The organism is Flavobacterium sp. GNP001, assembly GCF_054343775.1.
This window is the reverse complement of record NZ_JBTGUX010000001.1, coordinates 2,422,204-2,479,874: the sequence shown is the minus strand read 5'-3', so window position 1 is coordinate 2,479,874 and position 57,671 is coordinate 2,422,204. Positions and strand designations below refer to the sequence as shown.

The following is a 57,671-nucleotide window of genomic DNA, read 5'->3' as shown; positions in this document are numbered from 1 at the left end:
ATTTGTGTGAATCTGCAGTTATAAAATCAATAATTTCGTTAGCCACTTTTTCATCCATAACATCAGTTGGATCTTCATAAAACAAAATTTTTGGCTTGTGAATAATGCTTCGTGCCAAAAGTAACTTTTGAGCATTAGATGAAGAAAGTTGCTTGCCTTCTGGAAAAATTGGTGTTTCAAGACCTTTTGGTAAAGCTTTGATAAAACCGGATAATTGAACGCCATCAATTGCCCATTTCAAATCCTCACTAGTAATACTTGGATCGTTGAATGTTATGTTTTCTAACAAAGTTCCTTCGAAAGGAGTTTCGCCCGAAATGATAGTACCAATTTGTGAGCGGTATTGTTTTAAATTGATTTTCTTAAAAGTGTCGTCGTTAATGTAAAAAGCACCAGAAGTTGGTTGAAGTAAACCTGAAAGGATTCGGATAAGTGTCGTTTTTCCTGATCCGTTAGCGCCATCAATGACTATTTTTTCACCTTGTTCAATTTTGATCGATAAAGATTGTAAAATTTCAATTGGAGAGTCAGGGAATTTAAAGCTTAAATTTTCGGTTTCTAATGCTATCCTGTTGTAGCAGGTATCGCTATCAAACCCAATTTCTTCCTCCAGATTTAAGTCAGTGACCTGTCCTATTTTTTCAACTGAAGTTAGTACATCATAAAAAGTTTCTAAACCTAAAATGATTTTTTCAACCGAATTAATAACCAAAAGGATAATAATTTCTGCAGCAACAAATTGACCAATGTTCATTTGTTGTGATAAAACTAAGAAACCACCAATTGATAATAAACTGGCCGTGATTATTACTTTAAACAGAATCAATTGCGTGAATTGTCTTTGGATAACTTTAAAGTGTTTTTCGCGGTAATTTAAGTAATCAGATACAATCGTGTTATTTTTTTGAAGCCCGAAATTGTAATTCAAATCATTTTTAAAACTAAAGCTATTACGCGCCATTTCTTGCAACCAACCTGCAACTTTATATTTGAATTTTGATTCTTTTAAACTCGTTTCAAGACCTGAATTGTAGGAGAATTTAAAAATAAAGTACAAAAGCATAAAAAGCAAAAGACCAAATACGATGAAGTAGGGGTGGTAAAGTGAGAGTAAAATGATTCCAAAAGCGATTTGTAATAATGCTGCTGAAAAATCAATTAATAATTTAGAGGTTCCTTTTTGAATGGTTAAAGTATCAAAAAAACGATTGGCTAACTCAGGCGGATAGGTGTTGTATAGTTCTTCTGTTTTTATTTTAGGAAGTCGCGCGCCAAAATCAAAAGACGAGCGTACAAATATTTTTTGTTGTAAATTCTCGGTGATTCGCAATTGCATTAAAGACAAAATTCCAACAAGTGCTACTCCAAAAACGACTAAAACAATCAAAACAATCCAAGAAGCACTTACGCGACCTGATTGTATAAAGTTAGTAATGGCTTGAATTCCTAATGGTAACGATAAGCTAATTAAACCTGCAAAAATGGCGTAGAAAAATATTTGGTAAACATCTTTTTTATCTAACGAAAGTAAGTTGTAAAATCTACGTAACGGTGTTTTTTTCATAGTTGTTTATATTGCAATTTTTTCTACTAAATCAAGGTAAAAATCAGTTGGCGATACTGTTTCATTACAATTAGTAATTGTTTTTAAATGGTCTTTTAAAAAGTGTTGGTGTAAGGCACCTTCTACGATTGATGATGCTAAGCTTTTTGCGAAAGGGTAAGATGGATTTACTTGTGCAATTATATCAATCAATCGGTTGATCACTCGTTTATAAATCAGGAAAAAGCCTTCCTTGTTTTCCTCATCTACTTCCTTTGTTAAAAGTGTTTTAGTGAATTCAGCAATAATTATTTTGTTTAAAACAGACTCATTAATATGTGCTGTAGTAGAGTCATCTTCAATTTTTTCCGTAACTATGCTGACAGCTATTTTTAATTTTTCAAGGGGATTTTTAATATTATTAGTGGCAAAAACCAACCTGTATTCTATCCAGCCCCAATACCATGAAGATAGATACAGCATTAATTTATGCTTACTTTCGAAATAACGGTAAATAGAACTTTCATTGGAACCTATTATTTCTCCTAATTTTTTAAAAGTAAAATTCTCGAAACCAATTTGATCAATCAATATGATGCTATTTTCAATAATTTTTTTGCCCAAAGCGGATGTTTCGGGATTTTTTACATAAAGTTTATCGTTGACCGAAATAATAATGTTTGTTAGAATGGAATCCATTTTGAAGTACTGTTACTTTTATTATTGAGTTTTGGTGAATTAAAAATTGATTTTAAAGCCAAAATTGGTGTCTTTCATATCCTGTAATTCGACTTTTATTTTATTGCCTTTCAAGTCGAGGTATTTAAGATGATCAAGCGTTTTGATTACGGGAATGGTTTGCAGCTGATTGTTTCCTAAATACAAATTTTCAAGCATTTTAAAATTTAAAATTTCATCTGGAAATTGCGTTAATTTGTCATCTTCGAGATGCAGCGATTTTAAGTTGGGGAGTTTAGCTAAGATGGATAATGTTTTTGGCAAATTCATCTTTTTCTCGTCATTCAATATGATTTCCTCTAAATTCGATAACTGCGAAAAATCAGAAGGTAGAACATTAAAATCATTTCCACTTAGGTCAAGTTTTTTAAGCGATTTTAGTTTTAAAATACTAGCAGGGATTTCCTTTAAATGGTCGTCTCTTAAAGATAAATATTCTAAGTTGGTAAATTTTGACCAATCAATAGTATTGAATTTAAGTTTTTGATTACTCAAATTCAAATTAATAATTTGTTCAGGATGTTGCAGCGCCTCCTCAAGATTGGTGTATTCCTTGTTTGATTCGGTTTTGATTTGTGGAAAAATTGAGGAATTGTAAATACAAAGAAACGCGAGCAAAAGTACTTTTTTCATTTTTCAACTATTTACGGTTTTTACAAAGGTATCAAGAAGGTTAATAGTAACACTATCAATATGGTGTTTTTAACTTTAATTTAATAATCGAGTATGTAGCGTTTTAAAAATTTCAAGTGGCTGCTTGCGCAATTCATGGCTTGCAGCCCTTGAGATTTACTTTTTTGTGGCATCAATATTTATAATGGTGTTCACTATGAAACCATTGTTGTTTTGAAAAACATTGCGTTGCTCTATTTCTCGGCCTAATTGGACGGTTTGGTTCAAGTAGCCAGCCTCTAAACGAAGTTGATTGTTGAACTTGTATCCTAACAAAAGTCCTAACCTGTTTTGATCAAATATATTTTCATTTACATTCTTCCCAAAACCAATTAAGATTTCATTATACGCAGCAAGGTAAGGTGTATGGTCTGCAATACTGGTTCCTTTTAATGGCACTTGTACGCGAAGCATATAGCGCAAGCGATGCAATAACAAATAATCGTCTTCACGTTCTAATGCAGCATTGGTGTAGCGGCCTACAAAACGTTGCTCCAGCATAAAGCGATGCGAAATATCTACGAGCGCAAGTTTATCTGTTAATGTAGCCATTTGAAAAATGCGATGCTCGGTAAAGTCCTTACCAAAACCATTGATTGGGAAATCTCCGTAGGGTTGTGTCTCTATCCAAGCGTAACCTAATCTGAGTTGTAATTTTGGATTTGCTTGATAATTGAGACCCACACGCAATAATCCTTGTAATGGGTCTTGAATGTAGTTGTCACGACGCCACTGATATTCAGAGTGAATACTGTATTTATCACTAATTTTCACAGTACCAAAATAGCCTAGCCAGCCTACTTGGTTGCTATCAGTAATACGGGTATTTTGCGAAAAAGTCCTGCTGCCTACTAGAGACAACAGGGCTAAAAAAAGAATGGCGTTTTTTTTCATTATTTTTTAAGTTGTGGCAAGTTATGCAAAGTTTCTGGTAAAAACTCTACTTTTCCGGTATGAATATTTTTCATACTATTAAAATATTAGTTTCACATTTATAATTTGATGCAAATGCATTTAAAAATAATAGTATCACTATTGATAATAACTATTTAACTTTTATTTGTGTATTGATTAATCTCAATTACGATAGTTCTATGAATAAAAAAAGGAGCTGTTCAAAATTACTTTTGACAACTCCTAGATTTTTATTTATTGTTAGTTATAGTGGGACTTACCGTTTTTACCAGGAGCGCCATTTTTACCTTTCTCGGTTCCTATTGCATTTGAACCATCTTGTCCCCGTGTACCATTCTGGCCTGTTCCTAATGAGCTGCAACTATATAAAGAGATAGCTAACAGCGCAATGATGTACTTTTTCATAGTAGAGAGTTACAAGTCATTACTGCAGGTTTTTCAATTCCCATTAACTCTAAAATAGTTGGTGCAATGTCACCTAAAACTCCGTCGTGAACGTTTCTTATTTCTTTGTCTACCAATAAAAATGGAACCAGATTTGTGGTGTGTGCTGTATTTGGGCTGCCATCAGGGTTAATCATTGTTTCGCAATTTCCATGATCAGCAATTACAAGTGTGGTATAGTTGTGCGCAAGGGCGGTTGTAATGACTTTTTCTACACATTTATCAACTGCTTCACAGGCTTGAATAGCCGCGCTCATGATTCCGGTATGTCCTACCATATCACCATTAGCAAAGTTCAAACACACAAAATCGACCTCCTCTTTTTCTAACTCAGGAATCAATGCTTCAGTTAAATCATAAGCACTCATCTCGGGCTGTAAATCGTAAGTAGCTACTTTTGGCGAGTTTTTTAAAATTCGGCTTTCGCCGATAAATGGCTGCTCTCTACCGCCCGAAAAGAAAAAGGTTACGTGTGGGTATTTTTCTGTTTCTGCAATTCGAATTTGTTTTTTGTTGGCTCTTTCAAGTACTTCACCTAGCGTTTCGGTGATATTGTCTTTGTTATAAACTACTTTTACGTTTTGATATGTTTCATCGTAATTGGTCAACGTAACATAATACAAGTTTAGTTTGTGCATGTTTTGTTCGTGACAATCCATTTGGCATAAAACCTCTGTAAGCTCGCGTCCTCTATCAGTTCTAAAATTAAAAAACACTACCACATCATCCTCTTCAATTAATGCAAGCGGTTGATTATATTCATTAACCATTACAATCGGATTGATGAATTCATCAGTAATATTTTCGTCATAACTAGCTTCTATAGATGCTACTGCATCATTCGATGGGATTCCAACACCATTTACCAATAAATTGTAAGCTAGTTTTACCCGTTCCCAGCGTCTGTCTCGGTCCATTGCGTAATATCGACCAATCACCGAAGCAATTTTTACATTGGTAGGAGCAATATAATCTTGAAGATCTTGAATATAATTTTTTCCTGATTTAGGATCAACATCGCGTCCGTCAGTAAAAGCGTGTACATAAACGTTCTCCAGTCCGTATTCTTGTGTGGCATCAATCAGTCCGCGCAAATGCGAGGTGTGTGAGTGCACTCCTCCATCAGATACAAGACCTAAAAAATGTACTTTTTTGTTATTTATTTTAGCATAGGTGAAGGCATCAATAAGCACTTGCTCTTTTGCAAGCGTACCGTGTGCTACCGCCAAATTAATTTTTGCTAAATCTTGGTAAACAATTCGTCCTGCGCCAAGATTCATATGACCTACTTCGCTATTGCCCATTTGTCCTTCTGGTAGGCCAACATTCAATCCATCGGTGCGCAATTGTGCACTAGGATAGTTCACATACAAACGATTTATAAACGGAACATGCGCGTTGTCAATTGCAGATACTTTCGGGTCAGGTGATTTTCCCCAACCGTCCAAAATCATTAAAATTACTTTCTTATTCATTAGTTTTAGTTTTAAACAAAGGTAAAGTATTTCTAAAAATCTTGAGGAACATGAAAACCACAATTGCGTAATAGATTAAATAGCTTCAAAAAAAATGATAATTCTATTATTTGCAGTTGTAATTTTTAAAATTAATGCAGTTATAAGCGTTTGGCTACTTGGTTTGCATCTATAAAATAGCGAACACTAATAGAGAAAACATGATTCAAGGCATCATTGTTTAACAAAGCAGTTACATTATTTGTGAATTCTTTATTGATGCTTCGATCAAATTTACCTGCATTGTTGCGGTATAAGACTGATACTTGACTGCCAGGAGCAAACCACCAATTGTACGATAAATCGGCATTCCAAGAGTAAAAACTTGAATTCTTGTTTGCGTTATAAGTGTTATTTGGATTCAATCGGCCATCATTACCTAAGGTAAGTGCATTTTTGTTTTCGGCATACGACCAGTAATGACGCAAAGCAATGTTAAAAGTCATTTGACTGTTCAAGGAATATTTACCTGATAATGTATTGGCATAAGTTACCACATTACGGTTAGCAAAAACAATTGTGTTGGGTGTTGCTGCATTTTGATCTTCATTTACACTATCAATGAAACCCTTATTGTTATTTTGTCTAGAGAAATTGAAATTGTAATTCAATGATAACTTGTCATTGAAACGGTATCTCGGTCCCACAGAGAAGCCATATGATTTGCGACCTGCTTCATCAAAAACAGAAAATGAAGGATTAAAATCAAGAGCAAAAGGATTGTTGTAGTTGGTCGAAATGTAAATAAAACCGCCAATTCTAGTAGGGCGAATTACGAAACGATTAGCTGATCGAGGTTCGTAATAATCATAAGTTTCTACCGGGTTAGCATCGAATCCGAAACCAATGTAATGGTTTTTTTTGGTGTTTGAATTCACCTGATAGTTGATATTACTCGATTGTATTTTTCCAGTTTCTTTTTGAAATTGAGTGTAGGCATTAATCCTAGTGTTAAAGGAATTGAAATATTTAGTAGGGTTTAAAATTCTGTAACTAGCATTACCATAAACGCTATAATAGTTGGTTTCGAAATTGATCCCCAAATCATTATTGTCAAAATCTTTACTCATGACATCGCCTCCAATGCCATAGCGAAATTTACCGCTTGTTTCAGCAAAGTTAAGTTGCGAATTGATTCCAGTTTTAGTTGAGCCTTCATTGACATGACTGTATTTAAAATCGCCCGATAAGTTGTAGGTGTTTTTTTTAGTATTCAAATCCCAAACTAGTGCCGTTACGTTTCCGTCTCTAAAACTTCCGTCGCGAGTGACATTGGTGTTTACAAATGAAACAGAGGAGTTTTTGCGAAAGCGCTGATCAAGTACCAAAACATTATAATTAGCCAACGGTTCAAGTAATTCTCTGCGTGTTTCTCCAGTTACAGTGTTAGCTATAGTTGCCGAGGTTTTTTGAGTAACGGCGTTCAAAATTCCTACTCCAAGTCCATTTTTAGTTCTTCCTGATACCTTGAAGGCATTTATTAAACTTACATTGGCGGGGTTCTCAATAAGTACTTCATTGGTTCCAACTGATGGTGAATTCGTTGGATTACCACCAATCCTTCTAGAGTAAACCAAATTTCCTTTGCTAAACAAATCAGTTCCCTCTGTAAAAAAAGGCCTATTTTCATTAAATTGTTGTTCAAACGGACCCAAATTCAGGATTTGATCATCAAATTTTGTTTGACCAAAATCAGGTATCAAAATCATATCTAAGGTAAAAGCATCATTGATACCGTATTTCACATCCAAACCACCCTTAAGCGTTCCTACTGTTTTTTGTCGAGAATTGGCATCAACATAAAAAGAGGAGTAAGGCAATAAAAAGAGTCGAGTTGGTGGTTTTATATTTTCAATTCCTTCTAAAATTCCAGTTTGTTGTGTAAAAGTGCCTAATTTGGAGTCGATAAAATTCCATGTGTATTTAAATCGATCTCTGCGTACTTCTCTAAAAAAGTTTAGACCCCAAGTTTGTTTTTTCTCCGCTGAAAATCGCAATGCAGCATATGGAATTCGCATTTCTACGTTCCATCCTTTATCTGTGATTATGGCTTTGCTTCTCCACACAGCATCCCAAGAATAATCTTCTCCATTAGTGTCTGTTGCAATACAATCGGCTTGACCATCGGCAGCATTTACAAAAAATTGAAAATCTTGCTGCCCGTCATTAAACCCATTGATAAAAACTCCAAATACATCTGAGGTACCAAAATCATCGCGTTGTGTAATTTCGCGAAGAATTTTTTCAGGATTTTCATCTTGCATGATTGCGGCTATGTAAATGGCATCGTTGTCATAAAGAACGCGCACTTCAGTTTTCTTATTTTCAGGAATTGGTTTACCGTTATCAGGTTCAAATGTGATAAAATCACCCGCTATTGGCGCAGTTTGCCAAACAGACTCGTTGATTTTTCCGTCTATTTCAATTTTGTCAGATACGAATTTTGTTTCTAATTTTTTTCTTTGTCCAAAGCTGCTGATTGCACTTAAAAATAGGATAAAAAAGAGCAGTTTTTTCATGACACGATTGATTGGTTGATTGATGATGATTGTAAAACCAAAATAGCTTCAAGAAGATTGTCTTTTTTTGCTTTTAAGTTTGCATTAATAGACTAGTTTGTCTTTGAAATGTTACAGTTGTAGCATAAAAAATATTATTTTAACACATTTGCATCAATGAAATAACGGATACTTATTGATAACACACTAGTTAGGTCGCTGTTGAATACGTTTTTTAAATTTGTGTTTAAATTTTTCTCAACCGTACTAGCACGTTGTAGGCCGTAATTACGATACAAAAGTGAGATTTCACTGCCGGGCGCAAACCACCAAGAGTAGGACAAATCAAAGTTCCAAGAATTAAAATTTCGGTCTTTATTTAGGTTGTAACTGTTGTTCGAAGTTAAAAATCCATTTGGCTGCAGGGTAAAAAACTCTCTATTTTTAGAGTATGACCAATAGTAACGTGCAGTTAGGTTGAGTGTCATCTTATTGTTGATGGAGTATTTTCCGGTAAGGTCGTTTTGCAGGATTTCGCGGTTTCGTTCTGTAAAAATAATTTCACCATTGTCACCAAAATCAACCCATCCGCGATCTTGATTTAATTTTGAGTAATCAATAGCGAAGGCTAATGATAGTTTGTCATTAAAACGGTACTTTGGGGACGCGTAAAATTCGTAAGTGTTACGTCCTTGTTCGTCAAATTTTACATAGCTAAAGGTCATATCTACCAAAAAGGCATTGTTTCTGTTTAATTCAAAACCAAAATAACTGGATAAATTTCTTGGTCTGTAAACATAACTGCCGTAAACGCGAGGTTCGTAAAAATCATATACTGTAAAAGGACTTGCCGTTACTCCTAGTTCAAAATAGTTGTTTTTCAAGGTAGTTCCTTTAACAACAGTTTTGTACCAAGCTTCTTGCATTTTACCGGTAGTGTTTTGTAATTCTAAATTGAGTTCTTGTTCCACTTTTAATGTGTTAAATACTTTAGTGGGGTTTAAAATACGGTAGCTAACATTAGCAGAAGCAGCATGATAGTTAGTGTAAAAGATAATCCCTAGGTCATTGATGTCATAGTTCTCAGATAAATATTTTCCTGAAAGCAAATAGCGATAGCGGCCACTAGTTTTTTCAAAGTTGATGCTTGTTTTGTAGCCACTGTAATTTTTAGTGTCATTCACATTACTAAACTTAAAATCACCATATAAATTATAGGTATTTTCTTTAGTACTTAAATCATAAAGTAAGGCAGATGCATTGGCATCCCTAAAACCGCCATTTCGGGTAGTGTTGGCATTCACAAAAGTAACCGAAGAATTTTGATTAAATCGTTGGTCAAGTACTAACATGTTATAATTAACTAAGGGCTCAATTACCGCTTTGCGGGTCGTGCCAGTAGCTTCATTTAGAATTGTTGCTTTCGTTACTTCAGTAATAGCATTTAAAAATCCAACGCCTAGTCCTTTTTCGGTGCGGCCTGAAACTTTTACCGCATTTATTAAATTGACAGTACTTGGGTAATCGATTATCTGTTCAGTATTATTTAATTCGGGTTCACTTGTTGGCGATCCGCCAATTCTGCGGGAATAAAACAGTCCACCCTTATTGAATAGATCTGTTCCTTCAGTAAAAAAAGGTCTGTTTTCTTCAAAACGTTGTTCAAATGGCAATAAGTTTAAGATGGCATTATCAAATTTTGTTTGTCCAAAATCAGGTACAAGAATAGCATCTAAAGTAAATGAATCATTGATTCCGTATTTTATGTCAAGTCCCGCTTTAAAAGTATTATCATAACCAATATCGCTTTTTTGTGCATAGGCTGAAGCGTACGGAATAAGAAATAATCGAGTAGGAGTTTTGATATTTGATATGCCTTCTAAAATTCCGGCTTGTGGAATCACAGCTCCAATTTTGGTATCAATTCGGTTCCAAGTATATTTTTGAACGTCTCTTTTTATTTCGCGCATAAAGTTCAAGCCCCAAACTTGCTGATCTGATTTTGAAAAACGCAAAGCAGCATAAGGAATTTTCATTTCAACAGACCATCCAAAATCAGTTAATACCACTTCGCTGTCCCATATAGCATCCCAGCTAAAATCGTCAAATTCTTCTATTGCCAAGCAATCCATTTGTACTCCAGCGGCACTAACAAAAAAACGAAAATCTTGCTGGCCGTCATTAAATCCGTTGATGTACACCGCAAAATGATCCGATACTCCAAAAACATCTCGGTTGGTTAATTCCTTTTGAATTTCACTCGGTTCGTTGTCATAAAGCAGTGCCGAAATGTAAATAGCATCATTGTCATAAACGATTTTAACCTCTGTTTTTTTATCCGCGCTAATAGGTTTTCCATTATCGGGTTCAAACATGATAAAGTCAGTAGCTACTGCAGTTGAGCCCCAAATTGCTTCGTTAGCTTTGCCGTCTATGATGATGCTTTCGGTGGTTTTTTTGGCTTGGAGTATTTTTTTTTGACTGTAATTATTTACAGAAAATAATAGCATGAGCAAAGCTATTGAATATTGTGGTTTTGGCATGAAATGGTTGGTTAGTTCTGAACAAAAGTAATAAAATTAACAAATAAATTGTAGTTTTTTTCACCATCTGCTATTTTATTGTTCCTTTTACAAAAATACCTGTAAGAATAAAATTGTGTTAAAAATTATTCATTTCTCAATAAATAACTTAGGTTTGCAAACCCAAATTTATTTACAACCTATAGATAATCAATGATTTATAATACACTTCCTACGCTATTTATTTCGCTTTGCTCATTATTTTTACTTTCTGAAAATGGTACTTCTATTTCAACAGAAACTAAACAATCGTTTGTTGCTCGTCATGAAGTGTCACATCTTGACGAAGTAGAAGTTCTTTATCAAGATTTACAGCTCAAAAACAAACAAATTCCAACATTAGAAAGTTTCCAGCAAGCCGTGGATGCCTATACCAAAATAAAGCACAAAGGGCTTGTGCAAAAGGAACTGCTTACTATTATTGATTTTAGTTTGTCGGCAAATACTAAACGATTATGGGTAATTGATATGGCCACCCACGAAGTTAAATTTCATTCTTTGGTATCGCACGGACGCAATACTGGCGAAGAGTTTGCTACTTCATTTTCAAACGCTGCAGAATCTTTTAAAAGTAGTCTTGGTCTTTATCTAACTGCAGAGGTTTATTCAGGCAAACATGGTTTATCACTTAAATTAGATGGTCTCGAAAAAGGAGTAAATGATCATGCGAGAGCAAGAGGTATTGTGATGCATGCCGCCGATTATGTTTCGGAATCTTTTATAAAAAACAATCAAAGGCTGGGCAGAAGCCAAGGTTGTCCTGCTGTACCAAGTAGTATTTCTAAAGAAATTATTAATCTTATTAAAAACAAATCTTGCTTTTTTATCTACCATCCTTCGCGTGCAGTTGCTTTGGGAGGCACATTTGTTTCATAATTGATAGTTGAAAAATCGAATTGTTTAAAAAAAGAATTAAATTTTGGTCTAAATTGAAGGTTAGAGAGCTTGATTTTCCTTTCGGATAATTAATTTTTAATTTTTTTTTCGTCAAAATTATTGATGATAAGATTTTCACAGTAAATAAATTAGGTGCTAAAATCTACTTTGTTGAGGTCAAAAAGCGGAGTGAATTTTAGTTTTTTTCAGAAAAAAACTTGCAAGAAAGCAAAGTTATTAAGTATATTTGCACCGTTGTAATGCGAAAGTAGCTCAGTTGGTAGAGCTCCAGCCTTCCAAGCTGGTTGTCGCGAGTTCGAGCCTCGTCTTTCGCTCTAGGTTTCAAATCTAGTTTTGAAGCAAAAAATAAATATTACAATGCGAAAGTAGCTCAGTTGGTAGAGCTCCAGCCTTCCAAGCTGGTTGTCGCGAGTTCGAGCCTCGTCTTTCGCTCAAAGCCTCAAACATTTGTTTGGGGCTTTTTTTATGCAGTTTATTCATCTCTTATTTGTAGATTCTGTTTTAAACCATAAAAAAAATCCAAAGCAATCTACTTTGGATTTTTTTTAATTTCCTTATTTCAAAGCACTCAAATCAGAACCAGTTGGTAACTCCTCTGCTAATTGATTTTTCAAGAAGAGTCTTGCTGTTAAAGGACCTTTTAGTGTTACTTTATCTGCTTTCACCTCAATCCAACTTCCTTCGCGCAGGCCCAAAACTGGAGCCGAGTTGTACGCGTGAAATTCTTTAATGCGGGTTTCTCGTGTTTCGCCCATGTGAGTAGATGTTGGATCAGGATCAAGATAATGCGGATTTATGTTGAAAGGAATAAGTCCTAGTGTTTGAAAACTTGGTGGATAAGCAATTGGCATATCATTAGTCGTTTGCATACTCAAGCCACAAATATTACTTCCTGCACTACATCCCAAATAAGGAGTTCCTTTTTTTAGAACTTCTGCTAGAGCGCCCATTATTTTGTTCTTGTAAAGCTGAGAAACCAGTACAAAGGTATTTCCGCCCCCTGTAAATATTCCTTCGGCTTGGTAAATTGCACTTTCAGGATTGTCATATTCATCAATGCCTACGACTTTTTTATTGATTTTGGCAAATGCACTTTTTACTTTATCGGTGTAGTCTTCATGGCTCATACCGCCTGGCCTTGCATATGGAATAAAAAGAATAGTATTGCATTGGCTGAATAACAATTCTAATTCTGGAAGTAAATATTGTAAATATTCTTCATTAGCTAATGTCGAGGTACTCGCTATGATGGCGTTTTTCATAGATTAATATAATTTTTTTGATAAAGGTATTAAAGTCTGTTTTTGTATTCCTTTTTAATTAACATTTTTTTACCACGGCATTAGTATTAAATTTGGAGTTGAGTATGATACTTTTACGTGCTTAGGGATATAGTTATGCAACATACAATGCGGATATACTGTTTATTTTTGGTTCTTTTTGGTTTTAATTTGTCTGCACAAAATGCAAATAGATCAATTGTAAAAGGTCGAGTTGAGGTTGTTCGTACAGATGCGGCAGGGATTTATGTCGCTAATAATACTACAAATGATGTTGTGCAGACAGATGCAGAGGGTAATTTTGAAATAAAAGCTACCGTGGGTGATGCCCTTTGTTTCACGGCTCCTCAGTATAAAGAATTTTGTTTGGTGCTCACTGCAATTACTTTACAAAAAGAGGTGTTGTCAGTTTTTTTGAAACGAATTGTCAATGAACTCGATGAAGTAGTTGTTGCAGAGAAAGTTAGCGCTACCAGTTTGGGCATTATCCCGAAAGGACAAAAAGTATATACACCTGCAGAACGGAAATTATATACGGCTACACATTTAAATGCTTCGGCAAATGCAGGGAGCATGGCCGGAGGATCTATTTCGGCTGATCCGCTTTTGAATTGGATTTCAGGAAGAACGAAAATGTTAAAAAAAGAACTTCAAATTGAGAAAAAGGAGCGCTACATGCGGCAATTTGAAGCTTTGTTTTTGCCAGATTATCTTATTAGTAAACTTAAAATCCCATCAGATTATGTAAAAGGTTTTGAGTATTTTGCCATCGAAGATCCTCAATTTGTGGCCTCTTTACAATCTAAAAATAAATCAATGAGTCAATTTTTAATTAATGATTTGGCCTTAAAATATAAAAAAATACTAAGTGAATAAACATAGAGTCCTATTGTTGCTGTTTTTCGTGCTGTTGATGCAAGGCATTAGTGCGCAAGTCAACTTGAGTCGTCAGTTAAAAGGTCGGGTTGTTGCTGATTCTGTAAGTGTAGACCGAATCAATATCAACAACATCACAAGTAAAGTTTTGGTGCTTACTCAAAGTGACGGTACTTTCGAAATTGAGGTTAAAAACGGTGACGTACTCGTCTTTTCTGCTGTAAATTTAGAAACCGTGCGAAGAACGATTTCAGTCATGGATCAAGATGCAGGGAATGAAATGCAAATTCGAATGTACTCCAAAAGTATCATTTTAAAAGAAGTGGTTATTGCGGAATCGTCTATTACCGCTGAAAGTTTAGGGATTATTCCATATGGTCAAAAAAAATATACCGCAGCAGAACGAAAGTTGTATACAGCAACTTCTGGTGGAGGAATAGATGGCTTATTAAATACTATTTCTGGTCGGAAGGCCATGCTTAAAAAAGAGATTTTGGTCGAAAAAAAAGAAAGTAATTTATATCGATTAGAAACTTTATTTGACGAAACCTATTTTACTGAAACTTTAAAAGTGCCACAAGATTATGTAAAAGGATTTTTATATTATTGTGTTGAAGATAATGCTCTTGCAGCAGCATTGAAAGCCAAAAACAAAACATTGGTTATGTTTTTAATTGTGCCCTTGGCTGAAAAGTACAACCAACTTCGAATGAGTGAAAACTAGTATCTATCTCCTTTTGTTTGGATTTAGCACTGCGGTAATGCTGGCGCAAGATCAAAAACTAACTTCGATTAGAGGTTTAGTTGTGTGTCAAGAGCAATCCATCGCCGACGCTACAATTAGAAATTCAACCACGGGGCAAGAAGTTAAAAGTAACAGTATTGGAAGTTTTTCTGTTTTAGCAAAAACAGGAGATGAACTACTTGTTTCGGCGTTCAATTATGAGACTGTTCGAAAAATAATAACAGCACAAGATTTACTTTCAAGTATTGTAAAATTTGAACTTCCACAAAAAATTACTGTATTACCCGAAGTCATTATAAGGGATCAATCGATTACGGCACGCTCGATTGGAGCTCAATTCACAGAACCCAAACGGTTCACGGCTGCAGAGCGAAAGCTTCAAACTGCTGGAGATTTCAAACCAATTATGTTGTTGGGATTACTTGGTGGTTCAATGCCGCTCGATCCTTTGATTAATAAAATTAATGGACGAACGAAAAGATTAAAAGTTTTGGTTGCCTTGGAGAAAAAGGAGCAAGTAATAAAGCTTTTGTCGGAATGGTTTGAGCCTAATTTTTACACCGATCAACTACAAATTCCATCGGAGTTTTGTTCTGGTTTTAAGTTTTTCGTTGCTGAAGAACCTTCTTTTGTAGTTTTAATGGATACTCGAGATAAAAATAAAATTGCTTTTGAACTGGCTATTTTGGCTGTAAGATATAAATCGCTTTTGGGGTCACGTGATTAGATATAGCCTGTATTTATTTAATAATGAAATGTATTAAATTATTTTTAATTGCACATTTATAAACTTCTTTGCTGTTTTTTTTTTGCATTCTATTAAAAAAATCATAATTTTTTTTAAGTCGAGATGAAACCTTTTGCGTTTTTTGGCGTCTAACTTATTCTAGTTCGCAAGTGTTATTTGCTCAAAAGGAATTATTGTTTATAAAATGAAAAAATCAGTTATAGTTATTTTACTGGCATTGTTAAGTTTGACGGTGTCTTCATTTGCGTATCACAAATTTTATGTAGGCCTGTTTCAGGTGAATTTCGTGCCTGAAAAAAAAATGTTACAAGTTACAGCTCGGTTGTTTGTTGATGATTTAAACGTGGCATTAGGAAAAAAATACAACAAAAAAGTGTACTTGGGAGATGAAAAAGAAACCACAGAGGATGTCGTTTTATTGAAAAAGTATTTGAGTGAAAAATTCAATATCAAAATTAACAACCAAAGTAAAGCGTTTTCCTTTGTTACAAAAGAATTAGAAGGTGATGTTTTGGTTTGTTACCTTCGTGTAAATGAAGTAAAAAAAATATCGGAACTTGAGGTGTTTAACAGTTTGCTTACTGAGAGCAGTTCAGAGCAACAAAACATCATGCATTTTAATATAAAAGGAACTAAAAACACCTTACTGATGACTAGTAGTTCTGCTCGCGGAATGTTAAAATACTAATTTAACAGGCTCGTAATCACTAAAATTCTTAATTTCACACCAGATAATAACCAGATTTCTACTTATGAAAAAATTGTCCTTTTTACTATTTTTTCCTGCTATGCTCTTCGCACAGGAAAAACCGGCGACAGTCGCGCCAAGACAACCAGGCAAATACGACACTAACAAGTTTAGCCAAATGTATGATCTGATGGCTACGCCAAACATGTTTCGTACTGCTTCTGGAGCGCCAGGTCCAGCTTACTACCAACAGCAAGCAGACTATAAAATCAACATTGAGCTTGATGACAAAAAATCAAGATTAACTGGTTCTGAAACCATCACTTATACTAACAATTCCCCAGATACTTTAGAGTATTTATGGGTCCAATTAGACCAAAACCAGCAAAATAAAAATTCACAAACTCCTTTGGCAGAAAGCCAAAGAATGGATCAAGTTTTGCCTGCATCAAATTTTGCAAGCAAGTTTTTCAAAGATCCATTAGAGCGTGGTTTTAATATTGAGCAAGTAAAAGATGCAAAGGGCAATCCTTTATCATACGTGATCAATCAAACCATGATGCGTATCAATTTGGCTACTCCTCTAAAACCAGGTGAGAAATTTTCATTTGGAATTAATTGGTGGTACAACATCAATAATTACAGAGCAGAAGGTGGTCGTTCTGGATACGAATTGTTCGAAAAAGAGGGTAATAAATTATATGTAATTGCTCAGTTTTATCCAAGAATGGCAGTGTATAATGATGTTGAAGGTTGGCAAAACATGCAATTCTGGGGAACAGGTGAGTTTACTTTGCCTTTCGGAAACTTTGACGTAAACATTACTGTACCTGCTGATCACGTGATGGAAGCAACTGGGGAGTTAATGAACCGTAGCGAAGTATTTACCCCAGAGCAGGTTAAAAGATACGAATTGGCAACAAAATCATATGATAAGCCAGTGGTTATTGTAACTCAAGCAGAAGCTGAGGCGGCTGAAAAAGGTTTCTCAGATAAAAAGAAAACATGGAAATTTAGCGCCAAAAACGTAAGAGATTTTGGTATTGCTACGTCTAGAAAGTTCATTTACGATGCAATGGCTGTAAAACTGAATGAAAAAACAGTTATGGCAGTATCAGTTTATCCAAAAGAAGCAAACCCATTATGGGGCGAAACTTCAACTAGAACTGTGGCGCACACTTTAAAAAGTTATTCAGCACACACGTTTGATTATCCTTACCCAAAAGCAGTTTCAGTATCTGCCGAAGATCAAGGAATGGAATACCCAATGATTTGCTGGAACTATGGTCGTCCTGACGAAAAAGGTGTAACAAGCGATCGTATTAAAAACGGAATGATTGGTGTAGTAATTCACGAGGTAGGACACAACTTTTTCCCGATGATCGTTAATTCTGATGAGCGTCAATGGTCTTGGATGGATGAAGGATTAAACACGTTTATGCAATACATGGCTGAGCAAGAAATGAATGTTAATTTCCCTTCGAGCCGTGGACCTGCTAGTAAAATTGTTCCTTACATGAGCGGTGATCAAAAATTCTTGGAGCCAATCATGTCTAACTCTGAAACGATTGTTCAATTTGGTTCTAATGCTTACGGAAAGCCTGCAACGGGTTTGAACATTTTGAGAGAAACAATCATGGGAAGAGAATTATTTGACCATGCATTCAAAGTTTATGCTAACAGATGGAAATTTAAACACCCAACTCCAGAAGATTTCTTCAGAACGATGGAAGATGCTTCAGCAGTTGATTTAGATTGGTTTTTTAGAGGTTGGTTTTACTCAACAGACTATGTTGATATTGGTGTAAAAGAAGTGAAGCAATATTTTGTTTCTGAAACAGCAACTAAAGAGTTAAAAGATGCAGTAGTGCGCAGAGGACGTTTCGGACAAGAAAAAGGGCCTTTCGTTTATTTAGTTCCTGGAACAAGCGAAGAGTTGCCAGCGAAAGATAAAAAAGCATTGGCTATTTCAGATGTTAATTTATTATCTGATTACGTAAATAAAAACTTCTCAGCAGAAGAAAAAACGGCGATTAAAGCACCTAAATTTTTCTACGAAGTGGAGTTCAACAAGCCAGGCGGAATGTTAATGCCTATTATTGTGGAGTTAACTTATGAAGACGACACTAAAGAAACATTCAAGTATCCAGCTCAAATTTGGAGAAAAAACAATGATACTGCCAAAAAAGTATACGCTACTGCAAAGGCAATCAAAAAAATTCAAGTAGATCCAAAATTAGAAACTGCTGATATTGATGTAACCAATAACACTTGGCCAAAAGAAGAAGTGAAATCGAAATTTGACTAAGGTTGAAAATAAAAAAAAAGACTCTGCAAAGAGTCTTTTTTTTATGAAATAATTAAAAGTCAAAGGGTCAAAAAGTAATATCTTTGTCTTTGAAATAAAATTACACTATTATGTTCGGTATAGGAGGAGGCGAATTAGTTTTTATCATGTTTATTGTGCTCATGCTTTTCGGATCAGATAAAATTCCTGAAATCGCACGCACTTTGGGTAAGACCATGGCGCAACTAAAAAACGCTACAAACGATATTAAGAATGAAATTCAAAAAGGAGCTGAAGCTAATGGATTTGATTCTAAATCATTAACTGATTTTACAGGAAATATTACTAGCGAAATCAACAAAGCAAAAGAAAATTTAATTGGTGATACAACACAATTCACAAGTATTACAGAAGGTTTTAATAACGAAATCAATACTGTGAAAGACAATTTAATTGTAGATGCAAGTAAGCCTCTTGATGCAGCTAAGGAAGTTATTGAGGAGATAGAAGGTCCAATCAAACGCCAAATGTAATGCTGGACAAACTACGTGCACTTGATATTGATTTATTCGTTTTTCTTAACGGTTTAGGTTCAGAGTCTTTCGATCCTTTTTGGTTGTTGATTACAAAACAAATCAACTGGATTCCTCTTTTTTTGTTTTTACTATACCTTATTTACTCCAAAATAGGTGTCAAACAAACCATTTATTTACTAGTTTTTGTAGCATTGTTAGTTACGTTTACAGATCAAGTCACAAACTTATTTAAAAATGGTTTTCAACGTTTGAGACCATGCAATAATACTGATATTAACTCTTTCATTCGAGTTGTGCAACAACGTGGCTCGTATAGCTTTTTTTCAGGCCATGCTTCAAATTCTATGGCAGTTGCAACTTTTATATTTTGTATTTTTCGATCTCAATTTAAATATTTTGGTTTCATTTTTTTATGGCCGTTAGTTTTTGCTTACAGCCGAATATATCTTGGTTTACATTATCCGCTAGATATACTTACTGGCTATTTATTTGGAGTTTTAAGTGGTCATTTAGTATTTAAAACTTATTCTCATTTTCAAAAAAAGTATTTTCCGCTAGGACGATAATTTTAAAAACAGTAGAATTAAATCTTTAGTATAAAATTCAAAATCCGAAATCATGTTACTACAAAAAGTAAGATGATTTCGGATTTTTATTTTGAAAAAAGTTTTAGTTTTATAGAACACGGCTGACTGTCAAGCCATCTCGAATGGGCAATAAAACAGTTTCTACTCTTGGGTCTGTAGCTAAAAGTTGGTTGTATTCTAATAATACTTTTGTGCTCAAATCTTTCGGGTTCAAAGGTTCTAAAACCTTACCGCTCCAAAGTACATTATCAGATAAAATAATGCCACCCGGATTCATTTTTGGCAGAATCAATTCAAAATATTCCAAGTAATTTTCTTTGTCAGCATCAATAAAAACCAAATCAAATTTAAGTTCTAGCGTGGGTATAATGTGAATTGCTTCGCCTAAATGCTGTACAATTTGTTCTCCCCAAGGCGATTTGTCAAAGTGCTTTCGCTGAAAATCGACTAATTCTTCTTTGATGTCAATCGTATGCAATTGCCCTCCTTTTTGCATGCCTTCGCAGAGACATAATGCAGAATAGCCGGTATAGGTTCCTATTTCTAGTATGTTCAATGGTCTAATTAGTTTAGATAACATGCTCAAAACGCGACCTTGAAAATGCCCACTTAGCATTCGCGGAAGCAGAATTTTTTGGTAAGTTTCTTTATTCAAAGCCGCTAATAATGCAGGTTCTTTTTCAGAATGTTGTTCGATGTAATCCTCTAATTCAGGCGATATAAAATGCATGATTCAATTTTTTTTGCAATGGATTGCAAAGTTACCAAATTATAAAATCAACAAGTGTGCATTTCTTTAAATTGATGAAATAAATCAACAAATAGTCATTAAATTTGCAGCATGGAAATCGATAAAAAAGACATACGATCTTTATCAAAAGAGCAACTTCGTGATTTTTTTGTGGCTAATGGCGACAAAGCTTTTCGAGGTAATCAAGTGTATGAATGGTTGTGGAGCAAAGGAGCTCATAGTTTTGAAGATATGACTAATGTTTCAAAAGGAACACGCAGCATGCTCGAACAGCACTTTGTAATCAATCATATTATGGTTGATACGATGCAACGGTCAGAAGACGGAACGGTTAAAAACGCAGTTCGTTTACATGATGGTTTGGTTGTTGAGTCGGTTTTGATTCCTACGGCTACCAGAACAACCGCTTGTGTCTCTAGTCAAGTTGGGTGTAGTTTAGATTGTAATTTTTGTGCTACGGCACGATTAAAAAGAATGCGCAACCTAGAACCTGCCGAAATTTATGATCAGGTTATTGCTATCGATAAAGAAAGTCGTTTGTACTACAATCATCCACTTTCGAATATCGTTTTCATGGGAATGGGCGAACCGCTTATGAATTACAACAATGTTTTGAAGGCGATTGAAATGATTACTTCTACAGAAGGTCTCGGAATGTCTCCAAAACGTATTATGGTTTCTACATCAGGAGTTCCTAAAATGATAAAAAAGCTGGCTGATGACGATGTCAAATTCAAATTAGCTGTCTCTTTACACTCTGCAATTGATGAAGTTCGCGCACGTATTATGCCTTTTAGCGCTAGTTTTCCATTAGCTGATTTGCGTGAATCGTTAGAGTATTGGTACCGTAAAACAAAAAGTAAGGTTTCTTATGAATACGTAGTTTGGAAAGGGATAAATGACAATAAACAAGCGGTTGATGCATTGGTTAAGTTTTGTAAATACGTGCCATGTAAAGTAAACTTGATTGAATACAACCCGATTGATGATGGAGAATTTCAACAAGCTTCCGAGGAGTCGATCAATGCCTACATTAAGGCGTTAGAGGCCAGTGGGATTGTGGTTAAAGTACGTCGAAGCCGCGGTAAAGATATTGATGCTGCCTGCGGACAATTGGCAAACAAAGAAGCATAAAAAAATGGAGTTCAAAGTTGAGCTCCATTTTTAGTTTCCGATAGGATTAAAAATTAATTTCCTAACACTATTGGTTTTGCCGTTCCTCCATCAATAGCTAACATTGCAAGATTATCACATTCGCCATTGCCGTATTCAATAATTGCATAGTGAGATTCCTTGCTAATTTTTAGTTTTCCTGAAACAGGAAAAGGCATGGGAGTTTTTTGTAAGCTGCAAGCCGTTTTGTGTATTAATGCAGTTCCCTTTTCAACTAGCCAAGTGTAAATCGATCCATTTGGATGTTTGGTGGTAAACGTTCCATAGGTGGCGAACACGTCGTCAGCAAGATTCAAACGAGTAGGAAAACCTGCAATCATTTCTCTTATTCTCTCTCCTTTACGGCTATAAACACCTTCACTAGTTGTCCATGTCATAGCGTTCATAGAAAATGTGGTTTTTGGATGTAATTCATTCCCCGTTCCAATCATTTCTCTTTTCCAGGTTGATGTTCCCTTTAATTTATTGTCATTGATATAAAAATTATTGAAGGTAACAGTCATTATTTTAGGGAAAGTAATTCCTACTGTACGCGTTAAAATAATTTGGCCTTTAAGTAATTGACCTCTAAACAAACAAGCAGCTGTGTTTGGATTACCAAAAGTGATTGTGATTTTTCTAACGGTAGCTGTAGAGCCCAAATCGCTTACAGTGGCACAAGTAGGCAATATGGAGTGGTAGTTGCCTATTGTTCTTCCTGTTGATGTCCCTTCGGATAATTCATACTGATCGTCAACAATAACAGCAATATCATCTACAGCATTATCCATTTTTTGCGTTGCAGCGACCTCATTAGTGGTTACTATCGTGTCAGCTGCAACCGGTTCGGATTCGTTGGTACAACTATTAAAACTAAGAATGCTAAGTGTCAATCCGAGTATTAAAATTTTTGATTTCATAATGATGGGGTTTTTGGTTTATTTTTATTTGATGCTTATTTGGGAAAAAGGTTTAACATATATGTTAATATTATATTTAAAATTAGTAAATAAAAGTTAAATAATAAATATTTTAGCAATCGTAATTGCTATGAAGTACAGTGTGATGCTTCTTAAATAATACACATACTTATATTTCCGTACAGTTTTTCTGTTTCAAAATTGTATCTTTGAAGGGCAAATGAATATCACTTCACAAATAAAACAGCCCATTTTTGATGAAATGGAACTTTTCGAAAAAAAGTTCTACGAATCGATGTCTTCACAAGTGGCGCTTTTAAACCGCATTACGTATTATATTGTCAATCGCAAAGGGAAGCAAATGCGTCCGATGTTTGTTTTCTTAACGGCAAAAATGTTAGCGTCAGGCCAAGTTAATGAACGTACCTATCGTGGTGCTTGCGTAATTGAGCTTATTCATACTGCTACTTTAGTTCATGACGATGTGGTTGATGATAGTAACAGACGTCGAGGTTTTTTCTCCATTAATGCACTTTGGAAAAATAAAATTGCTGTTTTAGTTGGCGATTATTTGCTCTCTAAAGGTTTGTTGCTCTCTATTGATTACGGCGATTTTGATTTGTTGCGCATTATTTCAGTGGCCGTTCGCGAAATGAGTGAAGGCGAATTGTTGCAAATAGAAAAAGCACGCCGACTTGACATTACCGAAGAGGTTTACTACGAAATTATACGTAAAAAAACAGCAACGCTTATTGCTGCTTGTTGCGCGCTTGGTGCACAATCAGTGATTGAAGATGCCGTGCAAGTTGAAAATATGCGCAAATTTGGCGAACTCATTGGTATGGCATTTCAAATTAAAGACGATTTGTTTGACTATACAGATGAAGCCATCGGAAAACCAACAGGAATTGATATCAAAGAGCAAAAAATGACATTGCCATTGATACACGTTTTGAATACCTGCACTTCAAAAGAAAAAAGTTGGTTGATCAATTCCATCAAAAACCACAATAAAGATAAAAAACGCGTCAAAGAGGTTATTGCTTTTGTAAAAAACAATCAAGGTTTGGCTTACGCCGAAAATAAAATGATGCAATTTCAAGCTGAGGCCTTGAGTTTACTGGCTAATTATCCAGATTCCGATTTCAAAGCAGCCTTGGTTTTGATGGTGAATTATGTAATAGAACGCAAAAAATAGTCCCTTTTTTTTACTTTCAAAATTCCTTTTTTAAATTTTTTTTGAAAAAAATGGGGCTCCCATGCAACCATTTTACAACCACAAGCGTCTATGCTAATAGAAGTCTGTATGAAACGGACTTGAGATAAAAGTAGCGCAAGAACCACGCACATGAAAGTGATACACTTACATCAAGAAGAACGAGAATTAATTCAGTTGGCTGTCGAGCAAAACCGACAAGCACAACAGAAAATTTATTCGCAATTCGCTCCCAAAATGTTAAGCGTATGCAGGCAATACATCAAAGACTTACAGCAAGCCGAAGATGTAATGCTAACCGCTTTCATGAAGGTGTTTACCAATCTTAATCATTTTGAGCACAAAGGAAGTTTTGAAGGTTGGATACGCCGCATCATGGTAAATGAGTGCATTTCATTTTTAAGAGTACATAAAAAAATGAATTATACTGAAGATGAATTTTTTGTTGAAGAATCTCAGGATACAATAACAGATCAATTTTCTGTGGAGCAAATTCAATTTTTAATTGATAATTTACCTGAAGGATACCGAGCTGTTTTTAACTTGTACGCTATCGAAGGCTACAAGCATCATGAAATAGCAAGTCTTTTAGGCATTGCTGAAGGAACTTCAAAATCTCAATTATCGCATGCGCGAAGAATGTTACAAGAACAGGTGCAAACCTTAAAATCATATCAAAATGGAACCGAATAATTTCGAAAAACAAATTAAAGAACGTTTGGATGCTCGCGAAATCCTGCCTTCGGAAATGGCTTGGTCCAAACTAGATGCTATGCTGACTGCAGCTAGCCCAAGTTTAAGTGAGCAGCCAAAACCAAAAAGTAATTTTCCTTGGTTGTACCTAGCGGCAAGTTTTGTGGGCGTTTTATTGCTATCTACTTTGTTTTTTAGGAGTAATAAAAACGATCTAATTCCGTCAAAAACTACTGTAGTTGGTGTTGAAAAGATGACTCCGAATGAAAATGAAAAAGCACAATCAAATTCAATTACTCCAAAAGAACAAATAGTAGTACAAACAGCTTCTGCAAAAGGGATGCAGGCTACAAAACAAAATGTTGGTCTAAAATCTTTATCTATTCAAAATTCGAATAGTGCGCGTAAAAATGAAATTGCTCAAAGCACAACTACGGAGAACAATGTAGTAACGCCAATTACAACAGTTGAAGATGTTCAAAAAAGAACTATTTCATTATCGGCTGCACGCTTACTTGCAGAAGTAACTAATGATAATTTTCAATCTGAGGCTAATTTAAAAAGTAACAATAGTTCTGCAACATCAATTGTGGTGCAACCTGATCAGTTGTTGTCAAAGGCTGAATCAGAATTAAATCAGACCTTCAAAGAGTCGGCTATCAATAAATTCAATAAAAACTTCAACGCCATCAGAACAGTTTTGGTAAACAGAAATTACGAATAAATATCAAAATCAATCATCAATCAAAAAACGAAAATCATGCAAAAAATTATTTTAATTACAGCGATGTTGTTGCTTTCAGTTTTCAATAAAATGAACGCACAAGGAGTAGAAGCCATTAAAAACAGTTCCGATTGGCATTATCGAGGTTCAAAACCGGATAGTTATGTCATGGGGCCAGATGCGACTGATGCAAACGTGTATCAAATTAAATCCAATCATACAAAAATATATGGTTTTGGTACTATCATGAAAACGGTAGCTCCTTCGCCATACGCAGGAAAAACAATTAAAATGACGGCCACTGTAAAAACAGAAAATGTAAAATCATGGGCTGGTTTGTGGATGCGTGTTGATTATTACAATGCTGCAGTTTTAGCTTTTGATAATATGCAAAGACGACCAATAAAAGGTTCGAAAGATTGGGCAAATTACGAAGTGGTTTTGTTTGTCCCTGAAGAGGCTACTGCAATTTCATACGGAGTTTTGTTAAACGAAACGGGTCAGGTGTGGTTCAAAGATGTAGCAGTAACCGTAGTTGACGATGCAACAGCCGAAACAGGTCAAACTAAAGGCAGAAATAATGTTTCTCTTCCATTTGAAACGAGAGCTAAAGCCATAAGTAACGAAATTAAAAGCATTACAAGCACAGAGAAAAAAGCGCTAAAAGAAGCCATTGAAAGTATTGATGCTGATCTTGCAAAAGGATCAATCACAAAAGAGAAAGCTAATGAGTTGAAAATGCAAAAAGCAACGCTTCATGCAAATAATATCGAGTCAAAAGTAGCCGTAGAACAAGCTAAACTTAACAAACTAGTTCAAGATAAAGTAGACGGTAAAGTAGAAGATGCTAAGGAATACAGATCTGGAGGCAGAACAATTGTAATGGGTACTAATTCAAGTCCAATTGGTTCACAAACCGAAATTAACCTCACATCAATGAAGGTCTACAACGGACAAGAGGATAAAGAGGCACGTCAATCTAAAAAAACAACTTCACAATTTGTTTTTGCTACAGGGGTTAACAATGTAGTTACAGATGGAAAAGTTACCAACTCAGATTTCAAATATGTAAGATCTCATTTTTATGAGTGGGGATTGAGTTACAACACACGTTTGTTACAAAACAATAACTTGTTACATGCCAAATACGGCTTGTCAATAATGTACAATAACCTAAGACCCACGAACAATAGAATTTTTGTAGATAACGGACAGCAAACGGATTTGGTTGTAAATCCAAACACTCATGATGATTCACGTTTTCGAAACGTAAACCTGGTAATTCCCATTTATTTAGAATTTGATTTTACAAAACCAACACAGCGAGATGGTAAAACTTATTTCAGAACACATGAAAGTTTCCGCATTGGTCTAGGAGGATATGTTGGTGCCAATTTAAAATCGAAGCAATACATCAATTACGATGAGGCTGGTTATAAAGAAAGAACGGTTACCAAAGGCGATTTCAATACTTCAAATTTTATTTATGGTTTGAGCGCTTACGTTGGGCACAAAGCAACTAGCTTGTATTTGAAATACGATTTAAATCCGTTGTTTAGAAACAATGCAGTGAAACAAAATAATGTATCCTTAGGATTGCGTTTTGATTTTAATTAGAAATTGTTTTAGTTAGTTTCATAATTTGAAAAGCACTTTGTAAAGAAGTGCTTTTTTGTTTTTTTAGACCATGAATAATCCAATTTGATTTGCGTAATTTTACATTTTTCAATCCCTAAATAATTTTTCAACTTGATTTCAAAAGCTACTATTGATACCGTTTTCGAAACTGCTCGTGTAGAGGAGGTTATTGGCGATTTTGTAAATCTCAAAAGAGCAGGAAGTAATTTTAAAGGATTAAGTCCGTTCTCCGAAGAGCGATCTCCTTCTTTTATGGTTTCGCCAGCCAAAGGAATTTGGAAAGATTTTAGTTCTGGAAAAGGAGGGAACTCGGTTGCATTTTTGATGGAACATTCGCATTTTACCTACCCAGAAGCCATTCGATATTTAGCGAAAAAGTACAATATTGAAATTGAAGAAACAGAGCAAACAGATCAAGAAAAAGCAAATACCGATACGCGCGAAAGTATGTATTTGGTGTCAGAATTTGCAAAAACCTATTTTCACAATACACTTTTAAATTCCGAGGAAGGCAAAGCCATTGGCCTTTCTTATTTTAAAGAACGTGGTTTTACAAACGAAACCATCAAAAAGTTCAGTTTAGGTTATTCGCCTGAATCATGGGATGCTTTCACCAAAGAGGCACTCGGAAAAGGATATAAATTAGAATTTTTAGAAGCAACAGGTTTGACTATTCCTCGTGAGGACAAACCTTTTGACCGTTTCAAAGGACGTGTGATGTTCCCCATTGAAAGCATGTCTGGCCGCGTTCTAGGTTTTGGAGGACGAATTTTAACCAACGATAAAAAAGCTGCCAAATACTTGAACTCTCCCGAAAGCGAAATTTACCATAAGAGTAAAGTTTTGTATGGGATTTACCAAGCTAAACAATCTATTGCCAAATTAAATAACTGTTATCTAGTTGAAGGCTATACCGATGTGATTCAGTTCAATCAAGCCGGAATTGAGAACGTAGTAGCTTCCTCCGGGACGGCACTGACGCCGGATCAAATTCGATTGATTAATCGTTTGACCAAAAACGTAACCGTTTTGTTTGATGGTGATGCCGCTGGTTTGCGCGCTTCTGTTCGCGGAATTGATTTGATCTTGGAGGAAGGCATGAACGTAAAAGTATGTGCGTTTCCTGATGGTGAGGATCCAGATAGTTTTGCCAAAAAAACACCTTATGATGATTTAGTTCTTTATTTAGAGGATAATGCCAAAGATTTTATTCAGTTCAAAGCCTCGCTTTTGATGAATGAGGCCAAAAATGATCCAATCAAAAAAGCGGATTTGATTAGAGATATGGTGGGTAGTATCTCAAAAATTCCAGATCGCATTCAGCGTGAAATTTATATTCAGGAATGTTCCCGAATCATGGATATCTCGGAGCAAGTTTTACAAAGTACGCTCGCTCAGCTGATGCAAAAAGATATTGCTGAAATTGGTAAAAAGCAAAAACAAGCTGAAGCTGGAGCTCCAAAAGCATTTGAAGTAGTTAAAAATGATAATCCAATTACTACTGAAAAAGTAGATGTGCTCCACAGATTAGAGCGCAAAATAATTGAAATATTATTGCTCTATGGCAATCATGAGGAAGAGTTTGAAGATGCTTTTCATAGAGCTAACGAAGAAGGTGAAATTGTAATCGTTACAGAGCGTAAGCTTTATAAAGTGTATCAACGCATTTATTTGAGTTTGCAAGAGGATGAGGTCGAATTGGCAAATCCGCTTTTTAGAGGGATTTACAATGATTTAATTGCCTACTATCATCAAAATGAAAGTTTTACAATTGAGCAGTATTTGATGCAGCTACATGCTGATTTTGCCCAAGAAGTAACTGATATCTTGATGGAAGATGAACAATTGGTATTGCACAATTGGGTAGGACAAAATATTTTTCCGAAATCAAAAACCGAAACTATTGCACAAGAGGTTTCAGAGACCATTTTAACCTTGAGATGGTATTTGGTAGGCAGTCTTATCGAAGAATTAAAAAACTCCCTATCATCTGAACCAGGTTCAGACAATACGGAGTCTTTATCTCTTGTGATGGATTATAATATTTTAATCCATTCTTTTTCGAAAAAATTAGGTAGAGTAATGTCTCGCTATTACTAAACGATCTCTAACTTTTTAGCTTTGTCAACTAAGTCAACTAAGTTGGTTACGTTCAGTTTAGTTAACAAACGCAATTTGTAAGTACTGATTGTTTTTTCGTTTAAGTTCAAGATTTCGGCAATTTCGTGGTTTTTTTTGCCTCCGCTTAAATAACGTAAAACTTCAACTTCTCTGTTAGAAAGTTTTCTGTACAAACGCTCGCTCTTACTTTGCTTAGCAATTAAGGCTAAGTTTTTCTTAACAGTTTCGTTCATAATGATTTTTCCTTGTTGTACTTTAACAATAGAAATACCAAGAGTTTCTAACTTTTCAGACTTGTGAACAAAACCAGAAACACCCGCTTTAATTGCATTTGGTGCGTAGATTTGTTCAGAAAGTCCACTGTAGATAATAATTTTAGTTTTTGGAAAGTTTTTCAAAAGTGCTTTCACTTCAAAAATACTAGAAAGGCCTTCTAGCTCTAAATCTAAAACTAATACATCAATTTCCTTCGTCTGAAGAATATCCCTTACCATCATAAAATTGCCTACGTTAGCAGCAATCGAGATGTCAGCATTATCTTTAAAGTAAGATTTTACTCCAAAATGCACAACAGGGAAGTTGTCGGCGATACATACTTTAATCATAATAAAAATTTTTTAGAATTGTTTGTAATTGGAGCTGTAAAATTAATAAATAAATTCTGTAAATATTTGTAAATCAACAGAAAATATTTTTTTTTAATTAAATTTTAAGAAAACACACCGGAATTGGGTCCATTTTATGGCGATTTGCATTGTTCAAACGGGTGTAAATTTCAAAAACAATACGCTGCCTTCCTTCAAAATCAGAAGCATTTTGTCCTGCCTCTGATGCTAACATCGCCCATTCAAGTTCATCGTAGGTTGCACCAAGTTGGTCCTCGTCAGTGCGGTCGTCCCCAAATAGTCCGTCTGTAGGTGCTGCGGTCAAAATTGAATTTGGAATTTTTAAATAAGTTCCTAAAGCATAGACCTCAGATTTCATTAAATCAGCAATCGGACTCAAATCGACACCACCATCTCCGTATTTGGTATAAAAGCCCACTCCAAAATCTTCAACCTTATTTCCAGTTCCAGCAACTAGCAATCCGTGAATACCTGCTAGGTAGTATAAGGTAGTCATTCGTAATCGAGCACGGCTATTAGCCAAGCTCAAATTCAGTTTGGCAGTATCAGAACTTGTTGGTACTGCACTTTTAAAAGTCTCAAAAACAGGTGTCAAATCTACGCGATCGCTACTCACATTTGGGAATCGCTCTTTCAACTGTTCAATATGTTCTTGTGCACGAGATACGTGACTTGCTGCTTGGTGAATAGGCATTTCGACGCACAAAACCTGCAAGCCTGTTTGTGCACACAAAGTAGAGGTTACGGCCGAATCAACTCCTCCTGAAATACCAACAACAAATCCATTTACTTTCGCGTTTTGAGCATACGTTTTTAGCCAATTAACAATTTGCTCGTTTACATTCTCTACGTTGATAGTTCTTTTTTTAGTCATAATAATTACGTTTTAAAAAGCAGGAATGTATATTTGCAAAAGCAATTTGTAATGCTCTCCTTTTTCAGGATTCCTTACTAACAAATTTAAAAAATTAATATGAAAAAATACCTGTTTCTTGTAGTCTTTTGTTTCTTTATTGCATCTTGTGATAAGAAATCTAAGGTTGAGAAAGAAGTTGAAGCAATCCCTGTCGAAATGAAGGTGGAACGTTTTGATCAATTGTTTTTTGAAACAAAACCAGAAGATCTTCAAAAAATCAAAAAGCGTTATCCTTACTTTTTTCCGCAAGGAACTCCTGATGCGGTTTGGATAGAAAAAATGCAAAACCCGTTGTGGCGCGAATTGTACACCGAAGTACAAAAAAAATACAGCAATATCGATTCTGTAAAGCAAGAGTTGACCGAAGTTTTTAAACATGCAAAATATTATTTCCCAGAGGTAAAAACGCCAAAGTTAGTCACCATAATTGCTGAAATGGATTATAACAGCAAAGCTATTTATGCAGACAGTTTGGTCATTGTTTCACTAGAATTGTATTTGGGAAAAGGGCATAAGTTTTATCAGTTTCCGAAGTATATAAAACAAAATTTCGAATCCAAACAAATCGCACCGGATGTAGTTAGCAGTTTTGCTAATAGCAAAATGCAATTGCCACTCGAAAAATATTTTATGAGTCAGATGATTTATCAAGGGAAACAACTTTATATGAAAGATTTGTTGTTGCCTGATTACTCAGATGCTGACAAGATGGGATATACTCCAGAGCAAATTAAATGGTGTGAAGAGAATGAAAACTACATTTGGCGTTACTTTCTTGAAAAAGAAATGCTGTATAGCACCGACCAAAAATTAGCGCCACGATTTATTAATCCGGCGCCTTTTTCTAAATTTTATCTTGAAATTGATAACGACTCACCAGGTCAAGTTGGTGCCTGGATTGGATGGCAAATTGTACGAGCGTATGCGAAAAATAGCGAAGTACCTTTGTCAGAATTATTAAAAACCAACGCTAAAGAAATATTTGTTCAATCAAAATACAAACCTAAAAAATAATGGCTAATACCAACACCTCCGAAATTAAGTTTCAAATCGAACTTGATGAAAATAGAGTACCTGAAAAATTAACTTGGTCTGCTGCTGATGGTGGCGTAGAACAAGAAGATACCAAAGCCATCATGCTTTCTATATGGGATAGTAAGGCGAAAGAAAGCATGCGTATTGATTTATGGACAAAAGACATGCCTGTTGATGAGATGAAAATTTTCTTTCATCAAACTTTAGTGGCAATGGCTGATACTTTTAAACGCGCTACAAACGATGAGAAAATGGCTGACACCATGAAAGATTTCTGTGATTATTTTGCCGAGAAGTTAGAGCTTGTAAGCGGGAAATAAACATCAAAAAAAAAATCCAAATTCGAAAACTGAATTTGGATTTTTTATTTTATACCAGTTTTTAAAACTGACTATTGTTTTTAAAAACTTCTTGATTTACTTCATCAATATAACTGAGTAATTCTTCTTTTCCGATGCCTTCGGTGGCCGAGGTTACAAAGTATTGAGGCATTTCGGCCCAATTATTAGCAAACATTTTCTTTTTGTATGCCGCAATATGCGAGTCAATTTTCACCTTACTAATTTTATCAGCTTTGGTAAAAATGATGCAAAACGGAATTTCACTTTCTCCCATGTACGACATGAATTCCACATCAATAGTTTGCGCTTCGTGACGAATATCGATCAATACAAATGCACATACCAATTGCTCTCTAGTTTCAAAATAATCTGTGATGAATTCCTGAAAAATAGATTTTGTTTTCTTAGATACTTTGGCGTAGCCGTAACCAGGTAAATCAACCAAGAACCAATTGTTGTTGATTAAAAAGTGATTGATTAATTGTGTTTTACCAGGTCGGCCAGAAGTTTTTGCTAACTTTTTGTGATTGGTAATCATGTTAATCAACGAAGATTTCCCCACGTTAGAACGACCAATAAAGGCATATTCTGGTAAAAAGTCCTTCGGGCACTTTGATACATCAGAGTTACTAATTATAAATTCGGCGGTATTGATTTTCATATTAGATTGGGAATGTGACTCTGCTGAGATTAATGTATTGCTAAATGAGTGTGCGTAAGCCATTCCTCTAACAGCCTATTGAATTCTTCCGGATGCTCCATCATAGCGGCATGACCGCATTTATCAATCCAATACAAAGTTGAGTTTGGTAATAGTTTATTAAATTCTTCAGCAACATCTGGTGGCGTAACTTTATCATTTTTACCCCAAATAATACAAGTTTGCACGTGCATTTTTGGTAGGTCTTTGGCCATGTTATGACGGATTGCACTTTTGGCAATAGTCAAAGTTTTAATTAATTTGATTCTGTCATTTACTGATTCGTACACTTCATCAATCAACTCTTTTGTGGCAACTTTAGGATCGTAAAATACGTCTTCGGCTTTTTTCTTGATGTATTCGTAATCACCTCTTTTTGGGTAACTGTCGCCCATAGCGCTTTCGTATAATCCAGAACTTCCTGTGATTACTAGTCCTGCTACTTTTTCAGGATACATTTTAGTATGGTACAACGCAATATGTCCTCCTAATGAATTGCCTAATAAAATAACGCGTTCTAATCCTTTGTAGGTAATAAAATCTTTAACGTATTTAGCAAAGCTTTTTACGTTGGTTTTTAAAATATTCTGGGTATAAATTGGCAAATCAGGAATGATGATTCTGTATCCTTTTGAGGAAAAGTGATTGGCAACGGCATCAAAGTTGCTTAGTCCGCCCATCAAGCCATGTAAAATGACAATGGGAGTTCCTTCACCTGCTTCATAATAGCTGTATTTACCTTCTTTTTTATAATGTTTTTCCATTTTTTTTGAATGCCTATTTTCAATTTCGACAAATATAGGATTTAATAAACAAAAATGAATTTTTCGGGTGTTTTTTAATTCTAAAATTATCATTAAACCTTGAGTAAGACACCTATTTTTTATTATCAAATGCAGTATCCTAAGTGCTCATTTTATCGATAAATTCCATCTAAATACCGATAAACTACACAATGTGATTTGGCTATGTTTAAACTAGGTTAAGGTTTCCTGCATTTTCCTTTTTTAAAGGCTAATGTGTTGACAGTCTATAAACTACCAATTTAGGGAGGAAAGTGGTTAAACTTATTAACAAAGTGGTATTAAGTGGTAAATAGTGGTAATATTTTTTATATTTTTGCTCTATATCAATAAACACTTTTTGTTTGAACACAATTGTCGGAACATACGAATGTAAAGTCGATGCTAAAGGAAGGCTGCTCATGCCGGCGCCTCTCAAAAAGCAGTTGGCCTCTTCTCTTCAAAACGGATTTGTTTTGAAGCGTTCGGTGTTTCAGCCTTGTTTGGAGCTGTATCCGATGCAAGAATGGGACGCGATGATGGCAAAAATTAACAAGTTGAATCGATTTGTTAAAAAGAATAACGATTTCATCCGTCGTTTTACAGCAGGTGTAAAAGTGGTTGAGATTGATGCTTTAGGAAGAGTCTTGGTACCAAAGGATTTAGTTTCTTTTGCCAGTATTTCAAAAGATGTAGTGTTTTCTTCTGCAGTGAACATTGTAGAGATTTGGGATAAAGATTTATACGAAAAATCAATAAGTGGTGAAGATATGGATTTTGCTGATCTAGCCGAAGAAGTAATGGGGAATTTAAATGACGACGACAATGGAATATCATAATCCAGTTTTGCTTCACGAATCAGTTGATGGTTTGAATATTAAACCTGATGGAGTGTATGTAGATGTAACTTTTGGTGGCGGTGGTCACTCCAAAGAAATATTAAAAAGATTAGGTCCAAACGGTAAATTGTTTGCCTTTGACCAAGATGAAGACGCGTTGGCTAATGCATTAAATGACGATCGCTTTGCCTTAATAAATGAGAATTTCAGATTTATCAAGCGCTTTTTACGATTTTATGGTGTTAAAAGTGTAGATGGAATTTTGGGCGACCTTGGAGTTTCTTCGCATCAGTTTGATGTGCCGGAACGCGGTTTTTCCACTCGATTTGATGCAGGTTTAGACATGCGTATGAGTCAAAAAAACGATCTAAACGCATACAAGGTTGTAAATGAATACGAAGAAGCGGAATTAAAAAGAGTGTTTTTGGATTACGGGGAATTGAAAAATGCGCCTGCTCTTGCCAGAACAATTGTGGAGGAACGCGAGCGATATCCTATAAAAACTACCGACGAATTAAAAGAAGTTTTAGCTCGTTTTTTACCAGATCGTGTAAAGAATAAAATTTTGGCGCAAATATATCAAGCCATTCGTATTGAGGTAAATCAAGAAATGGATGTTTTAAAAGAATTCTTAGAGCAGTCATTAGAAATATTAAGTCCTGAAGGCCGCTTAAGTATTATATCGTATCACTCTCTTGAGGATCGATTGGTGAAGCGCTTTATGAAAAACGGACTTTTTGACGGAGAACCAGAACGCGATTTCTTTGGTAATTTTTCTGTTCCTTTCAAAAGTGTAGGCAAATTAATTGTTCCAAACAACGAGCAAATTAAGGAGAATAATAGAGCAAGAAGTGCAAAACTGCGCATAGCAGAAAAAAAATAAATGCATTACTGATGAAAAACGGAGTTTATAATATTTTAAAAGCCCGATTTCTAGTTGACGATGATGCGTTCAAAAACTGGAGATTTATTGTCTTTATAATAATACTGGCGATAATCATGATTGCCAATACGCAGCGTTACGAGCAAAAAGTGTTTAAAATTGTAGCATTAACCAATGAAGTCAAGGAGTTACGATCAGAGTTTGTAGATCGCCGTTCAGAGTTAATGAAATTAAAAATGGAATCGACCGTATCGAAAAAAATGGAGGAAAAACAAATTTTTCCAGCAACAGTTCCTCCAATTAAAATTAAAGTAGTTAAAAAAGAAGAGAAAAACTTTTTTCAAAAAATATGGCAGTAGACGATAAAAATATTTCCTACCGAGTTTACCTAGTTGCAGGCTTCATCTTTTTGATGGCCATTGCTATTGTGGTAAAGTTGACCAACATTCAGTGGGTCGAAGGAGCATATTATCGTCAGCTTGCAAAAGAAAGAACGGTTAGGAATTTTGTTATTCCGGCCAACAAAGGCAATATCTACTCTGCAGATGGTAGTTTATTGGCAACATCTATACCTAATTATGAAATTCGTTTTGATGCTTTGGCTCCAAAAAGCGAAACTTTTGAGAAAAATGTAAAGGCATTATCAGACTCGCTAGTTACTGTTTTAGGTAAAACGGCTTATTTCTACGAGAATGAACTACGCAAAGCCAGAGCCAACAAAAACAGGTATTTTTTAATTGGTCGAAAATTAAGTTATACGCAATATTTTAAAATTAAAGGTTTCCCACTTTTTAATTTAGGAGCTTACAAAGGTGGAATTATCGTTGAGCAAGAAACAGTTCGCGAGCATCCAATTGGTAAAATAGCCGAAAGAACTGTGGGTTACGAACGTACCGAAAATGGCGTTTCAGTTGATGGTAAAGGAATTGAATGGGCTTTTAGAGACTATTTAAACGGTAAAGACGGAAAAATTTTAAAGCAAAAAATTGCCAAAGGCCAATGGAAACCAATTCGTGATGTAAATGAGGTAGATCCTCAAGACGGATATGATGTGATTTCAACAATTGATGTGTACATACAAGATATTGCGCATCATGCTTTGCTAAAACAATTGGAAGCCTATGAGGCAGATCACGGATCAGTAGTAGTGATGGAGACAAAAACAGGTCATGTGAAAGCAATTTCAAACTTAGGACGCGCCAATGACGGGACTTATTATGAAACCACTAATTATGCTGTTGCAGAATCTCACGAGCCAGGTTCTACCTACAAGCTAGCCGATTTAATGGCGCTTTTTGAAGATAAAAAAGCTGATACGAGTACTGTTTTTGATAGCAAAGGCGGAGAGGTTACGTATTTCGGTCGCAAAGTTCGCGACTCTCATAAAGGAGGTTATGGCAAAATTTCATTAGGACGTGGTTTTGAGGTTTCTTCGAACACGGTTTTAGTTCAAGCGGTTTACAATGCTTACAAAGACAATCCGTCACAATTTGTAAATCACCTTAATAATTTTGGTTTAAATAAAACTTTGGGACTTTCTATAAAAGGAGAGGGAATTCCTTACGTGCCGCAACCTACCGATAAAAATTGGTCAAGAGTTTCTTTGCCTTGGATGGCTTTCGGATATGGCGTGCACATTACACCTATGCAAACCTTAGCTTTTTATAATGCTGTTGCTAATGATGGTGAAATGGTGAAGCCACAGTTTGTTTCTGAAATTAAGGAGTGGAATAAAACCATTAAAAAATACGATAAAGAAGTCCTTAACCCGAGAATTTGTTCGAAGGAAACCATTGTAAAACTGAAAGCAGTCTTAACCAATGTGGTTAAAAAAGGAACAGGAGAAAAATTGTATTCGAAAGAGTTTTCGATGGCAGGAAAAACAGGAACCGCTCAGGTTAATTACGGTAAAGCAGGTCGAACAGGAATGTATTATGCTTCGTCGTTCGTGGGGTATTTTCCAGCTGAAAATCCAAAATACTCTTGTATCGTAGTAGTTCACAAGCCTAACACAGCACTGAATAATTTTTATGGAGCAGATGTAGCAGGCCCTGTTTTTAAACGAATTGCACAAAAGATATTTACTGATGCGCCCTCAACAAACGCAATAAGAAATATTGATCGAAAGATCAAAAAACAAGAAACACATTATGCTTCTTTTTATTCAAAAGTGCAAAAGAAAGCCAATGTTATGCCAAACCTCAAAGGAATGTCTGGCATGGATGCCGTAGCATTAGTCGGCAATCTTGGGCTGAAAGTGAAGGTGATTGGCGTTGGTAAAGTTAAAAAACAATCGTTGCAAGCAGGAGATGCATTGGTTAAAAACGCAACGGTATTATTAGAATTATCATGAAAGTATTGCAAGACATATTACATAAAGTAGCCATTGAATCTATTCAAGGGGCAACTACTGTAACTATCAATAAAATTGATTTTGATTCCCGAAATATTGGAGCAAATGATGTTTTTGTGGCTATCAAAGGAACAATTTCTGATGGGCATGATTTTATTAGCACTGCCATTTCGAAGGGCGCAGTAACTGTTGTCTGTGAGCAGTTACCAACGGTTTTGGAGTCGAATGTGACTTATATCCGTGTGGCTGACGCGAACGCTGCTTTAGCTTTTATGGCAGCCAATTATTACCAAAATCCATCAAGTGAATTGAAATTGGTTGGGATTACGGGTACAAATGGTAAAACGACTATCGCTTCTTTACTATATCAATTGTTTAAAAAAGCGGGTTTTAAAGTTGGTTTGCTTTCTACCGTTAAAATTTTAGTTGATGATGTTGAGTATAAAGCAACGCATACTACTCCGGATTCGTTGACTATCAATCGTTACTTACGTGAAATGGTCGATGCCGGTGTAACTTACTGTTTTATGGAAGTTAGTTCGCACGGTATTCATCAAAAAAGAACCGAATCTCTGCAGTTTGTGGGTGGGATTTTTACCAATTTGTCGCACGATCATTTGGATTATCACGCAACGTTTGCAGAATACAGAGATGTCAAGAAAGCATTTTTTGATGGTTTGTCAAAAAGTAGTTTTGCACTCGTGAACGCCGATGACAAAAACGGAATGGTGATGATGCAAAATACGGCAGCTAAAAAATGTACGTATGCTTTAAAATCGTATGCCGATTACAGAGCGCAAATTCTAGAGAATCAATTAGCAGGTTTACTGCTTAAGATCAATGGAAATGAAGTTTGGGTGAAGTTAATAGGAACCTTCAACGCTTATAATTTATTAGCTATTTATGGCGCTGCACTAGAATTGGGCTTAGAGAGCTTAGAGGTTTTAAGGTTGTTGTCAAATTTAGAAAGTGTTTCAGGTCGCTTTCAGTTCATCGTTTCGAAAGAGAACATTACTGCTATTGTGGATTATGCCCATACACCCGATGCTCTTGAGAATGTTTTGAAAACCATAACCGATATCCGCACCAAGAACGAGCAATTGATTACGGTAGTTGGTTGTGGAGGAAATAGAGACAAAGCTAAGAGACCTATTATGGCAGCTTTGGCAACTACTTGGAGTGACAAAGCCATTTTTACGGCTGATAATCCGCGTAACGAAGATCCAGAAATCATCATCAAAGAGATGGAGGAAGGTGTGCCTGCGCAGGATTTCAAAAAAATGGTTTCAATCACAGATAGACGCCAAGCTATAAAAACCGCGTGTCAATTGGCGCAGTCCAACGATATCATTTTAATTGCTGGAAAAGGGCATGAGTCGTATCAAGAAGTAAACGGTGTTCGTCATCATTTTGATGACATGGAAACGGTAAAAGAGTTATTACAATTATTAGAAAAATAAAATCAAGTTCAAGTTTGCTTTGCATCGTAAATCAAACCGAATCATAAAATAAACAACGAATTATGCTATACTACTTATTCGAATATTTAGACAAAGTAATGGATGTGCCGGGCACAGGAGTTTTTCAGTACATTACTTTCCGTTCTGCCTTGGCTTTAATGCTTTCGTTATTATTGTCTACCATTTATGGTAAAAGAATTATTCGTTTTTTACAAAGACAGCAAGTAGGTGAAACAGTTCGCGAGCTGGGTTTAGCAGGTCAAAATGAAAAAGCAGGTACACCAACCATGGGTGGATTGATCATTATTTTTGCCACATTACTACCCGTTCTTTTGTTTGCTAAACTGCATAATATTTACATCGTTTTGTTGATTGTTACCACTCTGTGGATGGGAACTATTGGTTTTATTGACGATTATATCAAAATCTTTAAAAAAGACAAACAAGGTCTAAAAGGAATTTTTAAAGTAATTGGTCAAGTAGGATTAGGATTGATAGTAGGTACAGTTTTGTACTTTCATGCGGGAGTTACCGTTCGTACAGATACTTCAACATCGGATATTTTTAAAGCGCCAAATAGCACAGTAATAACTCCAGCTCCTATCGAAGAAAAGTCTACAGCTACTACAATTCCGTTTTTCAAAAACAACGAATTCGATTATGCTGAGGTTTTAGCTTGGACGGGTGATGGTTATGAAAAATGGGCTTGGTTGGTTTTTATTCCAGTTGTTATTTTTATTATTACAGCGGTTTCAAATGGAGCCAATTTAACAGATGGTATTGATGGTTTGGCCGCAGGGACATCGGCAATTAGTGTCCTAGCACTCGGTATTTTTACTTTTGTTTCTGGAAATATAATCTTCTCGAACTACCTCAATATTATGTACATCCCCAATTCGGGTGAAATGACTGTATTTATAGCCGCATTTGTTGGGTCGTTAATTGGATTTTTATGGTACAATTCTTATCCTGCATCGGTTTTTATGGGCGATACAGGAAGCTTAACCATAGGGGGAATTATCGCTGTACTAGCAATTGCAGTGCGTAAGGAAATGTTGATTCCTTTATTATGCGGAATTTTTCTAGTCGAAAATTTTTCTGTAGTGCTGCAAGTGAGCTACTTTAAATATACTAGAAAACGTTTTGGCGAAGGCCGAAGAATTTTTCTGATGTCGCCTTTACATCATCACTATCAAAAGAAAGGTTACCACGAAAGCAAAATTGTAACTCGTTTTTGGATTGTAGCCATCATGTTAGCCATTTTGTCTATCGTTACATTAAAATTAAGATAGTATGAGGCTAGTAGTTTTAGGAGGAGGCGAGAGCGGTGTAGGTACTGCGATCCTTGGAAAAAGTAAGGGATACGATGTTTTTGTATCCGACTTTGGAAAAATCAAAAACAATTACAAAGAAGTTCTTTTAATTAATGGCATTGCTTGGGAAGAAGAAAAACATACGGCAGATTTAATTTTAAACGCCGATGTGGTGATGAAAAGTCCCGGTATTCCTGATCGATCTCCGATGGTGCAACAGCTTTTAGAAAAAGGAATTCCGGTAATATCAGAGATTGAATTTGCAGCTCCTTTTACAAAAGCAACAATTGTGGGTATTACAGGTAGTAACGGTAAAACGACTACCACCATGCTTACGCATCACTTGCTAAAATCGGCAGGTTTGAATGTTGGGTTAGGAGGTAACATCGGTAAAAGTTTTGCTTGGCAAGTGGCCGATAACAAGTACGATTCGTACGTACTTGAATTAAGCAGTTTTCAGCTTGACGGAATAGAAAAATTCAAACCGCATATTGCCATAATTACAAATATAAGTCCGGATCATTTGGATCGCTATGAATACAATTATGATAATTACATAGCAGCCAAGTTCAGGATTACAATGAATCAAACCGAAGAAGATTATTTGATTTACGATGCCGACGATGAGGCGATAACAAATTGGTTAAAAAACAATACAACAAAAGCAAAATTAATTCCTTTCTCATTGACACAAACTTTCAGCGAAGGAGCCTTTATAAAAGATAACAAAATGGAAGTAAAGATTACTAAAGACGAATTTACAATGGACACAGAGCACATTGCATTAGAAGGAAAACATAACATGAAAAACGCAATGGCAGCAACTTCTGTAGCTCGATTAATGCAAATAAGAAAGGCTACTATTAGAGAGAGTCTTTCGGATTTTCAAGGAGTAGAGCATCGTCTTGAAAAAGTACTTAAAATTCAAAACGTACAGTATATCAACGATTCAAAAGCGACCAATGTAAACGCAACTTTTTTTGCATTAGACAGCATGAATACACCAACAGTTTGGATTGTGGGTGGTGTAGATAAAGGAAACGATTACAATGAGTTAATGTCTTTGGTTCGTGAAAAAGTAAAGGCTATTATTTGTCTTGGAGTGGATAATAAAAAGATCATTGATGCCTTTGGCAATGTAGTTGATATGATGATTGAGGTAACAAATATGAACGATGCAGTTCGTATGTCTCAGCGTTTAACGGAGAAAGGTGACACGGTATTGTTATCGCCTGCATGTGCTAGTTTTGATTTGTTCGAAAACTACGAAGACAGAGGAAGACAATTCAAGCAAGCGGTTAAAAGTTTATAATAAATAATATCCCAAAAGTTCAAAACTACAAGCAATGATAAAAAATCTAGTAAACAAATTAAAAGGAGATAAAGTAATATGGTCGTTTGTGGCCTTATTGGCTTTGTTTTCGTTTATGCCTGTTTTTAGTGCGAGTAGTAATTTAGCTTATTTGGGTCACGGTACGGGAAATACCTTGGGATATTTACTGAAACATTTGGTTCACATTTGCTGTGGTTTTGCTATTATTTTTTATGTACACAAAATTCCATACCAATATTTTCGTTCCTTATCCAGATTGCTATTGCCGCTTGTATGGGTGATTTTGTTGATTACAATGGTAAAAGGAACCGTCATTGGTGGCGCAAACGCAAGTAGATGGTTGCAAATTCCGTTTATCGGTTTGTCCTTTCAACCTTCGGCATTTGCTGCCTTGATTTTGTTCATTTATGTTGCAAGATACCTATCTAAAACTAGAGAAACTCCGATAACCTTTGCACAATCATTTAAGGAATTGTGGTTGCCTGTTTTTATTACTCTAATGTTTATTTTGCCATCGAATTTTTCAACAACTGCCTTGATTTTTTCAATGGTAATTATGTTAGTTTTTATTGGTAAATATCCTTTAAAGTATATCGGATTTATAGTTGGATCAGGTATTGTAGCTTTAGTATTTTTTATTTTAGTTGCTAAAGCCTTTCCCAATGCTTTTCCTAATCGTGTAGATACTTGGATTAGCCGAATAGAAAGTTTTACAAGCGACAAACCAGATGAAGATGATTACCAAATAGAAAAAGCAAAAATTGCTATAGCGTCTGGTAAAATTTACGGTTTGGGTCCTGGTAAAAGTGTACAAAAAAACTTTCTACCACAATCTTCTTCCGATTTTATCTTCGCCATAATCGTTGAGGAATATGGACTTGTGGGAGGAATTGGAGTTTTGATTATTTACATGTTTTTGCTTATTCGTTTCGTAGTAGCATCTCATAAAGCGCCTACAATGTTTGGGAAATTAGTGGTTATTGGTTTAGGATTTCCGATGATATTTCAAGCAATGATCAATATGGCTGTTGCGGTTGAGTTATTACCAGTTACAGGACAAACTTTGCCGTTAATTAGTAGTGGAGGAACTTCTATTTGGATGACATGTATTGCACTTGGGATTATTTTAAGTGTGACGAAAAAAGAAGAAGAAATTGCCGAAGAACAGAAAGAAGCAGCCAAGCGTGACGAAGTTTTACAACGTTTAATTGATGAGACTATCGAGGCTGAAAACAATGCAGAGCCTTCTTATTCAATTGAAGAAAAAGGTTCTAATCCTTTGAAGGCAGTTTACAACAAATAAAGTACAATAGATATTTAAGCATACAAAAATGAAAAACTATAAATTCATATTGAGTGGAGGCGGAACCGGTGGACATATCTATCCGGCAATCGCTATAGCAAATGAATTAAAGTTGCATTATCCTGACGCCTCTTTTCTATTTGTAGGCGCACAAGATAAAATGGAAATGCAAAAAGTACCTCAAGCAGGATATGCTATCGAGGGTTTGTGGATTGCTGGTTTACAACGAAAGCTCACATTTGATAATGCGGTATTTCCACTAAAAGTAATGTCAAGTTTATGGCGTTCAAAAGCTATAATTAAAAAATTCCAACCAGATGTTGTTATCGGTACAGGTGGTTTTGCGAGTGGTCCGCTATTGCAAATGGCAGGTTCGGCAGGAATTCCTACTGTAATTCAAGAGCAAAATTCCTATCCCGGAATTACAAACAAAATATTGAGTAAAAAAGCACGCAAAATATGTGTGGCTTATAGCAATTTGGAGCGTTTTTTTCCAAAAGATAAAATTATTGTAACAGGAAATCCTGTTCGTCAAGATCTATTAGATATTGAATCAAAAAGAAATCAAGGAATTGAATATTTTAAGTTAGATGCTTCCAAAAAAACGCTTTTGGTATTAGGCGGAAGCCTTGGGTCAAGAAGAATTAACCAATTGATCGAAAAAGAGCTAGATTTTTTGATTGCTTCGGGTGTGCAAGTTTTTTGGCAATGTGGGAATTTTTATAAATCAGAATACGAGCACTTGAATAGTAAACCTGGCGTTCAAGTAGTAGCATTCATAGATAGAATGGACTTAATTTATGCAGCTGCTGATTTCGTGATTTCACGTGCTGGTGCTTCTTCTGTGTCTGAATTGTGTTTGGTAGCCAAGCCAACTATTTTCATTCCATCACCAAATGTAGCCGAAGATCATCAAACTAAAAACGCACAAGCAATTGTGGATCAAAAGGGAGCACTTTTATTAAAAGAAAGCGATTTAGAGGTAAAATTTCAATCACTTTTCAACGATATATTGCACGATGAAAAGTTGCAAAAAAGTTTAAGTACAAATATGAAAGCTTTGGCTAAGCCCAATGCGACTAAAGATATTGTTGACGAAATTGTAAAACTGATTCGGGATTAAGGAAATTAAGTTCAGTATAAAACAGTGAAACTTCGTTAGAATAAAATTTAAAACAGAATAAAAAATGAATCTAGAGCAAATACATAACGTTTATTTTATCGGTATTGGTGGTATTGGTATGAGTAATCTGGCGCGCTATTTTAAAACGCTTGGTAAACAAGTTGCGGGCTATGATAAAACGCCATCGGTATTAACTAATGAGTTGATAGCGTCAGGTATTGCTATTCATTTTGAAGATAACGTAACTCTTATTCCATCTCATTTTTCTGTTGAAAGCACATTGGTAGTAGTGACTCCGGCTGTTCCAGTTTCGCACTCACAATGGAATTTCTTTCTGCAAAACAATTTTGTGATTAAAAAAAGAGCCGAGGTACTCGGAATTATAACTAAAGATACTTTTTGCTTTGCCGTTGCGGGTACACATGGTAAAACAACTACTTCTGGTATTTTAGGTCACATCTTACATCAAAGTGGCGCAGATGTTACCGCTTTTATTGGCGGCATTGTAGAAAATTACAATTCAAACTTAATCGGAAACGGAAAAACGGTCACTGTTGTAGAGGCCGACGAATTTGATCGCTCGTTTTTACATTTGCATCCAAATATTGCATGTATTACCTCTATGGATGCAGATCATTTGGATATCTATGGCACGAGCGATGCAATTGAAGCGTCGTTTATCGAATTTGCCTCTAAAGTAGAAGATAAAAATAAGTTATTCATAACAAATGAGTTACCAATTGATGGGGTCGTTTGCTCAATTAATACTGATGCACCTTATCGTGCGTACAATGTGCGAATTGGCAACGGAAGTTATGTTTTTGATGTACAGACACCTACTGAAATCATTAAAGATCTTCATTTTGGATTGCCAGGAAAACACAATTTAATGAATGCATTAATGGCGATTGCAATGGCTAATTTATTCGGCACCCCAACCGAGGCCATTGTAAAAGGCATTGCTTCTTTTCAAGGAATCAAAAGAAGATTTTCGTACCAAATTAAGGGTGATGAAAAGGTTTATATAGACGACTATGCTCACCATCCTACTGAGATTAATGCCGTACATCAAGCCGTTAGAGAATTGTATCCAGGGCAAAAAGTACTTGCAGTGTTTCAACCACATCTTTTTAGTAGAACGCGAGATTTTGCAGTTGATTTTGCAAAAAGTCTCTCAGCTTTTGATGAAATCTTGTTGCTTGATATTTATCCAGCAAGAGAGCTACCAATTGAAGGAATTACCTCAAGTTGGTTGTTAGAAATGGTGTCTATTGAGCACAAAAAGTTAGTAATAAAATCGGACATTATTCCTGCTATTTTAGCTAGCGATGCAACGGTGATTGTGACCATTGGCGCAGGTGATATTGGAGAGCTGGTTCCGCAAATAAAAATGGCTATCAATGAAACGCTTTAATTGGACAAATACCCGATTAGTCCTGATGTTTGGACTGGTTATTTTTCTTTTTTCGTTCACTTCAAAACGAAACGAAAAAAGAAAATTAAGAGCTACAGAAGTTATTTTTGTTGAGCAATTAGGCCCATATGTTAAACAAGAATCGGTTAATAAATTGTTAATAGAAAAAAATAGTGATGTAAAAAGTATTGAAAAACTTACTTTAGATTTGAGGGAGTTGGAGCAAACTATCAATTCACAAAAAATGATTAAAGAATCAGATGTTTTTGTGACTATTGATGGCGTGCTTAAAGCAGTAGTAAAGCAAAAGACCCCAATAGCAAGAGTTTTTGCCAATGAACGGTCTTTTTATATTGATTACGAAGGTGGTACAATGCCTTTGTCAACCAATTTTACTGCAAGAGTTCCGCTTGTTTCTGGAGTAATTGGGTCAGTAAATAATGAAGAATTGGTGAGTTTGTTTCGCTTGATTTACGAAGATGATTTTTTGAAAAAAAATATAATTGGAGTCGAGATAATGCCGAACAGTAGCCTAAAAATGTACAATAGGAATTTTGATTACCGCATCGATTTTGGTAATTTAAAAAATGCGGCAGTGAAATTTAAAAACTATAAAGCTTTTTTTCAAAAAGCAGTTTTAGATAGTTCGTTGTATAAATATAAGAAAATTGACCTCCGATTTACGGATCAAGTAGTTTGCACTAAATAATAGAGAATGGAAAAAGAGAACATTGCAGTAGGTCTAGATATTGGGACAACTAAAATTGTTGCCATGATAGGTAAAAAGAATGAGTACGGGAAACTCGAAATTTTAGGATTAGGTAAATCCAAAAGTCTTGGTGTGGCACGAGGTGTAGTAAATAATATTACCCAAACTATTCAATCTATTCAGCAAGCAATTCAGGAGGCGGAGATAGATTCAGGTTTTAAAATTAAAGATGTTGTTGTAGGTATTGCCGGGCAACACATTCGTAGTATACAGCATACAGATTATATCAGTAGAAATAATCCAGAGGAAGTTATTGGCGGAAACGACATACAGTTTTTAATTGACCAAGTAAACAAGCTTGCTATGTTGCCGGGAGAGGAAATCATTCATGTTTTACCACAAGAATTTAAAATTGATGGGCAATCTGAAATAAAAGAACCTATCGGGATGTACGGCGGACGCCTTGAGGCTAGTTTTCACGTTGTGGTAGGGCAAGCCGCTTCTATCAGAAACGTAGGACGTTGCATTCAGAGTTCGGGTATCGATTTGTCAGGACTTACTTTAGAACCATTGGCTTCGGCAGATGCAGTTTTGAGTCAAGAAGAAAAAGAAGCAGGTGTTGCCTTGATTGATATTGGTGGCGGAACTACTGATTTGGCTATTTTTAAAGACGGAATCATTCGTCACACAGCTGTTATTCCTTTCGGTGGAAATGTAATAACAGATGACATCAAGGAAGGTTGTTCAATCATAGAAAAACAAGCTGAATTGCTTAAAGTAAAATTTGGTTCTGCTTGGCCAGGTGAAAACAAAGACAACGAAATTGTTTCAATTCCTGGTTTAAGAGGTAGAGAGCCAAAAGAGATTTCTTTGAAAAATTTGTCTAAAATTATTCACGCCCGAGTTGTAGAAATCATTGATCAAGTTTTTACGGAAGTTAAAGCATACGGACACGAAGATCCTCGCAAAAAATTAATTGCAGGTATTGTATTAACCGGAGGTGGTGCACAACTCAAGCACATCAAACAATTGGTGGAGTACATTACCGGTATGGATACGCGTATTGGTTATCCTAATGAGCATTTGGCAGGTAATTCAGATGAAGAAATTTCTAGTCCATTGTACGCGACAGCAGTAGGTTTGGTAATTAAGAGTATCGAGAATAATTCTCAAAGCGCTGTTCGAAAAGGTCAAATAGAACAACCAAAAGAAGTTGTAAAAAGAGTTCAAGAAACACCAACTGTTGTTTATGAACCAGAAGAAGAAGTGCAGGTAGAGCCAGAAGCAGTGAAGGCACCTTCGACAGTAAAAGGAATACAAAAAAACTTCTTTGATTGTTATGTAGAAAAAATCAAAGAATTTTTAGATAACGTAGAATAAAAGTTAGCAAAGAATAAGAATTAATAATAAATATCAAAAACCCAAAATTATGCCAAGCAACACAGAATTTGGAAGTATTTCATTTGATTTGCCTAAAAATCAATCAAATGTAATAAAAGTTATAGGGGTCGGTGGCGGCGGTAGTAACGCTATAAACCACATGTTTAGACAAGGAATCAAAGGGGTAGATTTTATCGTTTGTAATACAGATTCTCAAGCGTTGCATAATAGTGCTGTTCCAAACAAAATTCAATTAGGTGTACACTTAACTGAAGGTTTGGGAGCAGGCGCAAATCCAGATGTAGGACAACAATCAGCCATCGAAAGTATCTCTGAGATAGAGAAAATGTTAGATGTAAATACCAAAATGGTTTTTATCACCGCTGGTATGGGTGGAGGTACAGGTACTGGTGCTGCTCCTGTAATTGCACAATTAGCTAAAGAAAGAGATATTCTTACTGTGGGTATTGTGACTTTGCCTTTCTTATTTGAAGGTAAAGTACGTCAGGAACAAGCGTTAATTGGTATCGAAAAATTGCGTAAGCAGGTTGACTCTTTAATTGTAATCAACAACAATAAGTTAAGAGAAGTTTATGGTAATCTTGGTTTCAAGGCAGGATTTTCAAAAGCGGATGAAGTTTTAGCTACAGCCTCAAGAGGTATTGCAGAGGTAATTACGCACCACTACACGCAAAATATCGATTTACGTGATGCTAAAACCGTGTTGTATAACAGCGGAACGGCTATCATGGGATCGGCTGTTTCTTCTGGTGAAAACAGAGCAAAAGAGGCTATTATTGCGGCTTTAGATTCTCCTTTATTGAATGATAATAAAATTACTGGTGCCAAAAACGTATTGTTGCTTATCGTTTCTGGAACTAATGAAATTACTATAGATGAAATTGGCGAGATCAATGACCACATTCAAATTGAAGCAGGTCACAACGCCAATATTATTATGGGTGTTGGTGAGGATGAAGCTCTTGGCGATTCTATTGCAGTTACAATTATTGCTACAGGTTTTGATATCGAACAACAGAATGATATCGTAAACACAGAGCCCAAAAAAATTATTCACACCTTAGAGGATGAGCAAAGAAGTGTTCATAATTTAAGTAATACGTCAGTAAATACTTTTGATATCAATATTGAAACTCCAGTATCTTCAAATTCAAACGAAAGAATTGTCTTTGATCTTATGGAAGATGAAGTTGTCGTTCCTGCTCCCGTAGTTGCAGCTCCAGAGGTAAATGCTGAGGAGTTAATTGGAATGTCTGACTTTATCAAAAATTTGGATGTTACTTTCGAGATAGTTTCTCCAATCACTGATATCGATTTTGTGGTGACTAATGCTATTCCAGAGGTAAAAGCAGTTCAGCCAAAAGCCCCAGAAAAACAAGAACAAACCGCATTTTCTTTTGACTTGCCACTTTTTAAGACTGAAGCAGCAGCTCCAGTGCAAGAAAATAAAGTGGTTTGGGAACTAACCAACGAAACAAAAGAAATCAAAGTAAATGATGCAGTTCAGTTCGTACCTGTAACAGAACTTTCAGATAACGGCATTATCAAATATTCTTTAGAGGAGTTTATGGAGCCAGAAGCAGAGTTCATGCCAAAGCCAGTTGCGAAGGTAGTTGAACCTGTAATTCCAGCTGAATTAAATATTACACTAAAGCAAGTTGAGCGCACAGTAAATGAGGAGCCAGTAGATTTCGCAGCAATTTCACCAATGGAAATGACTATTGAGGAATCAATGCGTATGAAAGCAGATGAGCGTCGTCAAAAATTAAAAGAATTCAACTACAAGTTCAATAACAACGTAGCGAATCGTGACGATTTTGATAAAGGACCAGCCTACAAGCGTTCTGGAATCGATATTTCAACTAATCAAGTGAACAGTGCTAATTCAAGAATTTCATTGAGTACTGACAGTAACAACGATTTACAATTCAGATCAAACAACTCGTATTTGCACGATAACGTTGATTAATACGCAATAATACTAAATATAAATAACCCGAAAATAGAACTTATTTTCGGGTTATTTTTTTTGATGCTATGACACTACGAGCAGTTGCTATTACGGTTAAAATGCTGTAAATTTGTCGAGCCTATCTCCAGCTGTCGTTACAAGCTTTTGGCACAAAACACTTTTTTCTACCGCCTTAAAAGAGCTTCCTTTGGTCGCTTTTTAAGTCCAAGAAAAAAATGTGTTTTCTTCTCAAAAGGCTTTTCACTTTCATCTGGGGCAACAATGCATCATTCATAAGTTGTTTCAACTGCAATAGTAAAATAAAATTTAAAACCCAATATATGAGTTTATCAGTACAAATCATGGACGAAATGAAAACCGCTATGAGAGCCAAAGATACAGTTGCTTTAGAAGCTTTAAGAGCCATAAAAAGTGAGATTCTTTTAGCGCAAACCGCTTCTGGATCTAAAGAAGAAATTACCGAAGATGAAGAGGTGAAGTTATTACAACGTTTGGTAAAAACACGTAAAGAAAGTGCACGAATTTTTACGGAGCAAAATCGTTTGGATTTGGCTGAGCCAGAATTGGCGCAAATCGCTGTAATCGAAAAATTCTTGCCAGCTCAGTTGAGTGAAGAGGAAGTAGAATCTGTAATTGCTAAAATTATTGCTGAAACAGGAGCTTCTGGCATTGCTGCAATGGGAAAAGTAATGGGATTGGCTTCTGCACAACTTGGTGGAACCGCTGAGGGTAAAACCATTTCAACAATAGTAAAAAAATTATTGACCTAGTCAGAAATTTATGCATAACGATTTTATTTTGTAAATCTAAAATCGTTACTTGCGCCTCTCAAAAAAAAACAAAGCTTTTTAGTTTGTTTTATGTGTTTATGTTTAAGTTGATAAGTAGTTTGTTTGTGAACTTCGGTTGCTATCTTGCAAACGAATAGCTTTTAAGTACTCAATTGAACAAAAAGTTTTGGTTGAGATTTTTTTGGCTGTGTAGTTCAACTGGATAGAATATCAGATTTCGACTCTGAGGGTTGCAGGTTCGAACCCTGTCGCGGCCACATTTAACTTTAAAGCTTCAACTGATTTCCCATAGCGGGAGCGAGGTTGAAGCTTTTTTAATAAATCCATCTTTTCGTATGACAATTGCATTGATAATTTCTGGGTTTGTTGCTATATCTCTCTTGCTCTATGTGATCTTTGTAATTGTAGAGCCCATTTTTTTATTTCTTTTTAATAGACCGCTTTATGTTCATTTTTATCCGGTAAAACGCAAATTGTTGCCGAATCAAAGAGAATTGCTTCTAGATAATTTCCCCTTTTACACCTCACTTTCTACACGATATAAATCCTATTTTGAACATAGAATAGTGTGTTTTATTGAGCGTTATCAATTTGTAGGTAGACAAATTGAAGTTACCGATGAAATGAAGGTTTTAATTGCTGCTACTTACGTCATGTTGAGTTTTGGTTTGCGTAAGTATTTAATAGCTGTTTTTGAAGTGATTCTAATTTATCCTTCTGCTTATGATTCAGATGGTAATGGTGTCTTTCACAAAGGCGAGCTAAATATAAAAGCGAAGGCCATAGTTTTCTCGTGGGAAGATTTCATGTCTGGTTTACAAACGAAAAATGACAATATTAATTTGGGTTTGCACGAGTTTGCGCATGCCTTACACGTGCATGGTGTAAAAAGTAAAGATGCAAGTGCAATCGTGTATCACGATTCTTTCAACCAATCACTAAGTTATTTTTTAGACCCTAATCGTCAAAATGAATTGCTTCGAAAAGGATACTTTAGAGCTTATGCCTATGAAAATGAGTTTGAATTTATGGCCGTGGTTTTAGAGCATTTCTTTGAATCTCCTTTGGTTTTTAAAGCAAATCATCCCGAATTATACCAACATGTTGTTAGGATGCTAAATTACAAAAGCAGGTAATTTTGTTCTCTGCCGCCAAGCGAATTGAGGGGCGTCTTTTTGTTATTTCCCAATTGTAATGCTATTTTTTATAATTATTTACCAAGATTTGTATAGTAGTGACAAGTGGGGAAAGTAAATTTTTAAAGTTTGCTATATTTGATAAGCCTACTTTATCGCTCCACAATATTAATTTTATAACACAAACTAATTCTAATGCAAAGCAAAGAAAAGAATTTTAGTCTTCACGAAGATTGGACTGTGGTACTCATTGGATTTTTAATTATTGCTATATCGCTGTTTGTATTTTTGCCTGATGTTCCTGTTTTTAAATGGTCTACGGGTTCTGATTTGATGGATACGGTTTTCTCAAAAGAAAATGTGCTGCTTATCCTTGTTCAATTTTTCTATTTTGGAGCATTAGGCAGTCTTGCAGCTTTGTTGATTGGTAAGTCGGTGCGGAATTTTGCTCTAATTTTTCCAGTATTGTATGCTCTCACCCTTTTGGCTCTTATTTGTGCCGGAAACAGTTGGGTGAAAAATTATAATTTAGAAGCGGTTATTTTTAGTTTAGCAATAGGGTTGTGTATCGGTAATTTGGTTAGACTACCTGAATGGTTTCGCACAGCGCTTTCAACTGAGGTTTTTGTCAAAATTGGTTTGGTGCTTTTAGGAACGAGTGTTATTTTTTCAGATATTCTTAAGGCAGGTTCGTTGGGACTTATACAAGCATTGGTTGTGGTTTTGTCAGTTTGGTACTTCGCCTTTTGGTTGTGTAAAAAACTTAAAGTTGACGATGAACTGACCATGATGATTTCCAGTGCCGTTTCCATCTGTGGTGTATCAGCAGCAATTGCTACCTCGGGAGCTATTAAAGGAGATTCAAAAAAGTTATCTTACGTAATTTCGATGGTGTTGGTTACTGCAATCCCAATGATGATTTTTATGCCCATGATTGCAAAGTATTTCAATTTTCCAGAAACAGTTACAGGCGCTTGGTTAGGCGGTAGTATTGATACTTCGGGAGCAGTAGTTGCATCGGGTTCGTTAGTAGGCGAGACGGCTTTAAAAATAAGTACTATCGTTAAGTTTTCTCAAAATGTTTTATTAGGAATTGCGGCTTTTGCAATTTCGGTATATTGGACGTATACGCAAAACAAAGTGGCCGATGTTCAGGCTGCCAAACCTACTTTAGGAGTTATTTGGGAACGTTTTCCGAAGTTTGTTTTAGGTTTTATTGCTGCCTCTTTGTTTTTTTCTTTTTTAGTTCCATCTGAAACGAGAGAAACCGTGAAAGAAAGTTTAAAAAATATTCAAGGTCTTTGGTTCGCGTTAGCCTTTACTAGTATTGGTCTTGAAACCAATTTTAAAGAGCTTTTTGCAAATAGTAGTAAAAAACCATTGTTCGCTTTTTTATTGGCGCAGTTGTTCAACGTGATTGTGACTCTGATTGTTGCTTTTCTATTGTTTGAATAACTTATGCAATAGGAATCCCTGAAAATTTTTGAGAATAATTCTTCTAGAAATAAAAAATCCCAATCTATTTGATTGGGATTTTTGTCTTTTTATAGTGTAGTGATCTTTTTTAGGTCGGCAATCGTGGCAATTGGGTCTGTAGCTCCAAATACGTAGCTTCCAGCAACTAAAACATCGGCTCCAGCTTCTGCTAGCTGACGGGCGTTTTTGTTGGTTACACCGCCGTCTATTTCAATAATAGTTTGCGCTCCTTTGCGGTTTATTAAAGCTTTTAGCTTTTCTACTTTTGCGTAAGTGTTTTCGATGAAAGATTGTCCTCCAAAACCAGGATTGACACTCATGATGCAAACCAAATCAATATCATTAATTACATCTTCTAGCAAGTCAATTGAAGTATGTGGATTTATTGCAACTCCCGCTTTCATTCCTTCGGCTTTAATGGCTTGTAGTGTTCTATGCAAATGTGTGCACGCTTCATAATGCACGCTAAGGATATTAGCTCCTAATTCAGCAAAAGTTTTAATATAACGATCGGGATCTACAATCATTAAATGTACATCAATTGTTTTAGTAGCGTGTTTTGCAATAGCTTGTAAAACTGGCATTCCGTATGAAATGTTTGGTACAAAAACGCCGTCCATGATGTCTATATGAAACCAATCGGCTTCACTGTTGTTGATCATTTCAATGTCTCGCTGTAGGTTTCCAAAATCAGCCGCTAATACTGATGGAGCAATAAGTGTGTTTTTCATTGTGTAGTTGTTGTTTGTGCAAAAATAGTTTTTTTAGACCAATTGAAGTACTTTTTCATTAAGAAGAAATAGCGTCTTTTTGTAACGAAGGTAGCGTAAGGGATAATAGCGACATCCTTTTGTGCAGCGTTAGCGAAACAAAAGATATAGCGAATAGCCCGACCCGAAGTTTTTACGGAGGGGTACGCCTTTAAAGTGAGAAGTGAAAAGTGCATAGTGAGAAGTGAATTGTTCTCAGTAAATCGTGATTGGTGGTTTTTATTGAAAAAAATAAAACCTCGGTAATCAGCCGAGGTTTCAATCATCAATCAAAAAACGAACAGTTAATCAGACTGTTGTTTGCTTTAAAAAAGTTTCAAGTTTAAGGTTTCAAGATGTTTTGAGCAACTTGAAACTTTAAACTTGAAACAAATATAGTTATCCTAAATAGGTTTTTAAAATTTTACTTCTAGAAGTATGTTTTAATCTGCGGATTGCTTTTTCCTTGATTTGACGCACACGCTCACGAGTTAGATCGAAAGTTTCTCCAATTTCTTCTAAAGTCATTGGGTGTTGGTCGCCAAGACCAAAGTACAAACGAACTACATCAGCCTCACGAGGTGTAAGAGTTTCAAGAGAACGCTCAATTTCGGTACGCAATGACTCGTGAATTAACTCTCTATCTGGGTTTGGAGATTCGCCAGAACGCAATACATCGTAAAGGTTAGAATCTTCACCTTCTACAAGTGGAGCATCCATGGATAAGTGACGACCAGAGTTTTTCATAGACTCTTTTACATCATTTACAGTCATGTCAAGTTCTTTCGCAATTTCCTCAGCAGATGGCGGACGCTCGTTAGATTGCTCTAATAACGCGTACATCTTGTTGATTTTGTTGATAGAACCAATTTTGTTCAAAGGCAAACGTACGATACGAGACTGCTCAGCCAAAGCTTGCAAAATCGATTGACGAATCCACCATACGGCATACGAAATGAATTTGAAACCACGAGTTTCATCAAAACGTTGTGCTGCTTTTATAAGTCCAAGGTTCCCTTCGTTAATTAAATCGGGAAGAGTTAAACCTTGGTTTTGATATTGTTTTGCCACCGATACTACGAAACGTAAGTTGGCTTTTGTTAATTTTTCTAAGGCGCGCTGGTCACCAGCTTTAATCTTTTGTGCTAACTCTACCTCTTCATCAGCCGTGATAAGATCAACTTTTCCAATTTCTTGTAAATATTTGTCTAATGATGCAGTTTCACGATTCGTTACCTGCTTTGTAATTTTAAGTTGTCTCATGGTGTTGTCTCCTCAATTTTAAAGTGTACAAATAGTTATACGTAAGGAGTTGCAAAAAAGTTACAATATTTTTAAAATAATTTAATTTAGTTTAATCCTGAGCGAAGCCGAAGGAGGGCATTCCCTGCGGTCCAGGCTATTCGTTACAATCTTTTTATTCGCCGCGGCGAATAAAAAGGATTTCCACTACTATCCCTAATGCGGAGTCGTTTTTTTATGATGTTTTGTATTTTTAGAAAACAAAAATCCCGTTCGTGAATGCGAACGGGATTTTCTATAAATAAACCTTTAGTAAACTAAGATCTGATTACTCTTTTTTCTCCTCGCGTGGAGGTCTAGCGATAAGTGCTTTACGAGACACTTTTTCTTTTCTAGTTTTTGGATCAAGTCCTAGGTATTTCACTTGAAATACATCGCCCATGTTTACAACATCAGTAACGTTTTCAGTTCTTTCCCAAGCTAGTTCAGATACGTGTAACAATACTTCGTTTCCTGGAGCTGCTGTATATTCTACAACCGCACCAAAATCAAGCATTTTGATTACTTTCACTTCGTAAGCTTCACCCATTTGTGGCTTGAAAGTGATTGATTGAATTTTAGCTAATACTGCTTCAATTCCAGCAGGATCAGTACCTAAAATTTCAATAACACCTTGCTCGTCTACCTCGTTGATTACGATAGTAGTTCCTGTAGCTTTTTGTAATTCTTGAATCACTTTTCCACCAGGTCCAATCAAAGCACCAATAAAATTACCAGGAATAGTTCTGGTGATAATTTTTGGAGCGTATGGTTTCACATCTTCTTTTGGAGCAGCAAGAGTTTCAATTAATTTTCCAAGAATATGCAAACGACCGTCACGAGCTTGAGCCAATGCAGCTTCCATAATCTCGTATTTCAAACCGTCAATCTTGATGTCCATTTGGCAAGCGGTAATTCCTTCAGAAGTCCCAGTTACTTTAAAGTCCATGTCTCCTAAATGGTCTTCATCACCTAAGATATCAGATAAAACTGCAAAACGCTCTCCGTCAGTAATTAATCCCATTGCAATTCCAGATACTGGACGAATCATTTGGATACCAGCATCCATTAATGATAATGTACCAGCACAAACGGTAGCCATAGAAGACGAACCATTCGATTCTAATACTTCAGAAACTACACGAATTGTATAAGGACAATCAGCAGGAATCATGTTTTTCAAGGCACGTTGTGCCAAGTTACCGTGACCAACTTCTCTTCTTGAAGTTCCTCTTAAAGGACGAGCTTCACCAGTTGAGAAAGGAGGGAAGTTGTAGTGCAAATAGAATTTTTCTTCACCTTGTTCAGATGGAGAGTCAATTTGGTTGGCTTCTCTAGAAGTTCCTAAAGTAGCTGTAGCCAAAGCTTGAGTTTCTCCACGTGTAAACAACGCAGATCCGTGTACTGATGGTAAATAATCTACCTCACACCAGATTGGTCTGATTTCTGTAGTTTTTCTTCCGTCTAAACGAGTTCCTAAATCTAGGGTTACGTTACGAACAGCTTCTTTGTTGGTTTTGTAGAAGTACTTAGAAACTAAATCTCCATTTTCAGCCAATTCTTCTTCAGTAAACAAAGCTTTTACTTCTTCTTTTACTTCTGCAAAAGCAGCAGTACGTTCTTGTTTAGAAGAACCTTTACTAGCAATAGCATATATTTTGTCGTAAGCTGCTTCTTTTACTTTTGCGTAAATAGCTTCGTCTGATTTTTCATTTTCGTATTCACGTACTTGTTTTTTTCCAAAAGCGGCAGCTAATCTTTCTTGTGCAGCAATTTGTACTTTAATGTGCTCGTGAGCAAATTTAATTGCTTCTAGCATTTCTGCTTCTGAAATCTCTTTCATTTCACCTTCTACCATGGCGATAGAATCGGTTGAAGCTCCAATCATCATGTCAATGTCTGATAATGCTAATTGAGCACGAGAAGGATTGATGATGAATTTACCATCAATACGACCAACTCTAGCTTCAGAAATTAAAGTTTCAAATGGAATATCAGACAATGCAAGTGCTGCCGAAGCTGCTAATCCTGCTAATGCATCTGGCATTACATCCTCATCATGAGACATCAATTGAATCATAACTTGAACTTCAGCATGGTAATCATCTGGGAAAAGCGGACGCAATACACGGTCTACCAATCTCATTGTTAATACTTCGCTATCACTAGGGCGTGCTTCTCTTTTGAAGAAACCACCAGGAAAACGACCTGCTGCAGCAAATTTTTCGCGATAATCTACCGTTAATGGTAAAAAATCAATACCTGGACTTGCTTTTCTTGCGGAAACAACTGTACCTAGAATAACAGTTTTTCCAATTCTTACTACCACAGATCCATCAGCTTGTTTGGCTAAACGACCTGTCTCGATTGTGATGCTTCTGCCATCACCTAAATCGATACTTTCTACAAATAATTGTGGAATCATAAATTTAATTTTTTAGTTAAACATGGGTTCTAGTTGTGTTGTAGTTGTTGTTGTGCGTAGTTAATGCCTAAAACCCAATGAAAAACCAAACTTTTTTTAATAATCAATCCAAATGAATTGATGTTGCGATTTTGTCTTAGCTCTAATCCCTTTTGTGTCAGGACTTCTATAATGATTTAAGACAATATTATATAAAATAAAAAAAGAGGCACTTTCGCACCTCTTTCCTATTGATTATTTTCTGATATTCAATACTTTGATAATTTCACGGTATCTGTTGATTTCTTTCTTTTTCAAGTAATCTAACAACGATCTTCTTTTACCTACTAGTAATACTAATGAACGCTCAGTGTTATAATCATGACGATTTTTTTTCAAGTGCTCAGTTAAGTGACTAATTCTGTAAGTAAACAAAGCGATTTGCGCTTCAGCTTTTCCAGTATTCGTTTTTTCTCCGTGTTGTGCGAAGATTTCTTCTTTAATCTCTTTAGTTAAATACATTCCAATATTATTTAATGATTCTTATGTATGTCTGCCATCTATTG

The 57,671-nt window shown here is 35.7% G+C and carries 51 protein-coding genes and 3 tRNA genes (1 of these 54 running past the window's edge); 35 read left to right on the top strand and 19 right to left on the bottom strand.

The window, feature by feature from the left end:
* The 8 genes from ACXX8U_RS10625 to ACXX8U_RS10590 all read right to left on the bottom strand — a co-directional run.
* On the bottom strand, window positions 1-1,564 hold the 5' portion of the coding sequence (locus ACXX8U_RS10625; protein WP_458565820.1) for a peptidase domain-containing ABC transporter. 104 nt of this gene lie to the left of the window's left edge; the window shows 1,564 of its 1,668 coding nt (coding positions 1-1,564); its start codon is at window positions 1,562-1,564; its stop codon lies off the left edge, out of view.
* A gap of 6 nt (window positions 1,565-1,570) precedes the next feature.
* Window positions 1,571-2,242: a TetR/AcrR family transcriptional regulator gene (locus ACXX8U_RS10620; protein ID WP_458565819.1), complete on the bottom strand. Its 672-nt coding sequence runs from the start codon at window positions 2,240-2,242 to the stop codon at window positions 1,571-1,573.
* 39 nt (window positions 2,243-2,281) lie between these two features.
* Window positions 2,282-2,914, bottom strand: a complete 633-nt coding sequence (locus ACXX8U_RS10615) for a leucine-rich repeat domain-containing protein (protein ID WP_458565818.1) — start codon at window positions 2,912-2,914, stop codon at window positions 2,282-2,284.
* A gap of 156 nt (window positions 2,915-3,070) precedes the next feature.
* The gene (locus ACXX8U_RS10610) at window positions 3,071-3,847 is read right to left on the bottom strand and encodes a DUF2490 domain-containing protein (RefSeq protein WP_458565817.1); all 777 of its coding nucleotides are present in this window, start codon (window positions 3,845-3,847) and stop codon (window positions 3,071-3,073) included.
* Between the two features lie 261 nt (window positions 3,848-4,108).
* Window positions 4,109-4,273 (bottom strand): hypothetical protein, encoded by a 165-nt coding sequence (locus ACXX8U_RS10605; protein WP_458565816.1) that lies wholly within the window; start codon window positions 4,271-4,273, stop codon window positions 4,109-4,111.
* Window positions 4,270-5,787, bottom strand: a complete 1,518-nt coding sequence (gene gpmI, locus ACXX8U_RS10600) for a 2,3-bisphosphoglycerate-independent phosphoglycerate mutase (protein WP_458565815.1) — start codon at window positions 5,785-5,787, stop codon at window positions 4,270-4,272. The genes ACXX8U_RS10605 and gpmI overlap by 4 nt, the downstream gene beginning before the upstream one ends.
* A gap of 140 nt (window positions 5,788-5,927) precedes the next feature.
* On the bottom strand, window positions 5,928-8,345 hold the full coding sequence (locus ACXX8U_RS10595; protein WP_458565814.1) for a DUF5916 domain-containing protein: 2,418 nt from the start codon (window positions 8,343-8,345) through the stop codon (window positions 5,928-5,930).
* Between the two features lie 134 nt (window positions 8,346-8,479).
* Window positions 8,480-10,834, bottom strand: coding sequence for a DUF5916 domain-containing protein (locus ACXX8U_RS10590; RefSeq protein ID WP_458565813.1), 2,355 nt, complete (start codon window positions 10,832-10,834; stop codon window positions 8,480-8,482).
* A 225-nt stretch (window positions 10,835-11,059) separates the two neighbouring features.
* Between ACXX8U_RS10590 and ACXX8U_RS10585 the strand changes: the two genes are divergently transcribed.
* From ACXX8U_RS10585 to ACXX8U_RS10575, 3 genes are all read left to right on the top strand, one after another.
* Complete coding sequence (locus tag ACXX8U_RS10585; protein WP_458565812.1) at window positions 11,060-11,782, top strand: murein L,D-transpeptidase catalytic domain family protein; 723 nt, start codon at window positions 11,060-11,062, stop codon at window positions 11,780-11,782.
* Window positions 11,783-12,044: 262 nt separating this feature from the next.
* Window positions 12,045-12,117 (top strand) — tRNA-Gly (locus tag ACXX8U_RS10580).
* 45 nt (window positions 12,118-12,162) lie between these two features.
* Window positions 12,163-12,235: transfer RNA gene (locus tag ACXX8U_RS10575), tRNA-Gly, on the top strand.
* A 122-nt stretch (window positions 12,236-12,357) separates the two neighbouring features.
* On the opposite strand, the gene pepE is transcribed toward ACXX8U_RS10575, so the two are convergent.
* The gene (gene pepE / locus ACXX8U_RS10570) at window positions 12,358-13,065 is read right to left on the bottom strand and encodes a dipeptidase PepE (protein WP_458565811.1); all 708 of its coding nucleotides are present in this window, start codon (window positions 13,063-13,065) and stop codon (window positions 12,358-12,360) included.
* A 147-nt stretch (window positions 13,066-13,212) separates the two neighbouring features.
* Here pepE and ACXX8U_RS10565 point away from each other — a divergent pair, with 147 nt between their 5' ends.
* From ACXX8U_RS10565 to ACXX8U_RS10535, 7 genes are all read left to right on the top strand, one after another.
* On the top strand, window positions 13,213-13,959 hold the full coding sequence (locus ACXX8U_RS10565; protein ID WP_458565810.1) for a hypothetical protein: 747 nt from the start codon (window positions 13,213-13,215) through the stop codon (window positions 13,957-13,959).
* Entirely contained in the window at window positions 13,952-14,683 is a 732-nt protein-coding gene (locus ACXX8U_RS10560) for a BamP family beta-assembly machinery protein (protein ID WP_458565809.1), read from the top strand. Before ACXX8U_RS10565 ends, ACXX8U_RS10560 begins: the two co-directional genes overlap by 8 nt.
* Entirely contained in the window at window positions 14,673-15,431 is a 759-nt protein-coding gene (locus tag ACXX8U_RS10555) for a peptidase associated/transthyretin-like domain-containing protein (RefSeq protein ID WP_458565808.1), read from the top strand. The genes ACXX8U_RS10560 and ACXX8U_RS10555 overlap by 11 nt, the downstream gene beginning before the upstream one ends.
* 205 nt (window positions 15,432-15,636) lie before the next feature.
* On the top strand, window positions 15,637-16,140 hold the full coding sequence (locus ACXX8U_RS10550) for a DUF6702 family protein (RefSeq protein WP_458565807.1): 504 nt from the start codon (window positions 15,637-15,639) through the stop codon (window positions 16,138-16,140).
* Between the two features lie 64 nt (window positions 16,141-16,204).
* The gene (locus ACXX8U_RS10545; RefSeq protein WP_458565806.1) at window positions 16,205-18,448 is read left to right on the top strand and encodes a M1 family metallopeptidase; all 2,244 of its coding nucleotides are present in this window, start codon (window positions 16,205-16,207) and stop codon (window positions 18,446-18,448) included.
* A 110-nt stretch (window positions 18,449-18,558) separates the two neighbouring features.
* Complete coding sequence (locus ACXX8U_RS10540) at window positions 18,559-18,960, top strand: twin-arginine translocase TatA/TatE family subunit (protein ID WP_458565805.1); 402 nt, start codon at window positions 18,559-18,561, stop codon at window positions 18,958-18,960.
* Window positions 18,960-19,529: a phosphatase PAP2 family protein gene (locus ACXX8U_RS10535; RefSeq protein WP_458565804.1), complete on the top strand. Its 570-nt coding sequence runs from the start codon at window positions 18,960-18,962 to the stop codon at window positions 19,527-19,529. The genes ACXX8U_RS10540 and ACXX8U_RS10535 overlap by 1 nt, the downstream gene beginning before the upstream one ends.
* A 109-nt stretch (window positions 19,530-19,638) precedes the next feature.
* Here the strand turns inward: ACXX8U_RS10535 and ACXX8U_RS10530 are convergent, their stop codons facing one another.
* The gene (locus ACXX8U_RS10530; protein ID WP_458565803.1) at window positions 19,639-20,280 is read right to left on the bottom strand and encodes an O-methyltransferase; all 642 of its coding nucleotides are present in this window, start codon (window positions 20,278-20,280) and stop codon (window positions 19,639-19,641) included.
* A gap of 111 nt (window positions 20,281-20,391) precedes the next feature.
* On the opposite strand from ACXX8U_RS10530, the gene rlmN reads away from it, so the two are divergent.
* Window positions 20,392-21,435, top strand: a complete 1,044-nt coding sequence (gene rlmN / locus ACXX8U_RS10525) for a dual-specificity RNA methyltransferase RlmN (RefSeq protein ID WP_458565802.1) — start codon at window positions 20,392-20,394, stop codon at window positions 21,433-21,435.
* 53 nt (window positions 21,436-21,488) lie between these two features.
* On the opposite strand, the gene ACXX8U_RS10520 is transcribed toward rlmN, so the two are convergent.
* The gene (locus ACXX8U_RS10520) at window positions 21,489-22,373 is read right to left on the bottom strand and encodes a hypothetical protein (RefSeq protein ID WP_458565801.1); all 885 of its coding nucleotides are present in this window, start codon (window positions 22,371-22,373) and stop codon (window positions 21,489-21,491) included.
* Window positions 22,374-22,593: 220 nt separating this feature from the next.
* Here ACXX8U_RS10520 and ACXX8U_RS10515 point away from each other — a divergent pair, with 220 nt between their 5' ends.
* From ACXX8U_RS10515 to dnaG, 5 genes are all read left to right on the top strand, one after another.
* On the top strand, window positions 22,594-23,571 hold the full coding sequence (locus tag ACXX8U_RS10515) for a polyprenyl synthetase family protein (RefSeq protein ID WP_166133294.1): 978 nt from the start codon (window positions 22,594-22,596) through the stop codon (window positions 23,569-23,571).
* Between the two features lie 150 nt (window positions 23,572-23,721).
* Entirely contained in the window at window positions 23,722-24,282 is a 561-nt protein-coding gene (locus ACXX8U_RS10510; protein ID WP_236362785.1) for an RNA polymerase sigma factor, read from the top strand.
* Window positions 24,269-25,006: a hypothetical protein gene (locus tag ACXX8U_RS10505; protein ID WP_458565800.1), complete on the top strand. Its 738-nt coding sequence runs from the start codon at window positions 24,269-24,271 to the stop codon at window positions 25,004-25,006. Before ACXX8U_RS10510 ends, ACXX8U_RS10505 begins: the two co-directional genes overlap by 14 nt.
* A 36-nt stretch (window positions 25,007-25,042) precedes the next feature.
* Entirely contained in the window at window positions 25,043-26,623 is a 1,581-nt protein-coding gene (locus tag ACXX8U_RS10500) for a hypothetical protein (RefSeq protein WP_458565799.1), read from the top strand.
* Window positions 26,624-26,755: 132 nt separating this feature from the next.
* Window positions 26,756-28,744: a DNA primase gene (gene dnaG, locus ACXX8U_RS10495; RefSeq protein WP_458565798.1), complete on the top strand. Its 1,989-nt coding sequence runs from the start codon at window positions 26,756-26,758 to the stop codon at window positions 28,742-28,744.
* On the opposite strand, the gene ACXX8U_RS10490 is transcribed toward dnaG, so the two are convergent.
* Together ACXX8U_RS10490 and nadE are read right to left on the bottom strand one after the other, a co-directional pair.
* Window positions 28,741-29,370 carry a response regulator transcription factor gene (locus ACXX8U_RS10490; RefSeq protein ID WP_166133304.1) on the bottom strand — a complete coding sequence of 210 codons (630 nt, stop codon included), beginning with the start codon at window positions 29,368-29,370 and terminating at the stop codon, window positions 28,741-28,743. The two genes, dnaG and ACXX8U_RS10490, sit on opposite strands and share 4 nt — an antisense overlap.
* Before the next feature lie 97 nt (window positions 29,371-29,467).
* The gene (nadE, locus tag ACXX8U_RS10485) at window positions 29,468-30,265 is read right to left on the bottom strand and encodes an NAD(+) synthase (protein WP_458565797.1); all 798 of its coding nucleotides are present in this window, start codon (window positions 30,263-30,265) and stop codon (window positions 29,468-29,470) included.
* 99 nt (window positions 30,266-30,364) lie between these two features.
* Between nadE and gldB the strand changes: the two genes are divergently transcribed.
* Together gldB and gldC are read left to right on the top strand one after the other, a co-directional pair.
* A complete protein-coding gene (gene gldB / locus ACXX8U_RS10480; protein ID WP_458565796.1) occupies window positions 30,365-31,321 on the top strand; it encodes a gliding motility lipoprotein GldB in 957 nt (318 codons plus the stop codon).
* Entirely contained in the window at window positions 31,321-31,662 is a 342-nt protein-coding gene (gene gldC, locus ACXX8U_RS10475) for a gliding motility protein GldC (RefSeq protein WP_210787780.1), read from the top strand. Before gldB ends, gldC begins: the two co-directional genes overlap by 1 nt.
* Before the next feature lie 61 nt (window positions 31,663-31,723).
* Here gldC and yihA read toward each other — a convergent pair whose 3' ends face one another.
* Window positions 31,724-32,344, bottom strand: a complete 621-nt coding sequence (gene yihA / locus ACXX8U_RS10470) for a ribosome biogenesis GTP-binding protein YihA/YsxC (RefSeq protein ID WP_458565795.1) — start codon at window positions 32,342-32,344, stop codon at window positions 31,724-31,726.
* Window positions 32,345-32,373: 29 nt separating this feature from the next.
* Window positions 32,374-33,147 (bottom strand): alpha/beta fold hydrolase, encoded by a 774-nt coding sequence (locus tag ACXX8U_RS10465; RefSeq protein WP_166133315.1) that lies wholly within the window; start codon window positions 33,145-33,147, stop codon window positions 32,374-32,376.
* Window positions 33,148-33,530: 383 nt separating this feature from the next.
* Between ACXX8U_RS10465 and mraZ the strand changes: the two genes are divergently transcribed.
* The 17 genes from mraZ (at window position 33,531) to ACXX8U_RS10380 (ending at window position 52,650) form a co-directional block, all read left to right on the top strand.
* Window positions 33,531-34,004 (top strand): division/cell wall cluster transcriptional repressor MraZ, encoded by a 474-nt coding sequence (mraZ, locus tag ACXX8U_RS10460; protein ID WP_166133317.1) that lies wholly within the window; start codon window positions 33,531-33,533, stop codon window positions 34,002-34,004.
* On the top strand, window positions 33,979-34,887 hold the full coding sequence (gene rsmH, locus ACXX8U_RS10455; RefSeq protein ID WP_458565794.1) for a 16S rRNA (cytosine(1402)-N(4))-methyltransferase RsmH: 909 nt from the start codon (window positions 33,979-33,981) through the stop codon (window positions 34,885-34,887). Before mraZ ends, rsmH begins: the two co-directional genes overlap by 26 nt.
* An 11-nt stretch (window positions 34,888-34,898) precedes the next feature.
* Complete coding sequence (locus tag ACXX8U_RS10450) at window positions 34,899-35,246, top strand: FtsL-like putative cell division protein (RefSeq protein ID WP_458565793.1); 348 nt, start codon at window positions 34,899-34,901, stop codon at window positions 35,244-35,246.
* The gene (locus ACXX8U_RS10445) at window positions 35,237-37,240 is read left to right on the top strand and encodes a PASTA domain-containing penicillin-binding protein (protein ID WP_458565792.1); all 2,004 of its coding nucleotides are present in this window, start codon (window positions 35,237-35,239) and stop codon (window positions 37,238-37,240) included. The genes ACXX8U_RS10450 and ACXX8U_RS10445 overlap by 10 nt, the downstream gene beginning before the upstream one ends.
* Window positions 37,237-38,700 carry a UDP-N-acetylmuramoyl-L-alanyl-D-glutamate--2,6-diaminopimelate ligase gene (locus ACXX8U_RS10440; RefSeq protein WP_458565791.1) on the top strand — a complete coding sequence of 488 codons (1,464 nt, stop codon included), beginning with the start codon at window positions 37,237-37,239 and terminating at the stop codon, window positions 38,698-38,700. The genes ACXX8U_RS10445 and ACXX8U_RS10440 overlap by 4 nt, the downstream gene beginning before the upstream one ends.
* Before the next feature lie 62 nt (window positions 38,701-38,762).
* Window positions 38,763-39,992, top strand: coding sequence for a phospho-N-acetylmuramoyl-pentapeptide-transferase (mraY, locus tag ACXX8U_RS10435; protein ID WP_458565790.1), 1,230 nt, complete (start codon window positions 38,763-38,765; stop codon window positions 39,990-39,992).
* 1 nt (window position 39,993) lies between these two features.
* A complete protein-coding gene (murD, locus tag ACXX8U_RS10430; RefSeq protein ID WP_166133329.1) occupies window positions 39,994-41,325 on the top strand; it encodes a UDP-N-acetylmuramoyl-L-alanine--D-glutamate ligase in 1,332 nt (443 codons plus the stop codon).
* Window positions 41,326-41,362: 37 nt separating this feature from the next.
* Window positions 41,363-42,649 carry an FtsW/RodA/SpoVE family cell cycle protein gene (locus ACXX8U_RS10425; RefSeq protein WP_458566404.1) on the top strand — a complete coding sequence of 429 codons (1,287 nt, stop codon included), beginning with the start codon at window positions 41,363-41,365 and terminating at the stop codon, window positions 42,647-42,649.
* Between the two features lie 28 nt (window positions 42,650-42,677).
* On the top strand, window positions 42,678-43,772 hold the full coding sequence (gene murG / locus ACXX8U_RS10420; protein ID WP_458565789.1) for an undecaprenyldiphospho-muramoylpentapeptide beta-N-acetylglucosaminyltransferase: 1,095 nt from the start codon (window positions 42,678-42,680) through the stop codon (window positions 43,770-43,772).
* A gap of 64 nt (window positions 43,773-43,836) precedes the next feature.
* A complete protein-coding gene (gene murC, locus ACXX8U_RS10415) occupies window positions 43,837-45,186 on the top strand; it encodes a UDP-N-acetylmuramate--L-alanine ligase (RefSeq protein ID WP_458565788.1) in 1,350 nt (449 codons plus the stop codon).
* Window positions 45,173-45,895 carry a cell division protein FtsQ/DivIB gene (locus ACXX8U_RS10410; protein WP_458565787.1) on the top strand — a complete coding sequence of 241 codons (723 nt, stop codon included), beginning with the start codon at window positions 45,173-45,175 and terminating at the stop codon, window positions 45,893-45,895. The genes murC and ACXX8U_RS10410 overlap by 14 nt, the downstream gene beginning before the upstream one ends.
* Window positions 45,896-45,901: 6 nt before the next feature.
* A complete protein-coding gene (gene ftsA / locus ACXX8U_RS10405; RefSeq protein WP_458565786.1) occupies window positions 45,902-47,275 on the top strand; it encodes a cell division protein FtsA in 1,374 nt (457 codons plus the stop codon).
* Between the two features lie 49 nt (window positions 47,276-47,324).
* Window positions 47,325-49,265, top strand: coding sequence for a cell division protein FtsZ (gene ftsZ, locus ACXX8U_RS10400; protein ID WP_458565785.1), 1,941 nt, complete (start codon window positions 47,325-47,327; stop codon window positions 49,263-49,265).
* A gap of 323 nt (window positions 49,266-49,588) precedes the next feature.
* Entirely contained in the window at window positions 49,589-50,038 is a 450-nt protein-coding gene (locus tag ACXX8U_RS10395) for a GatB/YqeY domain-containing protein (RefSeq protein WP_458565784.1), read from the top strand.
* A gap of 204 nt (window positions 50,039-50,242) precedes the next feature.
* Window positions 50,243-50,316 (top strand) — tRNA-Arg (locus ACXX8U_RS10390).
* Window positions 50,317-50,535: 219 nt separating this feature from the next.
* Window positions 50,536-51,195, top strand: a complete 660-nt coding sequence (locus tag ACXX8U_RS10385; protein ID WP_458565783.1) for a zinc-dependent peptidase — start codon at window positions 50,536-50,538, stop codon at window positions 51,193-51,195.
* Window positions 51,196-51,390: 195 nt separating this feature from the next.
* Window positions 51,391-52,650: a YeiH family protein gene (locus tag ACXX8U_RS10380; protein WP_458565782.1), complete on the top strand. Its 1,260-nt coding sequence runs from the start codon at window positions 51,391-51,393 to the stop codon at window positions 52,648-52,650.
* 89 nt (window positions 52,651-52,739) lie between these two features.
* On the opposite strand, the gene rpe is transcribed toward ACXX8U_RS10380, so the two are convergent.
* From rpe to rpsO, 4 genes are all read right to left on the bottom strand, one after another.
* The gene (gene rpe / locus ACXX8U_RS10375; RefSeq protein ID WP_458565781.1) at window positions 52,740-53,402 is read right to left on the bottom strand and encodes a ribulose-phosphate 3-epimerase; all 663 of its coding nucleotides are present in this window, start codon (window positions 53,400-53,402) and stop codon (window positions 52,740-52,742) included.
* A 417-nt stretch (window positions 53,403-53,819) separates the two neighbouring features.
* Entirely contained in the window at window positions 53,820-54,683 is an 864-nt protein-coding gene (locus tag ACXX8U_RS10370) for a sigma-70 family RNA polymerase sigma factor (protein ID WP_026707723.1), read from the bottom strand.
* Window positions 54,684-54,990: 307 nt separating this feature from the next.
* Window positions 54,991-57,126 carry a polyribonucleotide nucleotidyltransferase gene (locus ACXX8U_RS10365; RefSeq protein WP_236362802.1) on the bottom strand — a complete coding sequence of 712 codons (2,136 nt, stop codon included), beginning with the start codon at window positions 57,124-57,126 and terminating at the stop codon, window positions 54,991-54,993.
* Window positions 57,127-57,360: 234 nt separating this feature from the next.
* Window positions 57,361-57,627: a 30S ribosomal protein S15 gene (gene rpsO, locus ACXX8U_RS10360; protein WP_086453034.1), complete on the bottom strand. Its 267-nt coding sequence runs from the start codon at window positions 57,625-57,627 to the stop codon at window positions 57,361-57,363.
* Window positions 57,628-57,671: the final 44 nt, after the last annotated feature.

Excerpts from the sequence above, each read along its gene's own strand:
- ACXX8U_RS10620 (WP_458565819.1), bottom strand. The coding sequence starts at position 2,242 with ATGGATTCCATTCTAACAAACATTATTATTTCGGTCAACGATAAACTT.
- ACXX8U_RS10615 (WP_458565818.1), bottom strand. The coding sequence starts at position 2,914 with ATGAAAAAAGTACTTTTGCTCGCGTTTCTTTGTATTTACAATTCCTCA.
- ACXX8U_RS10610 (WP_458565817.1), bottom strand. The coding sequence starts at position 3,847 with ATGAAAAAAAACGCCATTCTTTTTTTAGCCCTGTTGTCTCTAGTAGGC.
- ACXX8U_RS10605 (WP_458565816.1), bottom strand. The coding sequence starts at position 4,273 with ATGAAAAAGTACATCATTGCGCTGTTAGCTATCTCTTTATATAGTTGC.
- gpmI (WP_458565815.1), bottom strand. The coding sequence starts at position 5,787 with ATGAATAAGAAAGTAATTTTAATGATTTTGGACGGTTGGGGAAAATCA.
- ACXX8U_RS10595 (WP_458565814.1), bottom strand. The coding sequence starts at position 8,345 with ATGAAAAAACTGCTCTTTTTTATCCTATTTTTAAGTGCAATCAGCAGC.
- ACXX8U_RS10590 (WP_458565813.1), bottom strand. The coding sequence starts at position 10,834 with ATGCTATTATTTTCTGTAAATAATTACAGTCAAAAAAAAATACTCCAA.
- ACXX8U_RS10585 (WP_458565812.1), top strand. The coding sequence starts at position 11,060 with ATGATTTATAATACACTTCCTACGCTATTTATTTCGCTTTGCTCATTA.
- pepE (WP_458565811.1), bottom strand. The coding sequence starts at position 13,065 with ATGAAAAACGCCATCATAGCGAGTACCTCGACATTAGCTAATGAAGAA.
- ACXX8U_RS10565 (WP_458565810.1), top strand. The coding sequence starts at position 13,213 with ATGCGGATATACTGTTTATTTTTGGTTCTTTTTGGTTTTAATTTGTCT.
- ACXX8U_RS10550 (WP_458565807.1), top strand. The coding sequence starts at position 15,637 with ATGAAAAAATCAGTTATAGTTATTTTACTGGCATTGTTAAGTTTGACG.
- ACXX8U_RS10545 (WP_458565806.1), top strand. The coding sequence starts at position 16,205 with ATGAAAAAATTGTCCTTTTTACTATTTTTTCCTGCTATGCTCTTCGCA.
- ACXX8U_RS10540 (WP_458565805.1), top strand. The coding sequence starts at position 18,559 with ATGTTCGGTATAGGAGGAGGCGAATTAGTTTTTATCATGTTTATTGTG.
- ACXX8U_RS10535 (WP_458565804.1), top strand. The coding sequence starts at position 18,960 with ATGCTGGACAAACTACGTGCACTTGATATTGATTTATTCGTTTTTCTT.
- ACXX8U_RS10530 (WP_458565803.1), bottom strand. The coding sequence starts at position 20,280 with ATGCATTTTATATCGCCTGAATTAGAGGATTACATCGAACAACATTCT.
- rlmN (WP_458565802.1), top strand. The coding sequence starts at position 20,392 with ATGGAAATCGATAAAAAAGACATACGATCTTTATCAAAAGAGCAACTT.
- ACXX8U_RS10520 (WP_458565801.1), bottom strand. The coding sequence starts at position 22,373 with ATGAAATCAAAAATTTTAATACTCGGATTGACACTTAGCATTCTTAGT.
- ACXX8U_RS10515 (WP_166133294.1), top strand. The coding sequence starts at position 22,594 with ATGAATATCACTTCACAAATAAAACAGCCCATTTTTGATGAAATGGAA.
- ACXX8U_RS10510 (WP_236362785.1), top strand. The coding sequence starts at position 23,722 with ATGAAAGTGATACACTTACATCAAGAAGAACGAGAATTAATTCAGTTG.
- ACXX8U_RS10505 (WP_458565800.1), top strand. The coding sequence starts at position 24,269 with ATGGAACCGAATAATTTCGAAAAACAAATTAAAGAACGTTTGGATGCT.
- ACXX8U_RS10500 (WP_458565799.1), top strand. The coding sequence starts at position 25,043 with ATGCAAAAAATTATTTTAATTACAGCGATGTTGTTGCTTTCAGTTTTC.
- ACXX8U_RS10490 (WP_166133304.1), bottom strand. The coding sequence starts at position 29,370 with ATGATTAAAGTATGTATCGCCGACAACTTCCCTGTTGTGCATTTTGGA.
- nadE (WP_458565797.1), bottom strand. The coding sequence starts at position 30,265 with ATGACTAAAAAAAGAACTATCAACGTAGAGAATGTAAACGAGCAAATT.
- gldB (WP_458565796.1), top strand. The coding sequence starts at position 30,365 with ATGAAAAAATACCTGTTTCTTGTAGTCTTTTGTTTCTTTATTGCATCT.
- gldC (WP_210787780.1), top strand. The coding sequence starts at position 31,321 with ATGGCTAATACCAACACCTCCGAAATTAAGTTTCAAATCGAACTTGAT.
- yihA (WP_458565795.1), bottom strand. The coding sequence starts at position 32,344 with ATGAAAATCAATACCGCCGAATTTATAATTAGTAACTCTGATGTATCA.
- ACXX8U_RS10465 (WP_166133315.1), bottom strand. The coding sequence starts at position 33,147 with ATGGAAAAACATTATAAAAAAGAAGGTAAATACAGCTATTATGAAGCA.
- rsmH (WP_458565794.1), top strand. The coding sequence starts at position 33,979 with ATGACGACGACAATGGAATATCATAATCCAGTTTTGCTTCACGAATCA.
- ACXX8U_RS10450 (WP_458565793.1), top strand. The coding sequence starts at position 34,899 with ATGAAAAACGGAGTTTATAATATTTTAAAAGCCCGATTTCTAGTTGAC.
- ACXX8U_RS10445 (WP_458565792.1), top strand. The coding sequence starts at position 35,237 with ATGGCAGTAGACGATAAAAATATTTCCTACCGAGTTTACCTAGTTGCA.
- ACXX8U_RS10440 (WP_458565791.1), top strand. The coding sequence starts at position 37,237 with ATGAAAGTATTGCAAGACATATTACATAAAGTAGCCATTGAATCTATT.
- mraY (WP_458565790.1), top strand. The coding sequence starts at position 38,763 with ATGCTATACTACTTATTCGAATATTTAGACAAAGTAATGGATGTGCCG.
- murD (WP_166133329.1), top strand. The coding sequence starts at position 39,994 with ATGAGGCTAGTAGTTTTAGGAGGAGGCGAGAGCGGTGTAGGTACTGCG.
- murG (WP_458565789.1), top strand. The coding sequence starts at position 42,678 with ATGAAAAACTATAAATTCATATTGAGTGGAGGCGGAACCGGTGGACAT.
- murC (WP_458565788.1), top strand. The coding sequence starts at position 43,837 with ATGAATCTAGAGCAAATACATAACGTTTATTTTATCGGTATTGGTGGT.
- ACXX8U_RS10410 (WP_458565787.1), top strand. The coding sequence starts at position 45,173 with ATGAAACGCTTTAATTGGACAAATACCCGATTAGTCCTGATGTTTGGA.
- ftsA (WP_458565786.1), top strand. The coding sequence starts at position 45,902 with ATGGAAAAAGAGAACATTGCAGTAGGTCTAGATATTGGGACAACTAAA.
- ftsZ (WP_458565785.1), top strand. The coding sequence starts at position 47,325 with ATGCCAAGCAACACAGAATTTGGAAGTATTTCATTTGATTTGCCTAAA.
- ACXX8U_RS10395 (WP_458565784.1), top strand. The coding sequence starts at position 49,589 with ATGAGTTTATCAGTACAAATCATGGACGAAATGAAAACCGCTATGAGA.
- ACXX8U_RS10380 (WP_458565782.1), top strand. The coding sequence starts at position 51,391 with ATGCAAAGCAAAGAAAAGAATTTTAGTCTTCACGAAGATTGGACTGTG.
- rpe (WP_458565781.1), bottom strand. The coding sequence starts at position 53,402 with ATGAAAAACACACTTATTGCTCCATCAGTATTAGCGGCTGATTTTGGA.
- ACXX8U_RS10370 (WP_026707723.1), bottom strand. The coding sequence starts at position 54,683 with ATGAGACAACTTAAAATTACAAAGCAGGTAACGAATCGTGAAACTGCA.
- ACXX8U_RS10365 (WP_236362802.1), bottom strand. The coding sequence starts at position 57,126 with ATGATTCCACAATTATTTGTAGAAAGTATCGATTTAGGTGATGGCAGA.
- rpsO (WP_086453034.1), bottom strand. The coding sequence starts at position 57,627 with ATGTATTTAACTAAAGAGATTAAAGAAGAAATCTTCGCACAACACGGA.